This window comes from Microbispora sp. CA-102843 (genome assembly GCF_050936215.1).
GTDB lineage: Bacteria > Actinomycetota > Actinomycetes > Streptosporangiales > Streptosporangiaceae > Microbispora.
On record NZ_JBNJNF010000001.1, the window covers coordinates 1,666,287 to 1,721,675 of the forward strand.

A 55,389-nucleotide genomic window follows, 5' to 3' on the forward strand; every position below is an offset into this window, starting at 1 on the left:
GTGAGTGTCGCCCTCGTTGGCGTCTCCGAAGGTGATCGACGGGTGCGCCCCTGGTCCCGGCTCTCCGGCGCGTGAGCCCGAGGCGTTGTGCCTCGTCGGGCGGCGCCCCCGGCCTGTGCCGGCCTCCCGGAGGGCTTCCCCGCTCGGATGCGTCTCGCTATAGTGCGAATTGCAATAAGGCAATGAGGGAGTCATGGCGCGAGGACGGGCGGACAGGGACCTGGTCGGGCTCACGGTGCTCGCCCTGCTGTCCGTACGGCCCGCGCACCCCTATGAGCTGCACCGGTTCGTCATCGACACGCACAAGGACTACATCGGCGGGCTGCCGCGCAGCCTCTACCACGCGGTCGACCGGCTGGCCCGCGAGGAGCTCATCGCCCCCGTGGAGACCAGCAGGGAGGGCCGCCGGCCGGAGCGTACGGTCTACCGGGTGACAGAGGAGGGGCGGGCCGAGCTGAGCACCCGACTCCGTCGCCTGCTGGAACAGCCGGACAGCGACACCAAGGTCTTCCTGGCCGCGGTGTCGCTGATGGGATGCCTTCCTGTCCCCGAGGCGGAGCGGGCGCTGAGCACCCGCGCCGCCACGTTGGAGGGCGCGATCGTCTCCGCCGACGCGCACATCTCGGCGCTCACCGGCTCCGGCCTGCCGCGCGTGCTGGTCCTCGAAGTGGAGTACGACCGGGCGATGAAGGCCGCCGAGCTGGAGTGGGTCCGCGCGACCCTCGCCGAGATCAGGTCCGGCCAGGTCTCCTGGAGCGCCGATTCGAACACCGGACAGCTCGACCGACAGTGACGCGCCGGCCGGATGCGCCAACATCCGGCCGGCGCCGGACCCGACCACCGCGAAGCCGGCCTGCTCCTGCGCGTACGGCCGGGGCCGGTGGGGCGTGGCAACTGCTTCGCGCTGGCGGAGCACGGCGGAACGCTCACGGGCGGGCCGGGCCGGTTCGTGCTCGCCGCGCCCGGCCACACGATGACGGTCGAGGTGGGTCCGGACCTGCTGGCCGCGCAGGGCGGCTGGTGGTGGCGCGGCGAGTACCGCCTCGCGCCCGATCCGGCCGGCACGCTGCTGGTCCACCAGGTCCGCAACGTGGCCGAGAGCCTGCGCTGGGGAGTGCCGCTGGCCAACGGGTTCTTCCGGCAGCTCAGGCCACGGACACGCGACGGCCTCGCCGTACTGCTCGACCGGGTGGGCGCCGAGCTGGGCTGCCCGGTCCGCCTGCTCGACGGCCACTGATGAGGCCCCCGGATCGGCCCGGCGGGGCCGGTCCGGGGGATGTCGACAGGTCGTCAGCCCTTCTCCGCGCCCTCGTTCGCGCCGCGTACGAAGTAGCGCTGGAACACCACGAAGATGACCGCCACCGGGATCGTGGCGAGCACGGCGGCGCCCAGCTTGAGCGGATACTGCGTGCCCTTGCCGAGCGAGCCGCTGACCAGGTCGGCGATCCCTCGCGGCAGCGTGAACAGTTCGGGGCTCTGCACCGCCACCAGCGAATGCGCGAACTCGTTCCAGCTCCCCTGGAAGGAGATGATCGTGAGGGTGATCAGGGCCGGCCGCGCCATCGGCAGCACCACCGACCAGAACGTCCGCCACACCCCCGCGCCGTCGATGCGCGCGGCCTCCTCCACGCTCACCGGGACCGACTCGAAGAACTGTTTCATGATGAAGACGCCCGAGGCGTCCACGATCAGGGGCAGGATCAGCGCCGTGTAGCTGTCGTACAGGCCGAACTGGTTGAGCACCAGGAACTTCGGCACGAACAGCACCACGGGCGGCACGGCCATGACCCCGATGACCGCGGAGAACAGCGCTTTGCGGCCCCGGAAGCGGATCCGTGCCAGCGCGTACCCGGCCATCGAGCACAGCAGCACCCGTCCGGCGGTGACCAGGATCGTCACCAGCAGCGAGTTGCCCAGCCAGAGTGGCAGGTCGGTGTTGAGGAAGACCTTCTCGTAGCCGCTGGTCGTGAAGGGGTGAGGGATGGGCGACAGCGCGTTCGCGGCGGCGTCCGGCTCGGTCTTGAACGAGTTCGCGACCTGGATCACGAACGGGTAGAGGAAGACCAGCGCGAAGAAGACCAGCACGAAGTAGCCCGCGAAGGTGGAGGCGAGCGAGCGGGCGTCCCGGCGTTTCACGGTCACGACCTCCTCGTGCGGCGGGCGGGGTCGCGGTCGCGCATGATCCACCGCTGGACCAGCGCGAGCACGACGATGATGGCGAACAACACGAACGAGATGGCCGTCCCCGAGCCGTACTCGAAGCTCCGGAAGGCCGTCTGGTACGACAGGAAGGCCGGCGTGAGGGTGGTCTTGGCCGGGTTGCCCTGGCTCATCACGTAGACCTGGTCGAAGACCTGCCAGGTCGCGATGAGGCCGAGCGTCAGCACCAGGAACAGCGTGGGCTTCAGCAGCGGGAGCGTGATGTGCCGGAAGCGCTGCCAGCGTCCGGCCCCGTCGAGCATGCCCGCCTCCTCCAGCGTCACCGGGATGTTCTGGAGCGCGGCCAGGAACATCAACATGAACGTTCCAGACGTCGTCCAGACGACCAGCATGATGATCGTGCACATCGCCACGCTCGGCCCGGACAGCCACTCCCACCACGGCAGCCCGAACGGCCCGCCGTCCGTCAGCGCCGCCGGCGGATTGGCCGGGTCGACCAGGCCGAGCCCTCCGAGCAGCAGGTGGAGCACGCCCCGCGAGTCGGAGAACCACTGCGGGCCGTCGATTCCGAACAGCTTCAGCAGGCCGGTCACGGCGCCCGAGTTGGCGAAGATGAACAGGAACACCACGCTGATCGCCACCGAGCTGGTGACCGAGGGGAAGAAGAACGCGGCGCGGAAGAACGTCTTCCCCTTCAGCATCCTGCTGTTCACGATCAGGGCGAGGCCCAGCGCCAGCACCGTCTGGGCCGGCACGACGATCACGACGTAGTAGAAGTTGTTCCGCACGCTGGTCATGAAGTCCTGGCGGGCCAGGCCGTCCTCGGTGAACAGCCGGGTGTAGTTCTCCGTCCCGACGAACGGCACGCCCGAGCGGAACGGGCTGCCCTGACCGTTCCAGTCGGTGAGGCTGACCCACATCGCCATGAGGATCGGCAGCAGCATGAACAGGCCCAGGATCACCACCACCGGCGCCACGAACAGCCAGCCCGCGATGTTCTCCCGTATGGCGGCGCTCAGCCGGGGCCCGGGCCGCGTGGCCTGTGCGGATGCGATGTCGGCCACGGTCACTCCTTCCGGTCGGCGCGGCCCCGGCCGTGACGGCCGGGGCCCGCTCCGTCTCGCGTCAGCCGAGGGCGGCCTGGGTGTTCTTCTGCACGCGCTCCAGCAGCGCCTTCGGGTCGCTGGAGGTGAGCTTCTGGATGCCGGTGTCGAAGTCGGCCAGGACGCTGGTCATCTTCGGCGCGTTGACCGGGCCCTGGGCGTAGTCGGCACCGTTCACGAACGGGCCGTCGGCGGGGAACTCCTGGGTGTAGGCGTCCTTCGCGGACTGCCGCGAGGGCATGACGCCGAAGGCCTTGGCGAAGGCCATCTGCTGGTCGACGGTGGTCATCGCCTCGACGAAGTCGATCGCCTGCTGCTTGTACTTGCTCTTCGCGGAGATGCCCCAGCAGTTGGTGAACGACAGCGTGCCCTTGCCCTTCGGCCCGGCGGGAAGCTCGTGCACGCTGTACTTCACGTCGGGGAAGTCGGCCTTCAGGGCGCCCTTGATCCAGTTGCCCTCGATAGTCATCGCGGCCTTGCCCTTGCCGAACGCCTCACCGCCCCAGCCCGCGTCGAGCTGGCTGGGGAACTGGGCGAGCTTGTCCTTGAGCAGCGACTTGACGTACTCGAGGGCCTTGAGGTTCTCCGGGGTGTCCGCCGTCGCCTGCTTGCCGTCGGGGCTGGTGATCCAGCCGCCCGCCTGCACCATGAACGCGCCGACCCGGTCGCGCGTGTCGCCGATCGCGACCGGCGTGACGCCCTTGGCCTTGAGCTTCTCGCTCACCGCCTTGAGCTGGTCCCAGGTGGTGGGCACGTCGCCCTCGCCCAGCCCGGCCTTGGCCCACAGGTCATCGTTGATCACCAGGGCCAGGGTGGAGAAGTCCTTCGGCGCGCAGTAGAACTTGCCGTCGTAGGTGAACGTGGTGCGCAGGCTCGGGTAGAAGTCCGACGCCCCGGACAGCTTGTCCGCGTACGGCTCCAGCGCCCCCACGCTCGCGTAGTCGGCGAACCGGGAGGCGTCCACGTAGAACACGTCGGGCGGGTTGTCGCCCGCGAACGCCTGGCCGAGCTGCTGGGCAAGGTCCTGCGCAGGGGTCACGGTCGCCTTCGAGCCCGACTTCTGCGCCCAGGACGCGGCGGCGTCCTTCACCGCGGCGGTCTCCGCGTCGCCCGAGGAGCCGATGAGGATCTGCAGATCGGCAGGGCCGCCGCTCTGCTGGGCGGGCGCGGACGCCTTGTCGTCGTCGAAACCGCTGCCGCAGGCGGCCGAGGAAAGGAGGGCGGCGCAGGCGGCGCCGAGCACCGCCGTCCGTACGGTTCTGTTCTTCATGAGCATTCCCGATCTTCTTTGAGGGGGATGTGCCGGTTCACGCCGACTGGCGGACGACCAGCGAGGGTTCGAGCAGCACGTTCGCCGGCGGTTCGCCGGGGTCCGTCTGGCCGTCGAGGAGTGTGGTGAGGAGCGCCACGCAGTGCGCGGCGGCCTGCGCCAGCGGCTGGCTCAGGCTGGTCAGGCCGACGGCCTTGGCCACCGGCGTGTCGTCGAAGCCGATCACCGCGACCGGCCGTTCCGCCGTGCCGCCCCCGGGCCGCCAGGCGAGGCCGGGGGAGCGGGCGGCGTGCAGCGCGCCGAGCGCGAGCGAGTCGCTGACGCAGACGAGCGCGGTCACGCCGAGGTCCGACCGCAGCAGGTCGTGGGCGGCCTTCTCGCCGTCGGCGACGCCGTCGCTGGTGGCCCGGCTCAAGCCGGTGGGGTCCACGCCCGCCGCGGCGAGCGTGCGCGCCCAGCCCTCGCGGCGGTCGTCGCCGACCCCCGAGCCGGACGGCCAGCCGAGGAAGCCGATCGCGCGATGGCCCGCGTCGAGCAGGTGGCGGGTGGCCGCGGCCGTGCCGGCCGCTCCGTCCACGTCCACCCACGCGTGGGGAGTGCCCGCGGAGTCCGCGCTCCAGGGGCGACCGAAGGTGACGAACGGCACCTTGCGGTCCAGCAGCCAGGCCGTACGCAGGTCGCCGTGGTGGGTGCTGGTCAGCACGAACGCGTCCGGCTCGTACGCGCCGAGCAGGTCCTCGAACGTGTCGACCTCGGCCTGGTCGTCGGCGGCGGTGTAGAGCAGCACCCGGTAACCGGACTGCGCCGCCGACTCGGTCAGGCCGTGCAGGAAGCGGTCGAGCACCGAGCCGTTGATGCCGTCCCGGTCGGGCTCGATCCGGATGGCGATCAGCCTGGACCGGCCGGTGCGCATCTGGCGGGCCGCCTGGTTGACCCGGTAGCCCAGCTCCTCAACCGCCCGCAGCACCCGCTCCCTGGTCTCCTCACGGACGACGTCGGGGCTGTTCAGGGCGTTCGAGACCGTCTGGCGTGACACGCCGGCGAGCCGAGCCACGTCGGCGATCGTCACCTTTTCGGTCATGCTGTGCCCTTCTGGGGGTTTGAACGTTCAAGGAGGAGTAAGGCATGATTAGATCGATCAAAATAAACCGAATGTTTCGCAATGTGCACCCCCGGCGACCACATGTCAAGGTCAAGCCGGGGCGATTCGATCCAGGAGGGCCCATCGGTGCTCGTCGGAGACACGTCCGGTCCGGGTGGCGAGTTCGCCACCGGCACGGCGTACCGCCTGCAACCGCCACTGCACGAGCTGGTCAGCACCGTCACGGCGCCGACCGGGGCGCTGAGCGGCGCTGACGGCCAGATCCGCCCCTTCGGCGTCCAGGGGCTCTTCCACGCCGATCACCGGGCGCTGTCGCAGGCGACGCTGCTCGTCGACGGCCGCGAGCCCGAGGCCATCGGCCACGTCCACGAGGAGGCCGGGCGCACCCGGTTCGTCTCGCTCGCCCGCTGGCTCGGCGACCCCCACCCCGACCCCACCGTGCGGCTCGAACGCGTCCGCGAGGTCGGCGCGTACGGCATGAGCGAGCGCGTGGAGATCACCTCCACCGCCTCGGTGGCCGTGACCGCCTCGGTCACCGTCGAGCTGGCCTGCGACTTCGCGCCGATCGAGGTGGTCAAGTCGGGCGGCGACACCGTTCCGGTCGAGCCCGACGGTCCCGATCCAGGGGGCCTGGCGTGGCGGAACGGCGGCATCCGGGTCACGGTCGTGAGCGAGGACGCCCGCGCGGAGACCGGCGGCGGCGCCCGCTTGCGCTGGGAGCTGAGCCTGCCGCCGGGCGGGTCGGCGACGCTGCGCTGGGAGGTCGTCGTGGACGACCCCGCCGCCGCCGTCGTCGCGCCCGCGAGGACGCTGGAGTGGAGCCGGCCCGAGGTCACCGCCGCCGACCGGCGGCTGACCCGGCTGCTGCACCAGTCGCTGGAAGACCTGCGGTCGCTGCGGCTGGCGGAGACCGGCGCCCCCGAGGACACCTTCCTCGGCGCGGGCGTGCCCTGGTTCCTCACGCTCTTCGGGCGCGACAGCCTGTGGGCCGCCCGGATGCTGCTGCCGCTCGGCACCGACCTCGCCGCAGGCACCCTGCGGGTGCTCGCGCGCAGGCAGGGCACGCGGGTGGATCCCGCCTCCGGCGAGGCGCCGGGGAAGATCATGCACGAGCTGCGGCGGCACGAGTTCACCGTCGAGGGCAACGGCCTGCGGCTGCCCGCGGCCTACTACGGCACGATCGACGCCACCCCCCTGTGGATCAGCCTGTTGCACGACGCGTGGCGGTGGGGGATGCCCGAGCGCGAGGTGGCGGCGCTGCTGCCGAACATGGAGGCCGCGCTCGGCTGGCTCGCCGACTTCGCCGACCCCGACGGCGACGGGTTCCTGGAGTACATCGACACCTCCGCCCGCGGCCTGGCCAACCAGGGCTGGAAGGACTCCGGCGACTCCATCCGGTTCCGCGACGGCAGCCAGGCCAAGCCGCCGATCGCGCTCGTCGAGGTTCAGGGCTACGCGTACGAGGCGGCCAGGAACGCGGCGGCCCTGCTGGAGGCGTTCGGCCGTCCCGGCGCCAGGAGATGGAACGCGTACGCCGAGGCGCTGGCCGAGCGGTTCCGCGCCCGGTTCTGGGTGGACGGCCCGCACGGGCGCTTCCCCGCGCTCGCGCTGGACACCGACAAGCGGCCGGTGGACGCGCTGACCAGCAACGTCGGCCACCTGCTCGGCACCGGCCTGCTGTCGGAGGAGGAGACGGCCCAGGTAGCGAAGCTGCTGGCCGCCCCGATGATGAGCGGCGGCTACGGGCTGCGCACGATGTCGTCCGGCGACGGCGGCTTCAGCCCGCTGTCCTATCACTGCGGCTCGATCTGGGCGCACGACACCGCCATCGTGCTCGCCGGGCTGGCCAGGGCCGGGTTCGCCGCGCAGGCGGCCGGGCTCGCCGAAGGGCTGCTCGCGGCGGGGGAGGCGTTCGGCTACCGGCTGCCCGAGCTGTACGCCGGGGACGGCGCCGACCCGCGCCCCGGCCTCGGCAGGCCCATGCCCTACCCGGCGGCCTGCCGTCCCCAGGCGTGGTCGGCCGCCGCGGCGGTCACGATCGCGCACGCCGCGCTGGGTCTGTATCCCGACGTGCCTGCGGGGCGGGTGCTGCTGCGGCCCATGACCGGGGCGCCCCTCGGGGCGCTGTCGGCCCGGGGGCTGCGGGTCGCGGGTGCGGAGGTGAGCGTCGCCGTGGACGCGGCGGGCCACGCCACCGTCACCGGCCTGCCGCCGGGCCTCGACCTCGACGTGCTGTGACGAGCTCGGTCGATCGTCCGAAAGGGGAGCCTTCGTCGGGGGTGTGGATGGCGAGCGCCAGTCCCGGGTGGTCCGGCAGGCGCAAGGTCTCCGTCTCATAGGCCAGCTCGAGCTCCCCGACCAGCGGATGCCGGCCAGTCGGCGTAGAGGTGACGGAAGGCCACCGCGTCCAGCACCTCCGTGGAGCATGGAGTTCCCGCCGTTCGGACAGGAAAAGTGACCGCGATCGCGGTCCCGAGCGGCGTGGGACCGTCCCCGCCGAGCGCCGGAAGCGGTGATTCATGTTGACATCGGTGTTCCATGCAGAGAGCATTGCTCTCGAAACGGAGCGATGACCCAGCTCCGTTCGTCGTGTCCGACGATGGGAGCCGCCATGACCTCCACCCCGCTTGCCCGTGCCCGGCTGACCGGCCTGTCCTTTCTCGGAGCTGGGATCCTGTTCGTCCTGTATCCCATAGTCCGGCCCTACTCGGACGAGACGTCGCTGTCCGGGGCCGCCGCGATGGCGTCGCCCGCCTGGATGGCGGCGCACCTGTTCGCCGTGGCCGGGTTCGTCCTGCTCGCACTGGGAGTGCTCGGGCTGCACCTGCTGCTGGACCCGGTGCTGGGCCGGCCGCTCGCTCTGCGCGCCGCCGTGGTGACGTGGGTCGGCGCCGGGCTCACCCTCCCGTACTACGGTGCGGAGGTCTTCGGGCTGAACGTCATCGCCGCGAGGGCGGTGCGGGACGGCGACGCCTCGCTGCTGGCGCTGGCCGACGAGTTCCGGTTCGGCCCGGCGGCGGCCACGATGTTCGTGGCCGGGCTCGCGCTGCTCGGCGTGGGGACCGCGCTGGCCGCCGTCGCCGCCGGGCGCTCGGGCCTGCTCCCGCGATGGAGCGCGGCTCCGCTCGCCGCGGGGTTCCTGCTTTTCATCCCCCAGTTCTTCGGCACGCCCGCGATCCGCGTCGCCCACGGCGTGCTGATCGCGCTCGGTGCGGTGTGGCTGGCCGTGGCGCTGTGGCGACTTGGCCGGCGCTCCTTCTCACTCGCAGCATGATCGAATAGGTGTTCTAATATGATGGCCTTATGACGGCTTTTCAGGCTTCACTGCTGGACTGGGGCGAGGATGTGCACGTCGGGCCGCTCGGCCCGTCGGTGCGGCGCGCTCACCTGGAGCGCGGCGCCTGGATCGACGTGCGGCCGCACTGGATCGAGGGGGCCGACGCGCTCTTCGAACGCCTGCTGGAGGCCGTGCCCTGGCACGCCGAGCGCAGGCACATGTACGACCGGGTCGTGGACGTGCCCCGCCTGCTGAAGTTCTACGACGAGGACGAGGAGCTTCCCGACCCGGTGCTGGCCCAGGCGAAGGACGCGCTCAACGCCCACTACGAGGAGGAGCTCGGTGAGCCGTTCCGCACGGCCGGGATGTGCCTCTACCGCGACGGCAGGGACAGCGTCGCCTGGCACGGCGACACGATCGGGCGGGGGAGCACGCAGGACACGATGGTCGCGATCGTGTCGGTCGGCACCCCGCGCCCGCTGCTGCTGCGCCCCCGCGGTGGGGGAGGCCCGACGGTGCGGCACGAACTGGGCCACGGCGACCTCATCGTCATGGGCGGGAGTTGCCAGCGCACCTGGGAGCACGCGATCCCGAAGTCGGCCAAGGTGATCGGCGCCCGCATCAGCGTCCAGTTCCGCCCGAGAGGCGTGCGCTGAGCACTGAGCGCGTCCCGGGCCGAGGGCGGTGGGCGGGCCGTTGACATGTGCGGTTTCCTGGTAGTCCTTGAGTAAGGCCGCGGCAAAGGACCGGCCCAGTCGCGCAAGAAAGGCCACGGATGATCCCGCACCCCTACGTCCCCGCCCCCGCTCGATACGACGACATGCGGTACCGGCGCAGCGGAAGAAGTGGCGTGCTGCTTCCCGAGATCTCCCTCGGGCTGTGGCACAACTTCGGCGACGGCCACCCGTTCGACGTGCAGCGCGCCGTCCTGCGCCGGGCCTTCGACCTGGGCATCACCCACTTCGACCTGGCCAACAACTACGGCCCGCCGTACGGCTCGGCGGAGGAGAACTTCGGCCGCCACCTGCGCGCGGACTTCCGGCCCTACCGCGACGAGTTGTTCATCTCGACGAAGGCGGGCTACGACATGTGGCCGGGGCCGTACGGCGAGTGGGGGTCGCGCAAGTATCTGCTGGCCAGCCTCGACCGGTCGCTGAGCCGGATGGGTCTCGACTACGTCGACGTCTTCTACTCCCACCGGCCCGACCCCGACACCCCGATCGAGGAGACGATGGGCGCCCTCGACACCGCGGTGCGGTCCGGCAAGGCGCTCTACGTGGGCATCTCGAACTACTCCGCCGAGCAGACCGAGCGGGCCGCCGCCGTGCTGCGCGAGCTCGGCACCCCGCTCCTGATCCACCAGCCGCGCTACTCCATGCTGGACCGCTGGGTGGAGGACGGGCTGCTGGACACGCTGGAGCGGGCCGGGGCGGGGTGCATCGCCTACTCGCCACTGGCGCAGGGCCTGCTCACCGGGCGCTATCTCGACGGCGACGTGCCGGCCGACTCGCGGATGGCCGTCGGCCACTTCCTGAAGCGCGACCGGCTCACCCCCGATCTCCTTGAGACCCTTCGCGGCCTCGACAAGATCGCCAAGGAGCGCGGCCAGTCGCTCGCGCAGCTCGCGCTGGCGTGGATCCTGCGCGACCGGCGGGTCACGTCCGTGCTGATCGGGGCGAGCTCGGTCGGACAGCTCGAACAGAACGTCGCCGCCCTGGCCGCGCCCCCGCTCACCGCCGAGGAGCTGTCCGGGATCGAAAGCCTGTTGTAGCGCCGGCCGGACGCGGTGGCAGCCCTGGGGCCGGCCGCCTGCCGGGGGAGGTGCGCCGCGCGCGGGAGCGATGGATTCGCGCGCGGCCGCCCGCGTCAGGAGAACGCGTCGACACCGGTGAGCTCGCACGACAGGTCCCAGAGCCGGGACGCCTCCTCGGGGTCGATCGCCCACGGCTTGACCCCTCCGCTGTCCGCGTCGTCGGTCGTGGCGAGCTCGGCGACCTCGCAGTCGTGACAGTAGGCCCCGCCGTGATCCTCGAGCACGGGCGAGGTCGCCGCCCAGACGGTCGTGGCCGCGCCCTGCTCCGGAGTCTTGAAGTCCTCCGCGGGTGTGCCGTCGGGAGAGATCCACCCCAGGGCGATCTGCTCCTCGCGGGGAATGTGCCGCTGGAGGGGAGTGAGAATCTTGCCCGGGTGCAGGGAGAAGGCCCGTATGCCGGCGGCGGCCCCGAGCGCGTCGAGGCGCACGGCGAACAGGATGTTCGCCGTCTTCGACTGCCCGTAGGCCAGCCACCTGTCGTACCCGTGACGGAAGTGGATGTCGTTCCATCGGATCCCGGACGCGAAGTGGCCGGCGGAGGACACCGACACCACCCGCGACCCTCCGATGGCCAGGGCTGGGCGGAGGCGGTTGACGAGGGCGAAGTGACCGAGGTGGTTGACCGCGAAGTGGGCCTCCCACCCGGGGCCGACGCGGGTCTCCGGGCACGCCATGATTCCGGCGTTGGCGATGAGGATGTCGATGGTCCTGCCGGTCTCCACGAGCGTTTCGGCGAACACGCGAACGCTGTGCAGGTCCGCCAGGTCGAGCTCGCGGGTCTCCGTGCCGGGGATGTCACGCAGCGCCTCCTTCGCCGCCGCCGGCCTGCGCGCGGGGACGATCACCTGGGCCCCCGCCGCGCTCAGCGCCCGCGTCGTCTCCAGGCCGAGCCCGGAATATCCCCCGGTGACCAGGGCCGTCCGCCCTGACAGATCGATTCCCGCGAGCACCTCGCGCGCGGTGCTGCGGGCGCCGAAACCACTGCCGATCCTGTGCTGTGTCGTCATGAGGAGGACGCTAGAAACTAGAGTGTGCTCTAGGTCAAGCTGTACGATCCGCCGCATGACCAGGCACACGGGTGTTCTGTCCATCGGGCAGGTCGCGGAGGCGACCGGGCTGAGCGTGCACGCGCTGCGGTTCTTCGAACGCGAGGGGCTCTTCCTTCGTCCGATCCCCCGATCGGCCGGCGGGCAGCGGGTGTACGACCCGGCGGACGTGGAGTGGCTGGCCTTGTGCAACCGGCTGCGGGACTCCGGCATGTCCATCGCCACCCTGCGCAGGTTCGCCGAGCTCGTACGGTCGGGGCCGGGCAACGAGCACGAGCGCCTCGCCCTGCTGGAGGAACACGAGCGCACCGTCAGGGCACGGATCACCGAGCTCGACGCGAGCCTCGCCGTCATCCACGACAAGGTGGTCACCTATCGCAGGCACCTGCGCGACGGGACCGCGGCAGGACTGTGGTCGCCGACGCCGTCCCGGTGATCGAGCGGCGTGAAGGGCGGCCGGTCAGTCGACCTCGGCGCTGCCGTTCACGCGGAGCTTGCGGCGGGCCCGTTCGTAGAAGGTCGTCGTCCCGAGCCGCACCACGCGGGCGGCGGCGCGCAGCGCGGTCACCGTGAGCCGGTCGCCGGGAGACAGGTGACCGCCGATGGCGCCGTCGACCTCCATCGCGAGCTGTCCACTGGTCGGGAGCACGTCGAGCGTCACCTCCTCGTCGGCCGACAGGACCAGCGCCCGGTTGAACGCCGAGTGGGCGGCGGCCGGGACGACGAGGAAGCCCTCGACGGTGGGGGAGACGATCGGGCCCCCCGCCGAGAAGCTGTACGCGGTGGACCCGGTGGAGGTGGAGACGATCACGGCGTCGGCGGCGTACCGGACGAACGGCTCGCCGTAGACCGAGACGGAGACGGCCGCGAGCCCGTCGCCGGGGATGCGGACGAGGGCGATGTCGTTGAACGCGGTCACCATGCGGCCGTCATGGCTGGTCGCCCGGACCGCCATCCGCGGCTCGACCGTGTATCTGTGCTCGTCGATCGCGGACAGCGCGGGGGCCAGCTCGTCCACGTCGATCTCGGCGAGGAAGCCGAGCCGTCCCAGGTTGACCCCGAGGACGGGGGTCGGCCGCCCGGCGATCAGGCGCATCGTGCGCAGCATCGTGCCGTCGCCGCCGAGGCTGACGAGGAGGTCGGAGCGCCTCACCAGGGTCGGGGCGTCCACCGCGATCGCGCTGCAGTCGATGCGCCCGACCTCGTCGGGCAGCCCGAGCACCGTGCAGTTCCGCTTGCGCGCCCACTCGACGATCGTGTCGATCGCCTCCTTGGAGTCGCGCTGCGGGTGCAGGACGAGACCCACGGTGCTGACCATGCCCATGTCCACACTGTACGGCCAGGCCCTGCGGGCGGCCCTATCGAACGGGCTCCGGGGCAGCCTGGTCCACCGGCAGGTAGACCCGGAACCGGGTGTCGCCGGGACGCGAATCCACCCTGATGTCCCCGTGGTGCTTGTTGACCACGATCCGGTAGGAGATGTCCAGGCCAAGCCCGGTGCCCTCGCCGACGGGCTTGGTGGTGAAGAACGGCTCGAAGATGCGCGGCCGGACCTCGGGCGGGATGCCGGTGCCGGTGTCGCCGACCTCGACGATCAGGTGGCCGTCCTTCCGCCGGGTGCGGAGGGTCAGCGTGCCCGTGCCGTCCATCGCGCCGAGCGCGTTGTCGATGAGGTTGGTCCACACCTGGTTCAGCTCGGCCGCGTACGCCGGGATGGGCGGCAGCGACCGGTCGTACTCCTTGACCGTGCGGACACCCTCGGGGATCTTGCCATGCAGCATGGTCAGCGTGGCGTCGAGCAGGTCGTGCACGTCGACCGTCTGGTGCGGGGCGCGGTCGAGCTGGGAGTACTGCTTGGCGGCGGCGACCAGGCCGGAGATCCGGTTCACTGCGTCGTCGATCTCGCCCATCAGCAGCTCGGTGTCCACCGTGTAGGTGAGCCACCGGACCGCGGCCTCCCGGTTCTCCTCGCCCACCGCCCCGGCGATCTGGTCGAGCCAGGCCGCGTCGAGGCCGCCGGCCACCAGCGTCGCCGCCAGGTCCCAGCCGCCGACGATGTCGTGCTCGTCCAGCCAGTCGGCGACCGCGTCCTCGGCGTCGGAGCGCGCCAGCGGCGTGAGGTCGGGAGCGGAGGCGGACCGCTTGACCGCGTCCTCCTGGAGCTCCACCAGGTCGTGCAGCTGACTGCCGTCCAGCCGCCCGTCGGCGATCATGGCGAGCTTGTGCCGCATGCCCGCCACCCGCTCGCGCAGCGCCGACGTCGCCCGTACGGCGGCGGCCGCCGGGTTGTTCAGCTCGTGCGTCAGGCCGGCCGACAGCGAGCCGAGCGCGAGCAGCCGTTCCCGCTCGCCGACGATCGTCTGGGTGGCGCGCATGCCGAGGAACAACCCCTCGAGCAGGTGCATCGCCATCGGGAACCACTCGCGCACGCACGCCCCGATCACCTCGGCCGGGAGCACGAAGAACTCGGCGTCGGTGACCGCGGTCAGCGTGTTCATGTAGAGCTGGGAGAACTCTCCCGTGATGTACGCCTGGGTGGCGCCGCCGTACACCCCGCGCTGGCCGGTGCGGCTCACCTCGACCTCGTCGCCCTGCACCCGCCTGCTCATCGCGACCGTGCCGCTCAGCAGCACGAAGAAGCAGGTGGCGGGGTCGCCCTCCTGGTAGACGCGGGTCCCGGCGAGCCGCCGCTCCACCCGGCCCGCCTCCGACAACCGGGCGAGCTGCGCGTCGTCCAGCGCCTCGAACAGGAACAGGGTGCGCAGCTCGTCAGGCGACAGTGTCGGCTCACTCGGGTGGTCGGTCATCGAGCCTCCAGATAACGGTGGACGAGCGAGACCGCCATCGCGCCCTCGCCCACGGCCGAGGCGACGCGCTTGACCGATCCGGCCCGCACGTCGCCGGCCGCGAAGACGCCGGGCATGCTCGACTCCAGGTGATAGGGGTCTCTGGAGGGCGTCCACCCGGCCGGGCGGAGGCCGTCCATGAGCAAATCGGAGCCGGTCAGCACGTAGCCGCCTCCGTCGCGGGCGACCACGTCGCCGAGCCAGTCGGTGCGCGGCTCCGCCCCGATGAAGACGAACAGCCACGACGTCGGCACGGCGGTCGTCAGGCCGGTCCGCCCGTCGCACAGGATCAGTCGCTCCAGGTGGTCGCGGCCCTCGCCGCCGACCACCTGCGTGCGCGGATGGACCTCGATCGACGGAATGGCCTCGATCTGATCGATCAAATACTGCGACATCGACCGGGTCAGATCCTCTCCCCGGATGAGGATGTGCACCTTGCGGGCGTACCGGGAGAAGTACACCGCCGCCTGCCCGGCCGAGTTCGCCCCGCCGACGATGTAGACCTCTTCCCCGGCGCAGCTCGGGGCCTCGGTGGCGGCGGCGCCGTAGAAGACGCCCCGGCCGGTCAGGTCGGCCAGGCCGGGCGCGTCCAGGAGCCGGTAGGACACGCCGGTCGCCAGCACGACCGTGTGCGCCGTCACGGCGGTGCCGTCGCCGAAGTGCAGCAGGGTGGCCGAACCGCTCCTTTCGAGGCCGACGACCTCCCTGGTGGTGAGCAGTTCGGTGTTGAACTTCAGCGCCTGCCTGCGGGCGCGGTCGGTGAGCTGGGCGCCGGAGACCCCGTCGGGAAAGCCCAGGTAGTTCTCGATCCGGCTGCTCTGCCCGGCCTGGCCGCCGGTGGCCCGCTGCTCCACGAGCAGCGTGCGCAGCCCCTCGGACGCGCCGTACACCGCGGCGCCGAGACCCGCCGGGCCCGCGCCGATCACCGCGAGGTCGTAGAGATCCGAGGCCGGGGTCGTCGCCATGCCGACGTGCGCCGCGAGATCGGCCTCCGTGGGCCGCGCCAGGGCCTTGCCGGCCGTGGTGATCACCACCGGCACGTCCGTCTCGCTCATCCCGGCGGCGGCCAGCAGGCGTACGCCCTCGGACTCGTCGGCCCGCAGCCAGCGGTACGGCACGAGGTTGCGGGCCAGGAAGTCGCGCACCGTGAACGAGTGCGCCGACCAGCGGTGACCCACGACCTTGGTCTCCGGCATCGTCACCGCGGGGGTGGCGAGCCAGGACTCCAGCAGCGCGTCCAGCACCGGGTAGAGCTTCTCCTCCGGCGGGTTCCACGGCTTGAGCAGGTAGTGGTCGAGGTCGACGATGTTGATCGCGTTGATGGCCGCGTCGGTGTCCGCGTAGGCGGTCAGCAGCACCCTGCGCGCCAGCGGGAAGACGTCCATGGCCGCTTCGAGGAACTCGATGCCGTTCATCTGGGGCATCCGGTAGTCGGCCAGGATGACGGCGACCTGCTCGCCGCGCAGCTTGATCTCGCGCAGCGCGTCGAGCGCGCTGGGGCCGGACTCGGCCCGGATCACCCGGTAGCGGTCGCCGTATCGGCGGCGTACGTCACGAGCCACCGCCCGGGAGACGGAAGGGTCGTCATCGACGGTGAGGATCGCGGCATTCTGCACAACTCACACGTTACTGGCGGATCTTCGCTGACCGGGACCCCCGGGACATAGGTCCCACGGTAGGGGGACGTTCGCCGGTCGCCCCGCCGCCGATCGTGGCCAAGGCTGGGGGCGTGGCCGCGATTGGGGGCGTGGCCGCGCGTGGCCAAGATCGGGGAGACGAAGGAGGACGCCATGCCGATGACCGTCCGCGACGTCATGAACAGGTTCGTGGTCGCCGTCGAGGTGACGGCCTCGTTCGCCGACGTGGTCACCGCGATGTGCCGGTTCCACGTCGGGGCCGTCCCGGTCGTGGACGGGGACCGGCGCGTGATCGGCATGGTGAGCGACGACGACCTGCTGCTCAAGGACCTCGACAGGCGGCCCGGCGATCTGCTCATCGAGGGGCCGTTCCGCCGCAGGGAGCGCAGGAAGGCGAGCGGCCGCACCGCCGCCCAGATCATGAGCAGCCCCGCGATCACTGTCACCGAGGAGACCCCGCTGCGGCGGGCGGCCTGGCTGATGCACCGCAACAGGATCAAGGAACTGCCGGTGGTGGACGGGCAGACCGGCCGCATCACCGGGCTGGTCAAACAGTCGGACCTGATCAGAGCGTTCTGCCGCCCCATGGAGGACCTCCGCGACGACGTCCTGGAGGTGGTGTCGCGCCACTCCAGGCACTGCGCCGTACGGGTCGAGGACGGGATCGTCCACCTCGACGGCGGCGTGGAGCGGCGGTCCGAGCTCTGCGCCCTGATCGAGGAGGTCTGGCAGGTGGACGGCGTGGTGGACGTCGACTCCTCCATCACTTACGAGACGGACGACGTGGACCGGGCCGTCTCCGCGGGCGCGCCCCGGCGGACCGGCCCGGCGGAAGGCGAGAAGGATCGATGAGCGTCGAAACCATGATCGCGTCCGAGGTGATGACCCGGACGCTCGTCACGGTGGAGCCGGAGGAGTCGCCGCTGATGGCCTGGGAGCTGATGTGGCGGGCAGGCGTCCACCACATCCCGGTCGTGGACGCCTGCTGCCGGCTCGTCGGCGTGCTCGGGCGGGAGGACGTCGCCGCGCACTGGTCGGGCGGCCCCGCCGAGCAGACCCGGACGGAGGTGCGCACCCTCGTGCAGGGGCGGCGCTGTCCCCGGGTCGCCCCGGACGCCCCGCTGTCCGAGGTCGCCGCGCTGATGACCGACGCCGACTGCGGCGCGGTCCCCGTGCTCGGGCCGGACGACGTCCTGCGGGGCCTGGTCAGCACCGCCGACGTGCTGATGGCGCTGGCCGGGAGGACGACGCGTCCGGCCGGCGACCTCACGGACGTGAAGGGCGGCCTGTTCCACCTGGAACCGGTGCCGCCCGTCACCTGTCCATGAGCAGGACGGCGGCCCCTTCGACGCGGTCGGCGGCCAGGTCGGCCAGGGCCTGGCCGGCGGCGTCGAAGGAGTAGGGCGTCGTCGTGACCCGCGGATGGTGGAGGGCCGCCAGCCGCAGGAACTCCCGACCGTCGTCGCGGGTGTTGGCCGTGACGCTGCGCAGCGTCCGCTCCTCGAACAGGTGGCGCTGGTAGTTCAGCACCGGGATGTCGGTGAGGTGGATCCCCGCCACCGCCAGCGTGCCGCCCCGGTCGAGCGCGGCCAGCGCGACCGGCACGAGATCGCCCACCGGGGCGAACAGGATGGCCGCGTCCAGGGGCTCGGGCGGCGGGTCGGCGCTGCCCGCGGCGGAGGCCGCGCCCAGCCGGAGCGCGAGCTCCCTGGCCGCCGCCGACCTCGTCATCACGTGCACGGTCGCGCCCTCGGCGATCGCGATCTGGGCGGTCAGGTGGGCCGATGCGCCGAACCCGTAGATGCCGAGCCGCCCGCCCGGGGGCAGGTCGGCGCGGACCAGCGCGCGATATCCGATGATCCCCGCGCACAGCAGCGGGGCGAGCGTCTCGGCCGGGGTGTCCTCGGGCAGCGGGTAGACGTACGCCGCGGGGGCGGTCAGCAGTTCCGCGTACCCGCCGTCGGCGTCCCAGCCGGTGTAGGTGGACGCGGGGCACAGGTTCTCCGCGCCGCGCAGGCAGTAGCGGCACCGGCCGCAGGTCGAGCGCAGCCAGGCCACCCCCACCCGGGCGCCGACCGGCGGCCCCGCCGTGTCCGGGCCGAGCCCCGCCACCCGTCCCACGACCTCGTGCCCGGGAACCGTACGCGGGCGTCTCGGGGGGAGGTCGCCCTCGGCGAGGTGCAGGTCGGTGCGGCAGACCGCGCACGCCTCGACGCGGACCAGCAGTTCCCCGGGCCCGGGCACGGGATCCGGCAGCACGGCCCGCTCCAGCGGTCGCGTCGCGACGGGCCCCGGCCGGGCCACGACCCACACGTCCATCAGGCGTGCTGGATGCGCCGGCCGCTGACCTCGATGGGCGAGATCCGGATGTAGAGCGGGCGGTCGCCGCCCGCCCACGACTCCACGGCGTTCTTGTTCACGTCGCCGGTGACGTGGTGGGCCCCGCCGCGGACGAGCACGCTCCAGCCCTCCCGGGTGCTCTCGTCGATGTGGTCCACCTCGAAGGCCACCATGAAGTCGGCTCCCTCGATCCCGGTGCGCAGGTCGGCGTCCATCGGGCCGCCGAGAGCGGTGCGGAACAAGACGGCGCCCTGCTCGATCGTGTAGTTGACCGGCAGGATCACGGGCCCGGTCGGGTTGTTGAAGGCGACCCTGCCCACGCCGCCCGGCGAGATCAGCCGCATGCATTCATCGCGGTCGAGCCTGTCCAGGCGCGGCATGCCGGCGGGCGTGGCGTCTTCAGTCATGCGGACCTCCACAGTGATCTCTAGGGCCGTTGGCACGCTAGCGTCCCGTACCCCTCGCGGCGGCACCGCCGTCCGTCACTTCCCGAGGGACGAAAGGCCCGAAAGCCTTTGGCCGCCGCTTGCCGTAATCCATCCTTAGCCGCATGCCCCAGATGGGCACTGAGGTCACATGGAAGTCTTGAGCAGCCGCATACTCCTGCGATCGGCCGACCGGGCCGAGAGCCGCCGTTTCTACCGGGACGTTCTGGGCCTGGCCGTCAACCGGGAGTTCGGTCCGGTCGAGGACCCCGGGGTGGTGTTCTTCCTGGGACAGGGGTTCGTCGAGGTCTCGCCGCGCACCGGCGACGTACGGGAGGGGCCGGCGATCTGGTTGCAGGTGCGCGACGTCCAGAGGGAGTACGACCGGCTGGTGGAGGCCGGAGTATCGGTGTCCCGGCCGCCCCGGCTGGAGCCGTGGGGGCTGATGGAGATGTGGATCGAGGATCCTGACGGCCTGCCGATCGTGCTGGTCGAGATTCCCGAGGGCCATCCGCTGCGGCGCGACCAGCGTTCCTTCACGCCGCGCCCCGCCTGAACCCTGCCTGCCTGAACCCTGCCCCGGCCGCCGCCGGCCCCGGTCCTCGCGGCACGTCACCCGGACGTTGCCGCGCGGACGGTGTGATCGGCGCGCGGCTGCCCGTAGGCTTCCGAATGAAAGAACGATAGCCTTAATTTCCTACCAGATATGTGGGAGACTGGGGTGATGAGCGCCTGGCCCCGCGAGACACCTCTCACCGCCGCCGTCACGGCCGCGCGCTGGGTGCGGTCGGCGGCGGTCGACGACGACCTGGGACGGCGATGGCGGGCCAACCCCGATCCCCGGGGGCGGTCGGCCGGGGCCGGTGACGTCTCGTCCCTCTACGCCGGCGCGGCCGGCGTCGTGCTGTTCTTCCTCGAGCTCGCCGCCGCCACCGGCCACGAGGCGTACCTGGAGGACGCGCTCGCGGGAGCCCGCAGGCTCGCCGTCACCTGGACCGAACAGCGCGACCCGACCTTCTACCACGGGCTCGCCGGTGCGGTCTTCGCGATGGCGGAGACGGGGTGGGCGACGGGAGACGAGGAGGTCTTCGGGGCGGCCCGCGCCGCCGCCGACCGCCTCGTCCGCGACGCCCGCCCGTTCGGCGACGGCATCGGCTGGACCGGGGACCCGGCGCAGCGCGGTGACGGGGGGATCGTGCTCGCGCTGCTGCACGCGGCCGGCATCCTCGGCGTCCCGGCGTACGAGGAGGTGGCGATCGAGGCGGGGGAGCGCATCGCGGGCCTCGCCGTCCCCGGGCACCGCTTCGGCGGAGACGCCGCCCCCGACCTGCCCGTGGACGCCGTCACCCCGGGGTTCCTGTCCGGAACGGCGGGCACGGCGTTCCTGCTCGCCCGCCTGTACGGCGTGACCCGCGACGAGCGGTTCCTCGCGGGGGCCCGCAGGGGGGCCGACTTCGTCCGGACGGTCAGCGTGGTCACCGACAGATGCGCGCTCGTGCCGCACCACCTCCCGCAGGGACGCCGGCTCCACTACCTCGGCTTCTGCTCGGGATCCGCCGGGGTGGCCCGCATGTTCCACGAACTGCACCGGGTCACCGGCGACCCGGGCGATCTCGACTGGGTGGAACGGCTCGCGCACGGAATCATGCAGAGCGGCGTGCCCGGGTCCCGGCCCCCGGGGCACTGGGACGTGGCCTGCCTGTGCTGTGGCACGGCGGGGCTGATCGAGTGCTTCGTGGGCCTGTACGCGGCCACGGGGTGCGAGCCGTACCTCGACTTCGCGCGCACGCTCGCGATGGACCTGATCGGGCGCGCGACCGCGGGTGACGAGGCCGGCTTCCGCTGGTATCAGGCATATCGGCGGCTGCGGCCCGGGGAGGTCACGGCCGACACCGGATACATGGTGGGAGCCGCGGGCATCGGGACAGCCCTGCTGCATCTGGACGCCGCGGGGCACACCGGCACGCCGCGCCGGCTGATCCTCCTGCCGGACAACCCGTTCCCGGCCATCCCGATCCCCGCCGCCGTCCTGCGAGGCGAACAGGCATAGCGGGCATAGCGGGCTGAAAATTTCACCTGTTCGCGGCATGTACGCCCAGCTCGGCGAGGGTGACGCGCGCCGCGCCTTTGACTTAACCGGTCTAGTTCACGACGCTTCGCTCCGGTCTCCTCACGGCCTACGGAAGGACGGAGCATGCGACGGAGAGGTGCGATCCTCACCGCACTGGGGCTGATCGCCGCAGGCGGACTCGCCTTGGGCAACACGCCGGCGGCCCAGGCCGCCGTGGCGTGCAAGGTCACCTACACGGCCAGCCAGTGGCAGGGCGGCATGTCCGCCAACCTGAGCATCCAGAACCTGGGCGACGCCCTGAGCAACTGGACGCTCACCTTCACGTTCCCCGACAGCGGTCAGAAGGTCACCCAGGGGTGGTCGGCCACCTGGAGTCAGTCGGGCGGCAACGTGACCGCGACCGCCCTGGACTGGAACAAGTCCCTGTCCACCGGCGGCTCGACGAGCATCGGCTTCAACGGATCCTGGAGCGGCGGCAACCCGGCGCCGACCGACTTCAAGCTGAACGGCGTCGCGTGCAACGGCAGCACGCCGTCGCAGTCCCCGTCGGCCTCGCCCTCGCCTTCTCCCTCACGCAGCCCGTCGCCGAGCCCCTCGCCCAGCCCGTCGCCCAGCCCGTCGCCCAGCCCCTCGCCTTCGACGTCGCCCAGCCCCTCCACGGGGGCGGCGCCGAAGCTGAAGGTGTCGGGCAACAAGATCGTCAACGCCGCGACCGGCACGCCGTACCGGCTGCTGGGGGTCAACCGGTCGGGTGGCGAGTTCATGTGCGTCCAGGGCCGCGGCTTCTGGGACGGCCCGGTCGACAACGCGGCGATCGACGCGATGAAGACGTGGAACGTCCGGGCGGTCCGCGTCCCGCTGAACGAGGAGTGCTGGCTCGGCCTGAGCAACATCCAGTCCTCGTACGGCGGCGCCGCCTACCAGAACGAGGTCAAGGCGTACGTCGACCGGCTGGTCGCCAAGGGCATCACGCCGATCGTCGAGATGCACTGGAACTACGGCCAGTACACCGGCAACTCCTCGGGCTGCTCCGACGTCCACGCCTCCTGCCAGAAGCCGATGCCGGACGCGCAGTACGCCCCGCAGTTCTGGACGGGGGTGGCGAACGCGTTCAAGGGCCGTGACGAGGTCGTGTTCGACCTGTTCAACGAGCCCTATCCGGAGCGCGCGACCGGCAGTGCCGCCTCGGGATGGGCCTGCTGGCGCGACGGCGGCACCTGCTCCGGCATCCCCTACCAGGTGGCGGGGTTCCAGTCGCTGGTGAACGCGGTGCGGGCCACCGGCGCGACCAACATCATCATGCTGGGCGGCCTGGCCTACTCCAACGACCTGTCGCAGTGGCTGCAGTACAAGCCCACGGACTCGCGGAACAACCTGGTCGCCGCCTGGCACGTGTACAACTTCAACTCCTGCGTCAGCACCTCGTGCTGGGACAGCCAGCTCGCGCCGGTGGCCGCCCAGGTCCCGCTGGTGGCCGGGGAGATCGGTGAGAACACCTGCTCGCACGGGTTCATCGACCAGGTCATGAACTGGTTCGACGCGAAGGGCGCGTCCTACCTCGGCTGGACCTGGAACACCTGGGACTGCTCCACCGGCCCGTCCCTGATCAGCGACTACAACGGCACCGCGACCGCCTTCGGGGCCGGGCTGCGGGCTCGCCTGCTGTCGTCCTGATCCCGATACGTGGCGTGCCCTCCTTCCCTCCAGCCCCCCGGGAAGGGGGGCGCGTCCACATCTGACTTTGCCACTTCATGGGAAGTTCGTCCAGAAAGTAAAACTTTCGCCCGAGATGTCGAGATTTGGGGTGTTCTTGGCTTAGTGTCCGGTTACCCAACCGTGACCAGTCAGGAGATCCCCCATTTCCAGCTACGCGGACCCCCACAACGACGCCCTCCGGGAGCAGACGAGCCCCGCGAAGGGCGAGACGCACCACGCGACCGCCGTGTCCCCGCACCGGCAGGACGCCTCCGCCCGCCCCGCCCCGGCGGGCTCCCGGCACACGCCCACCGACGGCGCCGACGCCACACTCATCACCACCGGATGGCTCCTGGACGCGGACGCGACGGCCCCGCACTCGCAGGAGGCCGCTCCGGAGCCCGAGGCCGCCGACGCGGCCACCGCGCCCGCCATTCCCGAGGTCGGCTGCCCGACGGCCGAGGGCCAGACGGTCCTGTACGCCGGCAAGACGACCGCGTCGTACTTCTGGGACGACGGGTCGGGCGTCAACGGCGACACCGGCGCCCCCGCGTCGGGCAAGCCGATGCAGAAGGGCCTGGCCGCCAGCCCGAGCTGGCCGATGGGCACCAAGGGCTACGTGGTCTACAAGGGGAAGAAGGCCGACTTCTTCGTCGGCGACCGCGGCCCCGGCGTTCCCTCCAGCAGCGGGGTCATGCTCGACCTCGACGGCAAGACGTTCGCCGAACTGACCGGCGGCACCTGGGACACCGGCTCGCTCACCGTCGAGGACGCGGGCGGGCTCGGCCACATCCCGGTGAAGTACGTGATCACCCAGTGGGGCAAGGGCCTCGGCAAGACGGGCGCGCCCAAGCCGTTCTCGACGGGCGCGTACGGGGTCAGGGACCACGCGGAACCCCCGCCTCCCTGTCCCACCGCGACTCCCGCTCCCTCCGCCTCTCCCGCCGCGCCGAAGGACGCCGCTGCCGCGTCCACGCCCGGCGTGAAGGAGAGCCAGGCCCCCGTGGCCTCCCCGTCCGCGGCGCCCGCCGTGCCCACCTCGCCCACCTCACCCGCTACGCCGGCGTCGCCGGCCACGCAGGCCGAGGCGGCCGCGGCCGAGATGTCCCCGGTTTCCGGTACGACAGGGGCGAACGCCGCCGCGAAGACCACCCCAGAGACCGCGGAGAAGACCACCGCGAAGGCCGTGAAGGGGGCGAGGACCGGCGAGGTGACGGCCTCCCCGGCGTTCACCCCCGCGTCTGCCGTGGACGGGCAGCTGGAAGAGGCGGCCGTTCCCGCCTTCTCGGTCGCGATCGTGGTGTGCGCGCTGGTCGCCGTGGGCGTCAAGGTCGTGCTGAGCCGTCCCGCCCACGCCCAGGGAACCTCGCACCAGCCGGGCCGCCACCGCAAGCAGTAGGGGAACCCTCTATCGTTTGCGGCCCTTGAGCGCTCCGGCCACCCGCTTGAGCACGCGGTCCCACTCCGAGCCGAACGGGTTGTCCTGCACCAGATAGGTCCAGGTGGCCGTGGGCCGCTTGAGGCCCTGCTCCGCGAGGTCCCGGGTGACGTCGGCCTTCTCGAAGGTCTCCTTGGAACGCCGCTCGACCTCGTCGAGCATCGTCCGGTAGGCCGGAACGGCCTCGCGGTTGAACTCGTCGAGCGGGTTCAGCCGCCCGAGGGCCCGCAGGTGGATGCCCTCGCGCAGGTCGGCGAGGAAGCCGAGGTGCTCGGTCCAGCAGTGGTCGAGGTGATAGAGCACGATCTGCCGGGCGGCCCGCTCGACCACCTCCTCGCCCGCCGTCTCGCACAGCTCGCGGTAGCGCTCCGGGCAGGCCTGCTCCAGGGCCCGTGCCCCGGTGTCGCCATGCAGGACGCGGTCGCGCCGCTCCAGCACCTCCGCCCGCTGGCGCTCCTGCAGCCGCGTGTAGCGCCAGGTGTTGCGGTGGATCTCCAGGTTGACGCCCTCCGCCACGCGCTGGGCGTGTGCCACCAGCCCGGCGGCGTCCGCGTCGGGTACGACGCCGTCGCGGCCGGCCGGGGGCAGCGACTGGTCCGGCGCGTACGCGGTGAGGAGCGTGTCCTCGCCGCTGACGAAGAACACCGAGCCGCCGGGGTCGCCCTGCCGTCCGGCGCGGCCCCGCAGCTGGTCGTCCAGCCTGCTGCTCTCGTGCCTGCCGGTGCCGATGACGTAGAGCCCGCCGAGCGCGGCGACCTCCTGCTCCTCGTCCGGGTCGCCCGCGCCCAGGCGGATGTCGGTGCCGCGCCCGGCCATCTGCGTGGAGACCGTGATCGCGCCGCGCCGGCCGGCCTTCGCGATGATCTGCGCCTCCTCGGCGTCGTTCTTCGCGTTGAGCACGGCCGCGCTCAGCCCTCCGGCCTCCAAGGCCCCGGCCAGGCGCTCGGACTCGGCGACGTCGAGCGTGCCGACGAGGATCGGCTGCCCGGTGGCGTGCCGGGTCTCGATCTCCTCCAGCAGCGCCCGCTCCTTGTCCTCCAGCGTGGCGAAGATCCGGTCGGGCTCGTCCACCCGTACGCACGGCTTGTTGGGCGGGATGACCGCGACCCTGAGGTCGTAGAACTCGCGCAGCTGCTCCGCGACGGCGATCGCGGTGCCGGTCATGCCGCACACGCGCGGGTAGCGGCGGATCAGGCTCTGCACGGTGAGCGAGTCGAGGATCTCGCCCGTCTCCGACGCCGGCAGGTGCTCCTTGGCCTCGACGGCCGCCTGGAGCCCGTCCGGCCAGCGCTGCAGCACCGCGACCCGGCCGCGCGAGGTGTTGATCAGGTGGACCCGGCCGTCCCTGACGATGTAGTCGACGTCCCTGGTCAGCAGTGCGTGGGCGTGCAAGGCGAGGTTGACCTGGGTCACCACGCCGGGGTGCTCGTAGAGGTCGATCCCGAGGGCCTTCTCGACCGTGTCGGTGCCCTTGGGGGTGAGGAAGACGCTGCGCCCCTCCTCGTCGATCGTGTAGTGGTAGCCGCGCGACAGCCGCCGCACGAGGGCCGCCATCTCGGGCAGCGCCGTGCCGGGGTCGGCCGCGCCGGCCAGCACCAGCGGCACGCGGGCCTCGTCCACCAGGACCGAGTCGGCCTCGTCCACCAGCGCGACCTCGGGCGCGGGCACGATCAGCTCGGCCGGGTCGGTGCGCAGGCGGTCGCGCAGCACGTCGAACCCCAGCTCGCTGACGGCTCCGTACGTGACGTCGCACGCGTACGCCGTCCGGCGCTCCTCGGGGGTGGAGATCTCGGCGATCCACCCGGCCGTGAGGCCGAGAGTCTCGTACAGCGGGCCCATCCACTCGGCGTCCCGGCGGGCGAGATAGTCGTTGACCGAGACCGCGTGGACCCGGACGCCGCGCAAGGCGAACCCGGCCGCCGTCAGGGCGCCGACGAGCGTCTTGCCCTCGCCGGTGGCCATCTGCGCGACGTGGCCCTCCAGCATCGCGAGCATGCCCACGAGCTGCACGTCGTACGGCCGCTGGCCGAGCGCCCGCCGGGCGGCCTCCCGCATCACGGCGCAGAAGTCGGCGGAGCCGACCCAGGCGGGATCGGCGGCCGAGGGGCGCAGGTCGGCGCGCCGGCCGACCTCGTCCTCCAGCTCGCCCGCCTCGGCCACGATCCGCTGGAAGGGGGCCAGATCGACGCTTCCTGGTTTGTCCAGGAACCGCCTGATCCATTCGCCTACCCGTGCCACATCCGCTCCAACGACTCGCTTGCCGGACTGGTTCCACATGCCCGGTTCATGGTCCCACTATCGACGACGATTTCCGTGGCGCGCCTACCTGACACTCCCTGACAGGTATACGCGGCAGGATGGCGAGCATGACAACGATCGCGAAGCTCATCGCCGTGACCATCGACTGCGCCGAGCCGAAGAAGCTCGCCGAGTTCTACTCCCAGATCACCGGGTTCACCGTGCAGTACGCCGAGGAGGAGTACGCGGGGATCGGTGACGACACGACGAGCATCTACTTCCAGCGCGTGCCCGACCGGAAGGCCGCCTCCTGGCCCGGTCCGGACAAGCAGTTCCACCTCGACTTCCGGGTGCCCGACGTGGCCAAGGCGGTGGAGGAGTACATCGCGCTCGGGGCGACCAAGCCGGAGTTCCAGCCGGGCGACTGGGTGGTGCTCGCCGACCCCGAGGGTCACCTTTTCTGCGTGTGTCCGGAGAGGTCCTGAAGCGCGCCCAGTGGTCCTGAACGGGACACAGTGTGGCCGACTCTCCTGACGATGCAGGAAGCGTGATTACATCGCGTGATCGAATCTAGTCTCTCCGTGATCGGTTTCGGCGGGCAGGGGGCCCGCCCGATGCGACGCGGAGGCATTCATGACGACTCGATCAGCGACCCGCCCCGGCCTGCTTCTCCTCGGGGCGGGACTCGCCTGCGCGGCGGGCCTGCTGCCGGCCGTATTGGGCACGACCTCGGCGAGCGCCCAGTCGAGCACACAGTCGCAGACCCGCGAGCCCGCGCAGGCGGCCGTCGCCCCGCCCCGGATCGGCGTCCTCAAGGCCGGCGGCGACGCGCTGGTCAAGGAGGGCGGCCTGTCGGCGAACTGGGTGCTGGAGCACGACGGGGTCATCCAGGTCGCGCTCGCGGGCGACCGCATCGGCGTCCTCACCGGGGACGGCAAGGCCTGGGTGAAGGAGGGCGGCCTGTCGGCGAACTGGGTGCTGGAGCACGACGGCGGCGTCAAGCAGCTGGCGCTGTCGGGTGACCGGATCGGGGTGCTGACGGCCGACGGCAGGGCCTGGGTGAAGGAGGGCGGCCTGTCGGCGAACTGGGTGCTGGAGCACGACGGCCGTGTCAAGCAGCTGGCGCTGTCGGGTGACCGGATCGGGGTGCTGACGGCCGACGGCAGGGCCTGGGTCAAGGAGGGCGGGCTGTCCACGAACTGGGTGCTGGAGCACGACAGCGCCAAGCGGCTCGCGCTGGCCGGCGACCGGATCGGCGTGATCCGGGCGGACGGCGTCGCCCTGGTCAAGGAGGGCGGGCTGTCCGCCAACTGGGTGACCGAGAACACGGCCGTGAAGCAGCTCGTCCTGGCCGGCAACCGCATCGGGGTCGTCCGCGGAGGCGGGGAGGCCCTGGTCAAGCAGGGCGGCCTGTCGGCGTCCTGGGTGACCGAGAACCTGAACGTCCTCGAACTCGCGCTCGCGGGCGACCGGATCGGCGTCGTCAAGGTCACCGGCGAGGCGCTGGTGAAGGAGGGCCCGCTGAACGCGCGCTGGGTGAGCGAGAACGCGGGCGTCATCCAGATCGCCCTGTCCAGCGGCACCGACTGAGTCGCACACCGCACCTCCCCGGGATTCGCGGATCCCGGGGAGGTGCCCGGAAAGTCGTACTTGTGTCGCGGGCTCCCTTGGCGCCTGCCGAGCCCCACTAAGCTTGCGTGGTGATTTCTCGACACACCGGCGGGCGCGCATGACCTGGGTGGGAGTGACCATCGCCCTCGTCGGCGCGCTGGGATACGCCCTGGGCGCGGCGCTGCAGCAGTTCGAAGCGGTGAGCGAGGGGGCGACCCTCGCTCTCGTCAGAAGGCCCCGCTGGTGGATCGGCGGGGTCATCGGTTTCACCGGGGCGTCCCTGCACGCGGTGGCGCTCAGCCTGGCTCCGCTGGTCGTCGTCCAGCCCGTGAGCGTGGCGACCCTCGTCTTCGCGGTGCCGCTCGCCGCGACGCTGCACGGCAGACGCCCGCGCCGGGCCGAGATCGCCGGGTCGATCGCGGTGGCGGTCGGCCTGCTCGGCCTGATGTTGCTGGTCCCGGCGCACAACGTGACTCCGGTCCTGTCGGACGCGCACGCCCTGGAGCTGATCGGCTGCGTCGCCCTGGTGGTCGCCGTCACGTTCACCGCGGCCCGCTGGCTGAAGGGGCCGGCGAAGGCGCTGATGATGGCGGTCGGCGCCGGAGCGGTCACCGCGACCGTGTCCACGTTCGTCCGGGTCGTCGGCGGCGGCCTCGAAGGAGACCTCGGCCGCCTGGTCCACTGGTTCACCCTGGCCATCCCGGTGCTGCTGGTCTGCGCCGTGGTGCTGCTGCAGAAGTCGTACGCCGTGGGCTACTTCGGCATCGCCTACGCCGGGGTCCAGGTCGTCGACCCCATCACCTCGGTGACCGCCGGAGCCGTGCTGCTGGGCGAGTCGCTGCCCACCGAAGTGGACAAGGCGATCCCCGCGCTGCTCGCGGCCGGCCTGCTGATCGCCGGGACGATCACGCTCGGCCGCCTCGCTCCCGACCATTCCAAGCCCGCCGCCGTGCCGGCAGAGCCGGAAAGGATCGGCGACCCGATGGCCGCGTCCGAGGCGGCGGCCTGAGCTCGCCCCGCGCGGCGGGTCAGATTCGCCAGCCCAGCACCATGTCGAACTGCCGAAGCGCGACGTCCGGCCCGAACCGGGTCGCCGCTCGCATCGCGCCGTCGCGCAGGGTCACGGCCAGCGGGTTGCGCCACCGGGTGAGCCGGCAGATCGCCCGCGACCGCCGGACGATCGGCGTCGTCCGCGCCAGCCGTTCCCGGCTGTAGACGGCCAGCCCCGCGGCCAGGTCACCGTGAGGTGAGACGCGCTCGGCGAGCACGACGGCGTCCTCCATGGCCTGGCAGGCCCCCTGCCCGAGGTTGGGCGTCATGGGGTGGGCCGCGTCGCCCAGCAGCGCGATCCGTCCCGCGTGGAAGGCGGGCAGCGGGGCGTCGAGGCAGAAGATGTCGTGGCGGAGCACGGCCGCCGGGTCGGCGGCGTCCAGCAGCGCCGGGATCGGGTCGTGCCAGCGGCCGAACAGCCGGACCAGTTCGTCCCTCTCGTCCGCCGCGCGCAGGCCCGCCGGGACCGTCGCGGTGGCGTAGCAGTACACCTGACCACCCGCGAGCGGCATGACCCCGAAGATCAGCCCGGATCCCCAGGTCTCGGACGCGCCCGTCACGCCGGGCAGCGGCACGACCGCCCGCCAGCTCGTCACGCCCGCGTAGACCGGTGCGGGATGTCCGGGGAACAGAGCCGAGCGGATCCGGGACCTGATCCCGTCGGCCGCCACGACCAGATCGGCCTCGATCGTCTCCGCCGTCCCCGACACGGTGACGCGGCCGGTCGCGGGGTCGACGGACTCGACCCTGCTGTTCACCCGCAGGGCGTCCTGCGGCAGGCGCCCGGCGAGGATGCCGACCAGCGCCGATCGGGTGAGCAGCACGATGGGGTCGCCATACCGGGCGGCGGCGTCCTCGGCGGTGGTCCGCGACAGCCATCGGCCGTCCGGCACCCGGATGCCGCTCTGGCCCTGAATGGCGGAGAGCTTCCTGACCTCGTCCCCGACGCCGATCACGTCGAGCGCCCGGAGCGCGTTGGGCGCGACCGCCAGCCCGGCGCCCACCGGCTCGATCGAGGCCGCCTGTTCCAGGACCGTCACCGACCAGTTCTTGCGCTTCAGAGCGAGGGCCGCGGTCAGCCCGCCGATGCCCGCCCCGACCACCACCGCGTGCGCCATGCCCGCCTCCTCGTCACTACAGATGTAGTGAGCGTACTACACCTGTAGTCCGCCCCTACGATGAGGGGGTGAGCAGTCAGCGGGAGGTCGTCGTCGCGGACGCGGCCATCGCGATCCTGGCCGAGCGGGGGATGCGCGGCCTCACCCATCGGGCGGTGGACGAGGCCGCAGGGCTGCCGCCGGGCTCCACCTCGAACCACGCGCGCACGCGGGCGGCGCTGCTCGAACTCACGCTGGCCCGGCTCACCGAGCGCGAGGAGGCCGTGTTCGCCGAGATGACACCGGGTGCCGAAATGCCGGAGGGCGTGGGTGAGGCGGCGCGGCTGGCGGATCTCCTGGCGAGGGCGACGCACGCGGCGATCACCGTGCACCGGGAGACCACGATCGCGCGATACGAGCTGGCGCTGGAGGCGAGCCGGCGCCCCGAGCTGCGCAAGATGTACGACAGTATGGGGCGCCGGTTCCGCGAGCGCGCCGTCGCGACGGTGGCGGCCGCCGGGTCGCCCGACCCGGTGCGGCACGGCCGCCAGATGGTCGCCTACGTCGAAGGGCTGCTGTTCGACGCGGTCGTGGGGGCGGGGGACGTGTCGACCGTCGAGGAGCTCGACGCCGCCTTCAGGGAGCTTCTCCGCGTCGCCTCGGGAAGGTGAGTTCCGCCGGTCACGACCTGGCCGTCAGCGCTGGTCGGCCAGCAGGCGGGCGCGGTGGGCCGGCCACTCGTCGTCGAGGATCGAGTAGAGGGGACTGTCGCGCCAGGTGCCGTCCGGGCGGCGGTACTGCCGCCGGAGCACGCCCTCCCGCACGCCGCCGATGCGCTCGATGGCCGCCTGCGACCGCAGGTTGCGGATGTCGGTCTTGAGCACCACGCGGACGAACCCGAGAGTGAAGGCGTGGTCGAGCAGCAGGACCTTGCACTCGGTGTTGACGGCGGTGCGCCAGTAGGCCCGGCCGTACCACGTGGAGCCGATCTCCACGCTCTCGTCGAAGCCGCCGACGTCCCAGTAACCGGTCGAGCCGATCGCCCGGCCGGTCTCCTTGAGTACCACCGCGAACTGGGTGGTGCTCGGGTCGGCGATCAGCTTGTCCACCACGCGGCGCATGTCCTCCTCGCCCTCCGGCACGGGTTCGGACCGGAACCGCCAGACCTCCTCGTCCTGTGCTGCGAGAAACAGGTCGGGCACGTGGCCGGGGGCGAGTGGCTCAAGGCGTACGACGCGGCCGTCGAGCACGGCCGGCGCGGGCATCTTCGCGGTCATGCGCCCGACGTTATCGGCGGCGTACGGTGCGAGCGGATGGCCACTTGGGGCGGAACGGCGAGGACCACTTCGCCGTGGGTGTGTCGACATACATACCGTCTGGTCGGTACGCTGGCAGCGTGAACGCTGACCCGCCCGGCCTCGACCTCACCCGCCTCGCCGAGCACCTCCGGCGCGAGGGCCTGACCCGAGGGCCGCTCACCGCCGAGCTGATCGTGGGCGGCAAGTCCAACCTGACGTACGTCGTCAGGGACGGCGAGAGCACGTACGTCGTGCGGCGGCCGCCGCTCGGGCACGTCCTGGCGACGGCGCACGACATGGGCCGCGAATACCGGGTCATGAGCGCGCTCCAGGACACGGGCGTCCCGGTGCCGCGCACCTACCACCTGTGCCGGGACGCCGAGGTCGTCGGCGCGCCCTTCTACGTGATGGAGCACGTCGAGGGCGGGCAGCCGCCGCTCACCCCCGCCCTCGCCCACGGGCTGGTCGACGTGCTGGCCGCGCTGCACTCGATCACCCCGGAGAGCGTGGGACTCGGCGACTTCGGCAAGCCCGGGGGTTTCCTGGAGCGGCAGGTCGCCCGATGGAAGCGGCAGCTCGACGCCTCGCGCAGCCGCGAGGTGCCCGGCATCGACGACCTGTATGAGCGGCTCGCCCGCGACGTGCCCGCCTCGGGCGAGCCGGCGATCGTGCACGGCGACTTCAAGCTGGGCAACACGCTCATCGCCGACGGCGAGGTGCGGGCCGTGCTCGACTGGGAGATGTCCACGCTCGGAGACCCGCTCACCGACCTGGCGCTGTTCCTCCTGTACGGCGAGTTCGCCCCGCTCGACCGGGGCGCGGCCGGGGAGGCGCCGCCCAGCTCCGAGCTGGCCGCGCACTACGGGGATGCGTCCGGCCGCGACCTGTCCCGGCTCGGCTGGTACGTCGGCCTCGCCTGCTTCAAGCTCGCGGTGATCGCCGAGGGCATCCATTTCCGATACACAAAGGGGCTCACGGTGGGGGAGGGCTTCGCCGAGGTCGGCGACCAGGTCGCCCCGATCGTCGCCCGCGGGCTCATGGAGGTCTGATGGACTTCGGGTTCGACGCGACCACGAACCGCTACCGGGAACGGCTGCTGGAGTTCATGGACGAATGCGTCTACCCGGCCGAGCACGCCTTCCACGAACAGGCGGCCGGCAGTGGTTGGAGCCCGCCGCCGATGCTGGAGGACCTCAAGGCCGAGGCCCGCTCGCGCGGCCTGTGGAACCTGTTCCTTCCCCCCTCCGAAAAAGCGGCAGAGGGGGGCGCGGGGCTGACCAACCTGCAGTACGCCCCGCTCGCCGAGATCATGGGCAGGTCGCCCGCCATCGCGCCGTCCGCCACCAACTGCGCCGCCCCGGACACCGGCAACATGGAGGTGCTGGCGGAGTTCGGCAGCGAGTGGCAGCGCAAGGAGTACCTGGAGCCGCTGCTGGCCGGCGAGATCAGGTCGGCCTTCGCGATGACCGAGCCCGACGTCGCCTCCTCCGACGCGACGAACATCGCGACCTCCATCAGGAGGGACGGCGGGGAGTACGTCGTCAACGGCCGCAAGTGGTTCATCACCGGCGCGATGAACCCCGGCTGCAAGGTCTTCATCGTGATGGGCAAGACCGATCCCGAGGCGCCCAAGCACCGTCAGCAGAGCATGGTGCTCGTCCCGCGCGACACGCCCGGTCTCACCGTACGGCGCGGCATGACCGTCTTCGGATACGACGACGCCGACCACGGCGGCCACGCCGAGGTGGTGTTCGAGGACGTACGGGTGCCGGTGGACAACCTGATCGGCGAGGAGGGCGGCGGGTTCGCCATCGCCCAGGCACGGCTCGGGCCGGGGCGCATCCACCACTGCATGCGGCTCATCGGCATGGCCGAGCGTGCCGTGGAGCTGATGTGCCGGCGGGTGCTGACGCGGGAGGCCTTCGGCAAGCCGCTGGCCCGGCAGGGAGTGATCCAGGACTGGATCGCCGAGTCGCGGGTGCGCATCGAGCAACTGCGCCTGCTGGTGCTGAAGACGGCCTGGCTAATGGACACGGTCGGCAACAAGGGCGCGCACACCGAGATCCAGGCCATCAAGATCGCCGGCCCGGCGACCGTGGAGTGGATCCTGGACAAGGCCATCCAGGCGCACGGCGCCGGCGGGATCAGCCAGGACTTCCCGCTGGCGGCGCTGTGGGCGGGCGCGCGGTCGCTGCGGTTCGCCGACGGCCCCGACGAGGTCCACAAGCGGTCGCTGGCCTACCGCGAGCTCAAGAAATACATGGGGTGATGTGTCGTGGCATGGGATGAGGCGTCGGTCTCCGAGCGGGTCAGAGCCTTCCTCGCGGAGCACGACCCGGCGGCCATGGACCGCCTGGAGTTCCTGCGCGCCCGGTTCGACGCCGGGCTGGCCTGGGTGCACTTCCCCGAGGGCCTCGGCGGGCTCGGCGCGCCCCGGGGACTGCAGGCCGTGGCCGACCGGGAGCTGAAGGGCACGCCCGACAACCAGCCGGGCCGGATCGGCATCGGCCTCGGCATGGCCGCCCCGACGATTCTCGCCTTCGGCACCGAGGAGCAGAAGAAGCGCTTCCTGCGGCCGCTGTGGACGGGCGAGGAGGTGTGGTGCCAGCTGTTCAGCGAGCCCGGCGCCGGTTCCGACCTCGCCACGCTGGCCACCCGCGCCGTACGCGAGGGCGACGAGTGGGTGGTGGACGGCCAGAAGGTGTGGACGTCGAGCGCGCACACCGCCCGCTGGGCCATCCTCGTGGCCCGCACCGACCCGGGCGTGCCCAAGCACCGCGGGTTGACCTACTTCGTGTGCGACATGGAGGCCCCCGGCGTCGAGGTGCGCCCGCTGCGCCAGATCACCGGCGAGGCCGAGTTCAACGAGGTCTTCCTCACCGGGGTGCGGCTGCCCGACTCGCTGCGGCTGGGTGAGGTGGGCGACGGCTGGCGGGTCGCGCAGACCACGCTGATGAACGAGCGGGTGGCGATCGGCGGCACCCCCGCCCGGCGCACGCTGATGGGCATCGTCGCCGAGACCTGGCGTTCCCGGCCCGAGCTGCGCACCCACGACCTGCACCAGCGGCTGCTCAAGCTCTGGGTGGACTCGGAGGTCATGCGCCTGACGGCCGTACGGCTGCGCGAGCAGCTCGCCGCCGGGCATCCGGGGCCGGAGGGGTCGGGCATGAAGCTGGCCTTCGCCCGGCTGCACCAGGAGCTGTCCGGCATCGAGGTGGAGATGCTGCGCGAGGACGGCCTGGCCTACGACGACTGGACGTTCCGCCGGCCCGACACGGTCGACTTCATCGGCCGCGAGGCGGGCTACCGCTACCTGCGCGCCAAGGGCAACTCGATCGAGGGCGGCACCTCCGAGATCCTGCGCAACATCATCGCCGAACGCGTCCTCGGCCTGCCCGCCGAGCCGCGCGCCGACAAGGACGTCGCCTGGAAGGACCTCCCCCGATGACGCTGCTGTACACGGAGGTGGAGGAGGAGCTGCGGGCCGCCGTGCGCGACCTGCTCGCCGACAAGTGCTCCCCGTCCGCCGTGCTCGACCGTGTCGAGTCCGGCACGCCGTACGACGCGGAGCTGTGGAAGGCGCTGGCCCGCGACATCGGCGTGGCCGGGCTGCTGATCCCCGAGGAACTCGGCGGCGCGGGCGCTTCGGCGCGCGAGGCCGCCGTCGTGCTCGAGGAGCTGGGCCGCGCCGTGGCTCCCGTGCCGTTCCTGAGCAGCGCCGTCCTCGCCACCCAGGCCCTGCTGGTGGCCCGGGGACAAGGAGCGGGCGGAGACGTGGCGGGCGAGCTGCTGGGACGCCTGGCCGCGGGGGAGGCGACGGCCGCGCTCGCGGTGTCGTTCGCCGCCTCGCCGTACGCGCCGCCGGCCCCGGTGGCCACCCTCGGCGAGGACGGCACGGTGACCGGCACGATCACCGGGGTGATCGGCGCGGAGGTCGCCGACGTCCTGCTCGTCCCGGTACGGCTTTCCCAGGAAACGGAACTGTGCGTGGGGCTGTGCGCGGTGGAGGCGTCCCCGGCGGTCCGGGTGACACCGGTCACCTCGCTCGACCTGACCCGGCCCATCGCGACGGTGTCGTTCACGTCGGCGCCGGCGCGGATCGTCGCTCGCGCGGACGGGCTGGAGGTCCCGTGGGTGTGGGAGGCCCTGGTGCGCGGCGCCGGGCTGCTCGCCTCGGAACAGCTCGGTGTCGCCGAGTGGTGCCTCACCACGACGGTCGCGTACGTGAAGGAACGCAGGCAGTTCGCCCGGCCGGTGGGGTCGTTCCAGGCGGTCAAGCACCGGCTGGCCGACCTTTGGCTGGAGGTCGTGGGGGCCAGGGCGGCGGCCCGCAACGCGGCCGACCGGCTGGCGGAGGCGCCCGCGGCGGGACCGCTCGGCGACGACGCGGCGGTGGCCGTCGCGGTGGCGCAGGCCCACTGCGGAGCGGTGGCGGTGCACGCCGCCGAGGAGTGCGTGCAGCTCCACGGCGGCATCGGGATGACCTGGGAGCACCCGGCGCATCTCTACCTCAAGCGGGCCAAGGCCGACCAGATCGCACTGGGCACGCCGGGCGACCACCGTGAGGCGCTGGCCGGTCCTGCGGACCTCCCCGCGCCCGTCTGAGCTGTGTTTCCGGGATCAGGGTCGAAGCGAGTTGAGCAGGAGGTCGGCGAAGTGGCGGCCGACCTCCTGGCCGGTCAGCGGGCCCTGGGGGTGATACCAGGTGCCCAGGTGGTGGACCGAGCCGAAGAAGAAGTCGACCACCATCTCGGCGGGGATGTCGTCACGGAAGACGCCGTCGCGCTGCCCCTCGACGACGAGGTCGCGGAACCGCTCGTGGTAGCGCCGCCGCTCGGCCCGCACGCTCTTGTACGTCTCCGGCGCGAGCTGGTGCATCGACCTGAAGAAGATCTTGGAGTCGTCCAGGTTGTCGACCGTGGTCACCACCACGTCCATCGCGGCGGCGTGCAGCCGGTCGGCCACCGGCCCCTCCGCGTCGGCGAACCGGTTGAGGCGCTCCATCTGCAGGCGCAGCACCCGGGAGTAGATCTCGTGGAGCAGGTCGTCCTTGGAATCGAAGTAGTGGTACATGGCGCCCTTGGTGACTCCGGCCGCCGCGACGATCTCCTGCACCGACGTGCTCTCGAAACCCCGCTCGGCGAACAGCCGGGTGGCCTCGGCGAGCAGGCGCTGCCGTACCGGCTCCTCCAGGGACCCGTTGGCGGGGCGCTCCCCGTTCACGCGATCCCCTGTTGCGCGGTGCTCTCCAGCTGCGCGGCGGGCCATGCCGACCTCCTTCGTCTCTCGGGTCAAGCATACCGACTGGTCGGTCAAGTGTCGGCACTGGCGTAATTGCGCTACTTCCCTCACCTTAGGAGGGTTGGGATTCCCGCTCGGGTATCCCGGAGAAAGCCGCATGCCTAGTGTGGGGGGTTCGCGTGCCCAGTGGGTCCATTTACGTCCCGAGGGACGAGAAGTTCACCGGCGCCTCGCCGCAGAACCTGTACGAGACGTTCTGGTTCGCCGGACGCAAGAACCGGATCCGGGTGCGGGCCGCGATCACCTTCGCGGGGTTCGTCGTCGGCAACCTGGTGGGCCCGCGGCTCGGGCTGAACATGTTCGCCGCCGGCCTGGGGCTGGCCGCCCTCGCGGGCGGCACGGACCTGTTCATCGCCTGGCGCCTGCACGAGCGTACGGCCGTGTGGCGGGGCAAGCGCCGCGGCGAGGTGCGCACCGGACGGCTGCTGCGTCTCGCGCTGCGCCGGCACGGCTACCGGGTGATGGACGGCCGGGCCGTGCCCGGTGAGGCGTCGATCGATCATCTCGTCATCGGGCCGGGCGGCGTGTGGATCGTGGACAACGAGGCGTGGTCGCCCGACACCCTGATCGCGCGATACGGCGAGCGGCTGTTCTTCGACGAGAAGTTCGGCACCTCGGTCGCCAAGGGCCTCATCTCCGCCGGCAGTTCGATGGCCGCGCTGCTGACCAAGGAGACCGGCATCGAGGTCTCGATCGCCCCGGTGCTCGCCGTGCACGGCGGGAAGATCAAGGCCAGGGGTGGCGCGCTGCACGGCGAGGGGCTGACCGTCGCCTACCCGGGCAGGGTGGCCCGCTGGATCCGCACCCACGATTCGGCCCCGTTCACCGAGGAGCAGATCGACCTGCTCGCCCGTACGGCGGCCCGCATCCTGCGCCGCATGAGCTGAGCGCGCGGACGCGGGCCGGAATCGATTCGGGCGAAGGGTCTCGATTCAGGCCAGCGTCTCCACGAACGCGGCGAGCTGGGCGACGTTGCGGCACTCGTGCATGGGGACGACCGTGCCGTACGACGTGGCGAGGGAGTCCCCGGTGTCCCACTGGGCCCGGGGCTCCGGGTTGAGCCAGTAGGCGTGCCTGGCCCGCCCGGCCAGCCGCTTCAGCGTGTCCAGCGCCGGGGCCTGGTAGTTGGACCGGGCGTCGCCCAGGATCAGCAGCGACGTCCGGGGGCCCACGGCGTCCGGGAAGCGTTCGGCGAAGCGCTCGAAGACGTGGCCGTAGTCGGTGCGGCCGAACCTGACGATGTCGGCCTCGTCGGTGAGGCGTCCGATGGCGTCGAGCACGTCCGCGCCCGGGGCGAACAGGCCGGTGATCTCGTCCACGGTGTCCACGAACGCGAACGCCCGCACCTTGGTGAACTGCTCCCGCAGCGCGAACGTCAGCAACAGCGTGAAGTGCGAGAACGTGGAGACCGAGTCGCTGGCGTCGCACAACACGACCAGCTCGGGCCGGTGCGGGCGGGGCGGGCGCAGGTGGGTGGTGAGCGGCACCCCGCCCGTGGACAGAGAGGCCCGCACGGTGCGCCGGAAGTCGAGCCGTCCGCGCCGCCCCCGCTTCTGCCGGATCGACAGCCGGGTGGCCAGGCGGCGGGCCAGGGGGTAGACCTCCCGGCGCAGCCGGGCCAGCTCCTCCTTGGTCGCGCGCAGGAAGTCGACCTGGTCGATCGGTGGCCGGACCGCCGACCTGGCGATCTTCTCGATCCCCGACTCCTCGGCGATCCGGCGGCGTACGTCGGCGGCGACCGCCTCGGTGAACGCCTCGATCGTCCGCGAGACGTGCCGCCGGGCGACCTTCTCCGGCAGGCCGCCGCGCTCGTCGAGCATGGCCGTCAGCATCCGGGCCACCAGCGTCTCCGGCGACAGCGCGCGCAGCACCGGGAAGGAGAACCACGACTGCCTGCCGGGGGCCGCCTGGACCTGCCCGAACCGCCCGACCATCGCCCGGGCGAACTCCCGGAACGCGGGATCGGCCGGGTCGCCCATCAGCAGCTCCGCCAGCCGTTCGCGCAGCTCGGGCAGCTCGGCGTCCTCCGGGACGGGATCGTCGCTCGTGGTCTGACCGGCCACCGGCGGGAACCACAGGTCGAAGAGCAGGTCGAAACCCGGCCGGTGGGCGGGCCGTTTCACCAGCGTCGCGGCGTACGCCTCCCGGAGCGTCTCCCGCTCCGTCAGGTCGACGACCATGAGCGCGTGGGCCGCGTCCAGCCCCTCGGCCGGGGAGACCGGCAGCCCGGCCGCCCGCAGGGCGTGGACGAACCCCACGTGCCGGTCCACGAGGGACGCCGGAGTCGTCATCACCGGGAGGGCAGGCCGAGCTCCTTGGCGGCCCGCACCTGGTCGGAGTTGTGCTTGAGGACCACGCCCAGCGTCTCGCCGATCAGCGTCTCGTCCAGCTCCGTACGGCCCAGCGCGAGCAGGGTGTGCGCCCAGTCGACGGTCTCGGCGATCGACGGCGACTTCTTCAGCTCCAGCGCCCGCAACGTGGCCACCGTACGGGCGAGCTGGTCGGCGATGCTCGCGGGCAGATCGGGGACCTGCGCGAGCAGGATGTCGCGCTCCCGTTCCGGGGTGGGGTAGTCGAGGTGGAGATAGAGGCAGCGCCGCTTGAGCGCCTCCGACAGCTCGCGGGTCGCGTTCGAGGTCAGCACGACGTAGGGCCGGCGCGCGGCGGTGATCGTGCCCAGCTCGGGGATCGTGATCTGGTAGTCGGAAAGGATCTCCAGCAGCAGCCCCTCGACCTCGACGTCGGCCTTGTCGGTCTCGTCGATGAGCAGCACCGTGGGCTCCTCGCTCCTGATCGCCTTCAGGAGAGGGCGCTCCAGCAGGAACTCCTCGGAGAAGATGTCGTCCCAGGCGCCGTCGTCGGCCTGGATGCGCAGCAGTTGCTTCTTGTAGTTCCACTCGTACAGCGCCCGCGCCTCGTCCAGGCCCTCGTAGCACTGCAGGCGGATGAGTCGGGCGCCGGTGGCCTCCGCCACGGCCTTGGCGAGCTGGGTCTTGCCCACGCCCGCCGGTCCCTCGGCCAGCAGCGGCTTGCCCAGCGCCCCGGCCAGGAACACCGATGTCGCGATGCCGTCGTCGGCAAGGTAGTCGACGGCCGCCAGCCGCTCCCGGACCTCGTCAGGCGAGGCGAACCACATATGCGCTCCCAACCGCAGATACCGAATGTTGTTCTACTCTAGCCCGATTGTGGCCGCTCTGATTTGGACTGTTCTGCTCTGATTTGGACTGCTGTGAGGGCTGCGATAACCTCTAAGGGCTCTGCGCCGCTAGCTCAGTTGGTTAGAGCAGCTGACTCTTAATCAGCGGGTCCGGGGTTCGAGTCCCTGGCGGCGCACTACCACTAGACCAGCGCGCTCATGATTACGATCATGGGTGCGCTGGTGTGGTTTACGGGTGTTCGGCGTGCTCCTTGCCACGCGCCTTGCCCCTCGCCCCGCTCGCCGCTGTGCTCGCCGTAGAGGGTTCGACAGCGGGCGTCGGTTTCGGCCGACATGAACGCTTGGGCCCGTGCTCTTCGCCATGGATCGATCCTGTGCCTCGATCTGCCTCCCCAGCCGGCGTCGGGGTCCACGTTGTGTGGTCCGGGGTCGTCGAGGCCACGTCCTGACGCGGTGCCCGGGAGGCGCGCAGGGACGCGAGCAGATGGAGGCGTTCGGCGTCCGCGGTGCCGGGCTCGGCCGTATAGACGAGCAGGACAGGACCGGGATTTCCGGGCAGGGGATAGACGTCCCAGTCGAGGGTGATGTCGCCGACCTGAGGGTGCCGGAACAGCTTCGTCCCGTGAACCGTCTCACGCACCTCGTGCCGGGCCCAGAGCCGGCGGAAGTCTGCGCTGCGGATGCTCAGCTCACCGATGATCGTCGTGGCGCGCGGGTGGATCGGATCGGTGGCGACGGCGGCCCGCAGCATGCCGATGTACTGCAGGGCGGTGCTCTCCCAGTCGGGGCAGCGCGCCCGGGTTCCGGGATCCTCGAACAGCGCCATGAGCATGTTCCGCCGCCCCGGCGGCAGGGTGTCCGGATCGCCGAGCAGTGCCTCGGCGAGCGTGTTCCACGCGAGCACGTCGAGGTGCCGCCCGAGCACGACCGCGGGGGTGCCCATGACGTGCAGCAGGCGCCGGGTGCTGTCCGGCACGCGTTCAGGGGCCCGGCGTGGGCGGACGGCCGCCGGCCGCCGTGCCGCCCGGGCGAGGGTGAACAGGTGCCGCCGTTCCTCGTCGCCGAGGTCCAGCGCGGAGGCGATGGCGTCGAGCACCTCGTCGGAGGGCCGCACCTCACGGCCCTGCTCCATGCGCTGGTAGTAATCGGTGCTCAGCCCGGCCAGCAGCGCGACCTCCTCGCGCCGCAGGCCGGCCACCTTGCGCCGGGGCCCCGGCTCCAGGCCGACGTCCTGCGGGCGCAACCGGCCACGCCGGGCACGCAGGAAGTCGCCGAGTTCGCGGGCGTACGGATGGTCGACGGTCATGACGGCAGTCTGCCGGTGCGGCCGGCGCCGACGGTAGGTCTGGCGTTCCCAGGGAAACGCGTACGACCGAATTCCGGCGACCCCGCCCTAGCGTCGCCGCCATGACCGAATGGAACGCCAGTCACATCCCCGATCAGCACGGCCGGGTCGCCGTCGTCACCGGTGCGAACTCGGGACTCGGCCTGGTCACCGCGACCGAACTCGCCCGGCACGGGGCACACGTCGTGATGGCCGTACGCAACACCGTCGCCGCCGAGCGGGAGGCCGAGTCGATCCGGCGCTCCGTGCCACGGGCCGAGATCGAGGTGCGAGAGCTCGACCTGGCCTCGCTCGAGTCGGTGCACGCGTTCGCGAAGGATCTGGCTGCCGGCTTCCCGGCGATCGATCTGCTGGTCAACAACGCCGGCGTGGTCCTCCTCGGCCCCGCCCGCACGACGGCCGACGGATTCGAGCTTCAGCTCGGCACCAACATGCTGGGCCACTTCGCCCTCACCGGCCTGCTGCTCGACAACCTCGGCCGTGCGGACGCCGCACGGGTCGTCAGTCTCAGCTCGATCACCCACAAGAACGCCCACCTCGACTTCGACGACCTGATGTCGCGGCGCGACTTCAACGCCAGTCGCGCGTACGGCCGCTCCAAGCTCGCCACCACCGTCTTCGGCCTCGAACTCGACCGCCGCCTTCGCGCCGCGGGCTCACCGGTCGTCAGCGTCGTCGCCCACCCCGGGCTGTCCAGAAGCAATCTCACCCCCCGGGCCTGGGAGTACCGCCCCCGGGCCGGGCGGATCTTCGCCCGGATCGGGCTGCTGGTGACGCAGCCGACCGAGCGAGGGGCGCTGCCCCAGCTCTTCGCCGCGACCGCGCCCGGTGTCCGCGGCGGTCAGTTCTTCGGACCGTCCGGCTTCTTGGAGACGCGCGGCCGGGTCGTGGAGGTCCGCCCCAGCACGGAGGCGGCCGACCCGAGTGTCGGGCGGCGCCTGTGGACCGCCGCCGGAGCCCTGACCGGCGTCACTTACCTCTGACCTGAGCCAAGCGTGCGGATGCGGCCGAACTCGCCGTCGTAGCCGGGGTCCTTGGTCACGTCGCCGTTCCGCAGGCGGCCGATCGCGTCGGCGAGCCGCGGTGAGTGGGCGGCGATGTCGTCGAGGGGGAGATCGCCGAGGATCGCGAGTTCGGGTCCGAGCGCGGCCACGATCCTGTCGGTCTCGGCGCTCGCCTTCTTGCTCTTCGGGCCCACCCCCAGGATCTCGGCCACGATATCCGGGAGCGGGACGAGGTTGCGGAAGCCCGCCGCGCCGCGCGGGCTCCCGCCCGCCGGGCGGTCGGCGAGGTCCTCGACCCTGCTCAGCACGCCGACCGTGAGTTTGCGGCCGCACACCGGGCAGAGGCCGCCGAGCTTGCGCGTCTCCTCCGGGTCGAGCCGCACGCCGCACTTGCGGTGGCCGTCGACGTGGTACTTGCCCGCTTCGGGGAAGAACTCGGTCGTGCCGCACAGACCGGCGCCGGTGCGCAGGGCGCGCTCGATCGCGAAATAGTCGAGGTCGGTATCGAGGATCGTGGTCTCGCGGCCGACGATGGGCGGCGAGTGGGCGTCCGAGTAGCTGACCAGCCGATACCCGTCGAGGCCGGAGACCTGCCACATCATCGCGGGGTCGGCGGACAGGCCGGTCTCCAGCGCGAAGACGTGCTCGGTGAGGTCGCCGAAGCACTCCTCCAACGTGTCGAACCCCGATTTCGAGCCGAGCACGCCGAACCACGGCGTCCAGACGTGCGCCGGCACCAGGTAGGCGCCCTCGCCGCAGGCCAGGACGGCCTCCAGCAGGTCGCGGGAGCTCATGCGTACGGTGGGCCGGCCGTCCACATCGAGGTCGGCGACCTTGGCGAGGCCGCGGTTGAACTCCTCGACCTGGTCGAATCCGGGCAGGTAGACGAGGTGGTGGATCTTCCGGGAGCGGCCGCCCTGGGAGTAGACGGTGGAGATCTCCACCGACAGCATGTACCGCACGGGCGCGGCGGCCACGCTTCCCGGCAGCGTCGCGGAGACCTCGCGGTCGAGTTCGTCGCGCAGCCGGAACAGCCCCGGCTCGGCCGGCACCAGAGCCGTCCGGAGCCGTTCCAGCCAGGCCGGGTGGGTGAAGTCGCCCGTGCCCATGAGCGTGACGCCCTTGCGCCGGGCCCACCAGGTCAGTTGCTCCAGGTCGCTGTTCTTGCTGCACGCGTAGGCGTACCTGGAGTGCATGTGCAGGTCGGCGTGGAAACGCACCGTGACCTCTCCTGTCGGCTTGACCCTGGATCTACCAGGTTGCCGACCGGAAGAGGTCCAAACGCCCGCCGCGCGGCGACCGGCCCCCTACAGTTCGGCGATGCGGTCCAGCAGCGCCTTCTTCGCCGTGCTGAACTCCTCGTCGGTCAGCACTCCGCTCCGGTGCAGTTCGCCCAGGTCGGCGAGCCGCCGAATCAACAGGTCGCGGCTCAGCAGGTCACGGCCGTCGGGCCCTCGCCGCGCACGTGGAAACGCAGGCTCCCGTAGGCCAGGCCCGACTGCGGCTTCCACTCGACGCCGGTCAGATCCGACAGCCGGAACTCCTGCGCGCCGGCGCAGCCGCCGGACCTTGCGCACCTCGTGGACGTCGCGGCCGCTGCCGGGGGTGATCCTCACCGCCTCGACATCGACCGTCCATGAGCCGTCTTCCACGACGATCTCGATCATGCGGTCACACTACGGCGAAAGCGGAGACCCCGGACGCGGCGCCGGGACGAGGGTCCCGGCGCCGCGTCAGAGGACGGTCAGGGGATCAGTAGAGCTTGTTGTCCGGCACCGGCAGGTCGATCTGCTGGGGACCGTGCCAGGTGCCCTTGTCCTTGGGAATGTCGCCGCCGTTCAGCGCGTGGCCGACACCGAGCACGAGCGGAATCTCCACCCGGCTCTTGTGCAGGTCGATGGTGACGGTCGTGCCGGTGGCCCGCTCGCCGCTGTAGTTCGAGTCGGTTCCGGCGATCACCAGCCCGATCCTGTGGCCCTTCTTGAAGACGTACTCCTGCGGCAGCGTCTTCCACTTGACCTGCGCGTACGTTCCGGGGGTCAGCGGCGACGACTCGGAGAGCGAGTCGCGGTTCTGCGCGTCGATCCAGCCGCGGGCCACGACCTCCAGCGGCCGCGTGGCCAGGTTCGTGACGACCTTCCGGTAGCAGGCGTCGTCGGCGGCGGTGCTGTCGCCGTGGCAGTCCTCCTCGGCGAGGGTGGTGATGCCCTGCCCGCGGCGCCAGTCGACCCGGGTGTCCTCGCCGAAGTCGACGAGAAGCGCGGTCAGGTTCGAGGTCGGCTTGTCGAGCGAGACCCGCAGGTCCACCTCGGGCGTGCCCGACATGCGCAGGTCGCGCGGCAGCTCACCGGTGGTGAAGGAGACCCGTCCGGGCTTGGCCGTGCCGGCGTCGGCGACCATCGCGTCCTCCGACTGGCGGATGTCGGTGAAGCTCGCGGTCTCGCCGTTCTTGCCGGGGTTGAGGTTCAGCGAACCATCGGCGGACGGGCGGAAGAAGTGGGTCGAGGCGGCAGGCGTCGGCCAGTCGCGCTGGGTGACCCACTCGGCCGGGCCGACCTGCACGTCGGCGCGGGGCTCCTGCATGATCCCGTTGTCCACGCCGAGCAGCCAGCGGTCGAACCAGCGGTGCAGCGTGTCGACCCACAGGTCGCGGCGCCCCTCGAAGTCGAAGGGGTCCACGTGCTGATACTGACCGACCCAGATCTTGCGCGGCACGTTCCGGTCGGCGAGCGCCTGCCACCACACCGAGAAGTTGTCGGGCTTGACGTTCAGGTCGTTGACCGTGTGCACGACGAAGACGCTGGCGTGCACCTTCGAGGCGTCGCCCAGCGAGCCGGCGGTGTAGTCGCGCTCGGCCCAGAAGGCGTTGTAGTTGCCGGTCGTGTCGTCGGCGTCGACGTCCAGCTGAGCCCGCTTCGCCGCGCACTTGGCGGCCGGGTCCGTGTCGACGGCCCGGGACAGGTACGACATGTAGTTGTAGTTGTAGATGACGCCGTTGGAGCGCTGGTACTTGTACCAGGAGCTGATGGCGGAGATCGGGACGATCGTCTCCAGGCCCTCGACGCCGGTCGCCGCGACCGCGTTGGCCAGCGTGCCGTCGTACGACTTGCCGATCATGCCGGCCTTGCCGGTGCTCCAGTCGGCCACGGCCGGGGTGCCGTCGTCGTGGTAGGCGGGGGCGCGGCCGTTCAGCCAGTCGACGACCGCCTTGCCGCCCAGCACGTCGGCCTTGCCGCCCACGTCGGGACAGCCGTCGGACTTGGTGGTGCCGATCATGTCGACGTTGAGGACGGCGTACCCGCGCGGCACGAAGTAGTTGTCGTAGAACAGCGGGAACTTGGCGGGCTCGCCCGCCGCGTCGTACACCTTGCGCTCGGACTCGTTGCCGCGCCCGGAGTTGTCGTAGTAGGGGCTCTCGTCGATGATCGTCGGCACCTTGAGCCCGGGCCCCGACTCCCTGGGCCTGATGATGTCGACCCTGACCCGGTCGAGGCGGCCGTCGGAGTCGCTGTCGACGCTCGACTCGACGTAGACGTGCTCGCGGACGGCGTCGGCGTAGGAGAAGACCGGCTGGGTCCGTCCCTGCTCGACGGTTATGGCGGGTCCGGTGGCCGCGTGGGCCGGGACCGCGCCGATCGCGGTCACGACGACCGCGGCGATGGCTGCTCGTAACAGCACGGAGAGCCTCCAGAGGGGGTGCGGAAATACTCCGCAAATCTCCATGCGTGCCCGTATGCCGACAAGATCCCTTTATGTGATCGACATCACCTTGGTCCTAGTATGTGACACAGCTCGGACGTTCAACGGGCCGTTGCGATGAGGCGGCGCAGTGCGGCGTGGGCGGGTGGGCCCCACGTGGCCTTGCCGCCTGGGCGGCCGCGGACGCCGGCTTCACCGATGAGGATGCCGCTGAGGGCGCGTCCGACCGCCCATCCGCGGGCGCGGCGCAGGGTCGCGGCGTCCGGGGCCGGCTGGTAGGCGTCATGGAAGCGGCCGGGGGCGCCGTCCGGCAGCAGAATCCAGGCGGCGGCGAGGTCACAGGCCGGGTCGCCCGCGAAGAGGTCGCCGAAGTCGATCACGCCGCAGATCGTGCCGTCCGCGGTGAGGATGTTGGCCGGATGCAGGTCGCCGTGGAGCCATAGCGCCGGGCCTGCCCAGCCGGGCGCGGCGGCGGCGTCGTCCCAGACCGCGCGGACGGCGTCCGGGTCGGGGATGAGCCCCATCTCGGTGGCCGAGGCGAGCTGCTTGGCGAACCCCTCGGAGTGGTCGGCCAGCGGCCCCCCGCGGTCGCGGCCGGTGGGCGCCTGGTCGGGGGCGGGTTGGTGCAAAGCCGTCAGGAAGGCGGCCAGGACGTCGGCCGCCTCCGCGGCGCGCGTGACGGGGGCGCGGTCGGCGGGCGCGCCCGGCACCCAGGTGGTGACGATCCAGGGTCGTGGAAACAGGGCGGAGGGCTCGCCGAGGCGCTGCGGGACGGGAACCGGCAGAGGAAGGCGCGGGGCGAGGACGGGCAGCCAGGTGTACTCCTTGCGCAGCAGCGCGTCCGCAGACTGCGTCGCCCAGGGCAGCCGGACGGCGAGGTCGTCGCCGAGCCGCCACAGCTGGTTGTCCCAGCCGCGCGCGCCGAGGCGCAAAGGGCGATCGGCCAGGTCGGGGTGCTGGTCGCGCAGCAGATCCCGCACCAGCTCCGCGGTGATCTCGATCTCGGTGTGGGTCATGCGGAGCAACGGTAGCCGGGCGGCCCGTTCTGCAAGCAGCCTCCGTTTCCGAGGGTCAAAAAACGCCGTGAACCCTTGACTGCTCCCCGGCAGGATTGAGAACCTTCTCACCATCCCGGTGAGAACGTTCTACACGTTCGTGCACCGGTCAGTGAGAACGTTCTACTTGCGGAGTGTCCCCATGACTTCCAAATCCGGCCTGCGACCCGTCGACCCCCAGCTCAGGGAGGTCATCGGGGGAGCGGTCGACCAGCGCGGCGTCGCCGCGAAGGTGGCGGCGCAGGCGGCCTCGCGCGGAGTGACGGACGTGTTCTTCCTCGGCTGCGGCGGCTCCTGGGCCTCCTCGGTGCCGGCGCACGCCACGCTGTCCGCCTCGGCGACCGGGCTGGTCAGCCACAACATCAACGCCGCCGAGTTCCTGGCATGCCCCTCGCCCCGGCTGTCGGAGCGCTCGCTCGTCGTGGCCTCCTCCCACTCCGGCGCCACCCCCGAGACGGTGGCCGCCGCGCGCCTGGCCAAGGAGGCGGGCGCGTACGTGGTGGCGGTGGCGACCGACGACGACAACCCGCTCGCCGAGCTGGGGGACGCCGCGTTCACCTACCACAGCGAGAAGACGATCACGGCGGCCAAGCACGTCCTGCTGGGGCAGCTCGTGCAGGAACTGCTGCGGATCGAGGGCGCGGACCTCGACTACGAGACCCTCGAACGCGGCTACGCGGCGCTGCCCGACGCGCTCGCGGTCGCCACCGAGGCGCACGAGGAGCTGTCGGCGACGATCGCGCGGGAGACCGCCGACGCCGACCTGACCTTCGTGGTCGGCGGGGGCAACGCGTACGGCGTCGCCTTCCTGCTCTCGGTCTGCTACCTGATGGAGATGCAGTGGAAGAAGTCGGTCTGCGTGGCGTCCGGCGACTTCTTCCACGGGGCGTTCGAGATGGTCGTCGGCGACGCGCCGCTGATCCTCCTGCGCAGCGAGGACCGCACCCAGGCGATGGCCGACCGGGTCGCCGCCTTCGCCCCGAAGGTGACCTCCCGGGTCTTCACGCTCGACTCGGCCGCACTCGAACTGCCCGGGGTGCCCGCGGCGGCCCGGCCGGAGCTGTCGGCCCCGGTGCTGGCCAACGTCGCCACCCGGCTGGCCGACCACTACGAGTCCGTCACCGGTCACTCGCTCGACGAGCGGCGCTACATGCACAAGATGGCCTACTGAGATGCGGCTGTGCGGAGTCGGCGACAACGTCGTCGACAGATATCTCGACCTCGGCCTCGTCTTCCCCGGCGGCAGCGCCTGCAACGTCGCGGTCCACGCCGGGCGTCTCGGCGCGGAGGCCGCCTACCTCGGCTCGATCGGGGCCGACCCGGCGGGCGACCTCGTACGGCACAGCCTGGCCGCCGAAGGGGTCGAGGCCCGGTGGTCCCGGTACGGCGGCCACCCCACCCCCCGGGCCGACGTCAAGCTCGACGCCGACGGCAACCGGACCTTCGTCGACTACATCCCGCCGACCGAGGACCTGCGGCTGAGCCCGGCGGACCTCGACTACCTGTCGTCGTTCGACCTCGTCCACACGGGACACACCAGCCTGGTCGAGGACCAGCTCCCCGACATCGCCCGCGTCACGAAGGTCTCCTTCGACTTCTCCTACAAGGACATGGAGTACGCGCGGGACCTGCTGCCCTCGGTCGGCATCGCCTTCTTCTCCCGGGCCCGGCTCGACCGGCGCGAGTGCGCGGAGTTCGCCGCGTCGGTCCTCGCTCTCGGACCCCGGTTCGCCGTCGTGACCTGCGGAGATCAGGGCGCTTTGCTGGCCTCGGAGGGACGTACAGTGTGGCAGCCGGCGGTCCCCACCGAGGTGGTGGACACGCTGGGCGCCGGCGACGCCTTCGCGGCGCAGCTGCTGGTCGCGCTGCCCGCGGCCCCGGCCGAGGTCGCCATGGCGCGGGCGGCCGCGTACGCCGCCTCCGTCTGCCGTCACCACGGCGGCTACGGCTACCCCGCCGATCTCGACGCCCTCTACCCACCGGAGGAGACCCCATGAAGGACAGCGCCGACCTCGCTGTGCGGGTGCGCGGCGTGCGCAAGCGGTACGGCCACGTCGAGGCGTTGCGCGGCGTCGACCTGGACATCGCCCCCGGGGAGATCCACGCCCTGCTCGGCGACAACGGCGCCGGTAAGTCGACGCTGGTCAAGGTGCTCGCGGGAGCGGTGACGCCCGACGAGGGCACCGTCGAGATCAACGGCGTGCCGCACCGGTTCACCGGCCCGAGGGACGCCCAGGCGGCCGGCATCGAGACCGTCTACCAGGACCTGGCACTCGCGCCGACGCTGCCGCCGGACGCCAACCTCTTCCTCGGGCGCGAGCCCTCCCGGCCCGGGCTGCTCGGCCGGCTGGGGTTCGTCGACCGCAAGACCATGCGGGCCGAGGCCGCCACCCACCTGCGCCGGCTCAACTCCAAGATCCAGGACCTGGGCGCCGAGGTCGGCTCGATGTCGGGCGGGCAGAAGCAGGCCGTCGCGGTGGCCAGGGCGGCGATGTGGGGCTCGGCCCTGATCATGATGGACGAGCCGACCGCGGCGCTCGGCGTGGCGCAGACCGAGTCGGTCCTGGAGCTCATCAGGCGGATCCGGGACGAGAAGGGCCTGCCGGTGCTGCTCATCTCCCACAACCTGCCCGACGTCTTCCGCGTCGCGGACCGCTGCACGGTCCTGCGGCTCGGCAGGCGGGTCCTGACCGCGCCCATGGCCGACGTCACCTCGACCGACCTGATCAGGGCGATGACGGGCGCCGACACCCTGAGCCCGACCGAGGAAAGGGCGGCAGAACCGCGATGACCGACCTCGCTTCCCCGACCACGCCGCCGAGCACGCCGCGCAGGAGGGCCGTGCGGCGCCCCCAGCGGCTGTCCGACGCGACGATCCTGCTGCTGCTGATCGCCATCGTGGTGGTCTTCTCGGTCGTCACTCCGGCGGGCACGTTCCTGTCGCTGAGCAACGCCGAGTCCATCCTGCTCACGGCCTCGCAGTTGCTCATCCTCTCGTGCGGCATCACGTTCCTGCTCATCGCCGGCGGGCTCGACCTGTCCATCGGCTCGATCACGATCTTCTCCGCCGTCGTCGTCGCGAAGGTGATGGGGTCGCTCGCCGGGACGGCGGCGCAGGCGGCGGACTTCCACTATCCGAACCTCGGCTTCGCGATCACTGTGGCGATCGTCTGCGGCCTGCTGGTGGGCGCCGGCTGGGGAGCCGTCAACGGCGTGCTCGCCGTGAAGCTCCGCATCCCTCCGTTCATCGCCACGCTCGCGACCGGCGGCATCGTGCTCGGCCTGGCGAGCGTCTGGACGAACGGCCAGAACGTGCAGAACGTGCCGCTGCCCTTCCAGTCGTCGTTCGGCCTGGGCAAGCTGTTCGGGGTCATCCCGTGGTCCATCGTGATCGCGGCCGTGGTCACCGCGGTCTTCTGGGTCGTGCTGTCCAAGACCCGCTTCGGCCTGCACACGTACGCGATGGGCGCCAACCTGGAGGCGGCCCGCCGCGCGGGCGTCAACGTCAGGCGGCACATGATCCTGCTCTACGTCGGCACCGGCGCCCTGTGCGGGATCGTGGCCGTCCTCGACGTCGCGCGGTTCAGCACGGCGTCGATCACCAGCCATTCCGGGGACGCGCTGTCGGCCATCGCCGCCGTCGTCATCGGCGGGACGAGCCTGTTCGGGGGGCGGGGCCGGATCTCCGGCACCGTGGTGGGCGCGCTCATCCCGGCGGTCCTGCAGAGCGGCTTCGTGATCATGGACGTCCAGCCGTTCTGGCAGAGCGTCGCCGTCGGCGTCGTCCTGCTCGTGGCCGTCTACGTGGACCAGGTCAAGATCCGCGCTCAGGAGCGCACATGAGCTTCCTCGCTCACACCCACCCCTCATGCCGAAGGAACCCGATGAAGCGAACCATCCCCGCCCTGGCCGCGAGCGCGCTGGCGGTCTCCCTGCTGGCCGGCTGCGGCACGTCCTCGTCCGCCGACGACGCCGGAGGCGAGAGCGCCGCCGGCAAGAAGATCGTCATGCTGCTGAACGACCAGTTCGACCCCTACTACCTCACCCTGGTCGCCGGAGCCGAGGCCGAGGCGAAGAAGCAGGGCTTCGACTTCAGCTGGCAGGCGCCGTCCACCCTCGACGTGGCCTCGCAGACCCAGCTCCTGCAGTCCGTCGCCGCCCGCAAGCCGGACGGGATCATCATGTCCGCCCTGGACGCCAAGGCGATGATCGCGCCGATGAAGCAGGTCATGGCGCAGGGCATTCCGATCATCACGGTGGACGCCGACGTCGCCGACCCGTCGGCCCGCCTCGCCACCGTCACCTCCGACGGCGAGGCCGCCGGTCGCCTGGCCGCCCAGACGATGGACAAGCTGCTCGGCGGCAAGGGCAAGGTCGCCTTCGAGGGCTACACCCCGGGCACGTCCAGCACCGACGCCCGTCTCAAGGGATGGCAGGAGGGGCTGAAGCAGACCGGCCTCGAGTACGTCGCCGAGCGCTACGACGCCACCGACCTCACCACCATCGCCGGCACCGTGAGCGCGGTGCTCAAGCGCTACCCCGACCTCGCCGGCGTCTTCACCAACTGGACCAACCCCACCATCGGCGCCGCCCAGGCCGTGCAGGCCGCGGGCAAGAGCGACCAGGTCAAGATCGTCGGTTTCGACGCCTCGCCCGACGAGGTGAGCCTGCTCAAGCGCGGCCTGGTCGCGGCGCTGATCATCCAGAAGCCCGGCGACATGGGCAGCAGGGCGGTCTCCGACCTCGCCGCCTATCTCAAGGACGGCACCAAGCCCCAGTCGGTCAGCCTCGACGCGGTCGTCGCCACCCAGGAGAACCTGAACGACCCCGCCGTCAGCGCGTACTTCTACAAGGCAGGTAAGCAGTGAGCCAACGCCTCGGAATCGACGTCGGCGGGACCTTCACCGACGTCGTGGTCATCGGCGACGACGGGCGCGTCCTCGTCGAGAAGGTCCCCAGCACACCGGAGAACCAGGCGGGCGGCGTGCTCGACGGCGTCCGTGCCGCGCGGGGCACGCGCGGCGTCGACACCGGCGCCCTGCGGATGTTCGCGCACGGGTCCACCGTCGCCACCAACGCCCTCCTGGAGTTCAAGCTCCCGCCCACCGCGCTGATCGTGACCCGCGGCTTCCGGGACGTCCTGGAGATCGGCACGCAGCTTCGCCCCGCGCTGTTCGACCTCGGGGTCGTCAAGCCGGAGCCGGTGATCCCACGCGAGATGGTCTTCGAGATCGACGAGCGGCTCGACCGGCTGGGCGGGGTCGTCACGCCGCTCACCGACGAGGAGATCGACCGCATCGTGGCCCAGGTCGCGGCGAGCGGCGCCGAGGCGTGCGCGGTCACGCTGCTGTTCTCCTTCCGCAACCCCGCCCACGAGCGCCGGGTGGCCGAGCGGCTGGCCGCCGCGCTGCCCGGCCTGCACGTGGCCGTCTCCTCCGAGGTCGCGCCCGAAATCAAGGAGTACCCCCGGGCGTCGACCACCGCGATCAGCGCGGCGCTGCAGCCGCTGGTGGCGCGCTACCTGTCGGCGGTCGAGGACGGACTGGACAGCGAGAAGGTCACCTGCCCGTTCTTCGTGATGCAGTCCTCGGGCGGTGTGATGTCGGCCGCCGAGGCGTCGGCCGCCGCGCACAAGATGGTGCTGTCCGGTCCCGCGGCGGGGGTGCTCGCCGCCGCCCGGGTGGCGGAGAACCCGGCGTACGCCAACCAGATCACTTTCGACATGGGCGGCACGTCCACCGACATCTGCCTGATCCACGAGGGCAGGCCGCGCCTGGACCGGGCGTCGCAGTTCGAGGGACGGCCCCTGCAGGTCGCGCAGTTCGACATCCACACCATCGGGTCCGGCGGCGGGTCGCTGGCCCGGGTGGACGCGGCCGGGCTGCTGCGGGTGGGACCGGAGAGCGCGGGCGCCGTCCCCGGGCCCGCCTGCTACGGACGCGGCGGCACCCGGCCCACGACGACCGACGCCCAGGTGGTGCTCGGCCGGGTGGACCCCGCGCGGTTCCTCGGCGGGGAGATGACCCTCGACGTGGAGGCCGCCAGGCAGGCGGTGCTGACGCACGTCGCCGAGCCGCTGGGGATCGGCCTGGAGGAGGCCGCGCTGGGCATCCTCGACGTCGCCGACGCCATCATGGCCAGGGGCGTGCGCGTGGTCAGCGTCAACCGCGGCTACGACCCGCGCGACTTCGTGCTGCTGCCCTTCGGCGGGGCCGGTCCCATGCACGCCCTGTCGGTCGCCGAGATGGTCGACATCAGGACCGTCCTGGTGCCGCGCCACCCCGGCACGTTCTCGGCGCTGGGCCTGGCCACCTCCGACCTGAAGTACGACTTCTCGCTCACCGTGGACGCGCCGGTGGACACGCTGAGCCCAGAGGAGATCGAGGGGCTGTTCACCGGCCTGCTCGACCGGGCCCGCGACCGGCTCTCCCGGGTCGAGTCGCTCACCGCGGGACGTACGGAGAACCGGCTGGCCCGCTTCCGCTACGCCTGGCAGGACAACGACGTGGAGGTGCTGCTGCGGCCCGGGCCCGTGGACGCGCAGAGCCTGGCCGAGGCGCTCGACCGCTTCCACGCCCAGCACGAGTTCGAGTTCGGGCACAGCGACAAGGAGGCCCGCGTCGAGCTCGTCGCCGTCGGCGTCGAGGTGTACGGCGTGCTGCCGCGTACGGCCGCCGCTTCCGCGGAGGCGGCGTCCTCCACCCCCGCCCCGGCCTCCGTACGGCGGGTCTGTTTCCGCGGGGCCGGCTGGGCCGACACCGGCGTGTACGAGCGGGCGGACCTGACGCCCGGGGCGGCGTTCAGCGGCCCGGCGATCATCGAGGAGCGCGAGGCGACCACGGTCGTGCCGCCGGGCGCGCAGGTGCGCGTGGACGGCGACGGCAACCTCGTCCTGACTGTGAAGGGAACCTCCGCATGAGACGAACCGACCCGATCACCACGGAGGTGATCAGGCACGCCCTGGAGACCATCGCGGAGGAGATGGGCACCGCGCTGCGCCGCACCGCGCTCAGCGTCGTGGTGAAGGACATGCGCGACTACAGCTGCGCGGTCTTCGACCGGTCGGGCCGGCTGCTCGCCGCCGCGCTGGACATCCCGACGCTGCTCGCCTCGATGTCCCCCGCGCTGCGGGCCTGCCTCGACAAGTGGGGCGACGACATCCACCCCGGCGACGTCTTCCTCAGCAACCACCCCTACCTGGGGGCCTGTCAGACCAACGACCTCAACCTGTTCGTCCCGGTCTTCGACGGCGACGAGCGGCTCATCGGCTTCACCGGCGCCATCGCCCACCACGCCGACTGGGGCGGGGTCGTGCCCGGCACGGCGGCGGCCACCAGCCGCAGCGCGTTCTACGAGGGCGTCATGCTGCCGGCGGTGAAGCTGGAGGTGCGCGGGGTGCCCGAGCCGAACGTCCGCGACATCATCACGGCCAACACCCGCCACCCGAAGCAGAACCACGGCGACCTGCGCGCCCAGGTCGCCTCCGCCCGCTCGGGCGCCCGCCGCTTCGCCCGGCTCGCCGAGCGGTACGGCACCGACACGCTGGTCACGGCGATCGACGACCTGATCGGCTACACGGCCGAGCGCACCCGGGCCGAGCTGGCGGCCCTGCCCGACGGGACGTACCAGGCCGAGGGGTGGCTGGACGACGACGGCATCAACCCCGGCGCGGCCGTCCGCCTCGCCGTCACGGTGACGATCGAGGGCGACGGCGCGCACGTCGACTTCTCCGGCTGCGACCCGCAGATGCCCGGCGGCATGAACATCCCCACGTCCACGACGCGGTCGGTCGTGCACTACGCGATCAAGTGCCTGCTGCCCGACGACGTGCCGTTCAACGAGGGGTCGATGGAGCCGGTGACCATCCACGCCCCGGAGGGCTCGGCGGTCAACCCGATCTTCCCCGCCGCGGTCGGCGACCGGCACCTGGCCTCCCAGCGGCTGGCGTCCGTCATGACCCGGGCGCTGGCCCCGGCGGCCCCGCACCGGGCGGCGGCGGAGTGGTTCGTGGGCTGGCCGGTGCTGATCTGCGAGTCGGCCTCGCCGAAGACCGGGGACGGCGTCGTGCTGCTCGCCAACGTCGCGGGCGGGGCGGGCGGCACCGCGGCGCACGACGGCGCGGACGCGGTCGACGTCCACATGGCCAACTGCGCGATCATCCCGGCGGAGGTCATCGAGTCGAGCTACCTCCTGCGTGTCGAGCGCTACGAGCTGAGGCCCGACAGCGGCGGCGCGGGGCGCACCCGGGGCGGCCTGGGCATCCGCGCCGACTACCGGAACATCTCCGACGGGCCCATGCAGTTCCTCTCCG

The 55,389-nt window shown here is 71.7% G+C and carries 51 protein-coding genes and 1 tRNA gene (1 of these 52 cut by a window edge); 31 read left to right on the forward strand and 21 right to left on the reverse strand.

Annotation, left to right across the window (positions count from 1 at the left end; translation table 11 throughout):
• Window positions 1-193 precede the first annotated feature (193 nt).
• Entirely contained in the window at window positions 194-793 is a 600-nt protein-coding gene (locus ACQEVJ_RS07785; protein WP_433098625.1) for a PadR family transcriptional regulator, read from the forward strand.
• Window positions 794-805: 12 nt separating this feature from the next.
• Window positions 806-1,237, forward strand: a complete 432-nt coding sequence (locus ACQEVJ_RS07790) for a hypothetical protein (RefSeq protein ID WP_433098627.1) — start codon at window positions 806-808, stop codon at window positions 1,235-1,237.
• Window positions 1,238-1,290: 53 nt separating this feature from the next.
• Here the strand turns inward: ACQEVJ_RS07790 and ACQEVJ_RS07795 are convergent, their stop codons facing one another.
• The 4 genes from ACQEVJ_RS07795 to ACQEVJ_RS07810 all read right to left on the reverse strand — a co-directional run bounded on the left by ACQEVJ_RS07795 (window position 1,291) and on the right by ACQEVJ_RS07810 (window position 5,614).
• On the reverse strand, window positions 1,291-2,142 hold the full coding sequence (locus tag ACQEVJ_RS07795; protein ID WP_433098629.1) for a carbohydrate ABC transporter permease: 852 nt from the start codon (window positions 2,140-2,142) through the stop codon (window positions 1,291-1,293).
• On the reverse strand, window positions 2,139-3,224 hold the full coding sequence (locus ACQEVJ_RS07800; protein WP_433098631.1) for a carbohydrate ABC transporter permease: 1,086 nt from the start codon (window positions 3,222-3,224) through the stop codon (window positions 2,139-2,141). Before ACQEVJ_RS07800 ends, ACQEVJ_RS07795 begins: the two co-directional genes overlap by 4 nt.
• Before the next feature lie 61 nt (window positions 3,225-3,285).
• A complete protein-coding gene (locus ACQEVJ_RS07805) occupies window positions 3,286-4,533 on the reverse strand; it encodes a sugar ABC transporter substrate-binding protein (RefSeq protein WP_433098633.1) in 1,248 nt (415 codons plus the stop codon).
• 37 nt (window positions 4,534-4,570) lie between these two features.
• Window positions 4,571-5,614 carry a LacI family DNA-binding transcriptional regulator gene (locus ACQEVJ_RS07810; protein WP_433098635.1) on the reverse strand — a complete coding sequence of 348 codons (1,044 nt, stop codon included), beginning with the start codon at window positions 5,612-5,614 and terminating at the stop codon, window positions 4,571-4,573.
• A 147-nt stretch (window positions 5,615-5,761) separates the two neighbouring features.
• On the opposite strand from ACQEVJ_RS07810, the gene ACQEVJ_RS07815 reads away from it, so the two are divergent.
• From ACQEVJ_RS07815 to mgrA, 4 genes are all read left to right on the forward strand, one after another.
• Window positions 5,762-7,873 (forward strand): amylo-alpha-1,6-glucosidase, encoded by a 2,112-nt coding sequence (locus tag ACQEVJ_RS07815; RefSeq protein ID WP_433098637.1) that lies wholly within the window; start codon window positions 5,762-5,764, stop codon window positions 7,871-7,873.
• 373 nt (window positions 7,874-8,246) lie between these two features.
• Window positions 8,247-8,909: a hypothetical protein gene (locus ACQEVJ_RS07820; RefSeq protein WP_433098639.1), complete on the forward strand. Its 663-nt coding sequence runs from the start codon at window positions 8,247-8,249 to the stop codon at window positions 8,907-8,909.
• Between the two features lie 29 nt (window positions 8,910-8,938).
• On the forward strand, window positions 8,939-9,568 hold the full coding sequence (locus tag ACQEVJ_RS07825) for an alpha-ketoglutarate-dependent dioxygenase AlkB (protein ID WP_433098641.1): 630 nt from the start codon (window positions 8,939-8,941) through the stop codon (window positions 9,566-9,568).
• A gap of 119 nt (window positions 9,569-9,687) precedes the next feature.
• Window positions 9,688-10,683 carry an L-glyceraldehyde 3-phosphate reductase gene (mgrA, locus tag ACQEVJ_RS07830; RefSeq protein ID WP_433098643.1) on the forward strand — a complete coding sequence of 332 codons (996 nt, stop codon included), beginning with the start codon at window positions 9,688-9,690 and terminating at the stop codon, window positions 10,681-10,683.
• Window positions 10,684-10,778: 95 nt separating this feature from the next.
• Here the strand turns inward: mgrA and ACQEVJ_RS07835 are convergent, their stop codons facing one another.
• Complete coding sequence (locus ACQEVJ_RS07835; protein ID WP_433098645.1) at window positions 10,779-11,732, reverse strand: SDR family NAD(P)-dependent oxidoreductase; 954 nt, start codon at window positions 11,730-11,732, stop codon at window positions 10,779-10,781.
• A 55-nt stretch (window positions 11,733-11,787) separates the two neighbouring features.
• Here ACQEVJ_RS07835 and ACQEVJ_RS07840 point away from each other — a divergent pair, with 55 nt between their 5' ends.
• Entirely contained in the window at window positions 11,788-12,207 is a 420-nt protein-coding gene (locus ACQEVJ_RS07840; protein WP_433098647.1) for a MerR family transcriptional regulator, read from the forward strand.
• Window positions 12,208-12,231: 24 nt separating this feature from the next.
• Here ACQEVJ_RS07840 and ACQEVJ_RS07845 read toward each other — a convergent pair whose 3' ends face one another.
• From ACQEVJ_RS07845 to ACQEVJ_RS07855, 3 genes are read right to left on the reverse strand one after another with little or no spacing between them, the layout of a single operon-like run.
• A complete protein-coding gene (locus ACQEVJ_RS07845) occupies window positions 12,232-13,095 on the reverse strand; it encodes an NAD(+)/NADH kinase (protein ID WP_433098649.1) in 864 nt (287 codons plus the stop codon).
• A 34-nt stretch (window positions 13,096-13,129) separates the two neighbouring features.
• Complete coding sequence (locus ACQEVJ_RS07850) at window positions 13,130-14,578, reverse strand: ATP-binding protein (RefSeq protein WP_433098651.1); 1,449 nt, start codon at window positions 14,576-14,578, stop codon at window positions 13,130-13,132.
• Complete coding sequence (locus tag ACQEVJ_RS07855; protein WP_433098653.1) at window positions 14,575-16,233, reverse strand: FAD-dependent oxidoreductase; 1,659 nt, start codon at window positions 16,231-16,233, stop codon at window positions 14,575-14,577. The genes ACQEVJ_RS07850 and ACQEVJ_RS07855 overlap by 4 nt, the downstream gene beginning before the upstream one ends.
• 174 nt (window positions 16,234-16,407) lie before the next feature.
• Between ACQEVJ_RS07855 and ACQEVJ_RS07860 the strand changes: the two genes are divergently transcribed.
• Window positions 16,408-17,106: a CBS domain-containing protein gene (locus ACQEVJ_RS07860; protein ID WP_433098655.1), complete on the forward strand. Its 699-nt coding sequence runs from the start codon at window positions 16,408-16,410 to the stop codon at window positions 17,104-17,106.
• Complete coding sequence (locus ACQEVJ_RS07865) at window positions 17,103-17,582, forward strand: CBS domain-containing protein (protein WP_433098657.1); 480 nt, start codon at window positions 17,103-17,105, stop codon at window positions 17,580-17,582. Before ACQEVJ_RS07860 ends, ACQEVJ_RS07865 begins: the two co-directional genes overlap by 4 nt.
• On the opposite strand, the gene ACQEVJ_RS07870 is transcribed toward ACQEVJ_RS07865, so the two are convergent.
• Both ACQEVJ_RS07870 and ACQEVJ_RS07875 read right to left on the reverse strand, forming a co-directional pair.
• Entirely contained in the window at window positions 17,569-18,573 is a 1,005-nt protein-coding gene (locus ACQEVJ_RS07870) for a zinc-binding alcohol dehydrogenase family protein (RefSeq protein ID WP_433098659.1), read from the reverse strand. The two genes, ACQEVJ_RS07865 and ACQEVJ_RS07870, sit on opposite strands and share 14 nt — an antisense overlap.
• Entirely contained in the window at window positions 18,573-19,001 is a 429-nt protein-coding gene (locus ACQEVJ_RS07875; RefSeq protein ID WP_433098661.1) for a pyridoxamine 5'-phosphate oxidase family protein, read from the reverse strand. The genes ACQEVJ_RS07870 and ACQEVJ_RS07875 overlap by 1 nt, the downstream gene beginning before the upstream one ends.
• 169 nt (window positions 19,002-19,170) lie before the next feature.
• Between ACQEVJ_RS07875 and ACQEVJ_RS07880 the strand changes: the two genes are divergently transcribed.
• From ACQEVJ_RS07880 to ACQEVJ_RS07895, 4 genes are all read left to right on the forward strand, one after another.
• The gene (locus ACQEVJ_RS07880) at window positions 19,171-19,575 is read left to right on the forward strand and encodes a VOC family protein (protein WP_433098663.1); all 405 of its coding nucleotides are present in this window, start codon (window positions 19,171-19,173) and stop codon (window positions 19,573-19,575) included.
• Window positions 19,576-19,743: 168 nt separating this feature from the next.
• Window positions 19,744-21,069, forward strand: coding sequence for a lanthionine synthetase LanC family protein (locus ACQEVJ_RS07885; protein WP_433098665.1), 1,326 nt, complete (start codon window positions 19,744-19,746; stop codon window positions 21,067-21,069).
• A 144-nt stretch (window positions 21,070-21,213) separates the two neighbouring features.
• Window positions 21,214-22,764, forward strand: coding sequence for a cellulase family glycosylhydrolase (locus tag ACQEVJ_RS07890; protein ID WP_433098668.1), 1,551 nt, complete (start codon window positions 21,214-21,216; stop codon window positions 22,762-22,764).
• Window positions 22,765-23,260: 496 nt separating this feature from the next.
• Window positions 23,261-24,184, forward strand: a complete 924-nt coding sequence (locus ACQEVJ_RS07895; RefSeq protein WP_433112612.1) for a hypothetical protein — start codon at window positions 23,261-23,263, stop codon at window positions 24,182-24,184.
• A 9-nt stretch (window positions 24,185-24,193) separates the two neighbouring features.
• Here ACQEVJ_RS07895 and secA2 read toward each other — a convergent pair whose 3' ends face one another.
• On the reverse strand, window positions 24,194-26,461 hold the full coding sequence (secA2, locus tag ACQEVJ_RS07900) for an accessory Sec system translocase SecA2 (RefSeq protein ID WP_433098670.1): 2,268 nt from the start codon (window positions 26,459-26,461) through the stop codon (window positions 24,194-24,196).
• A 128-nt stretch (window positions 26,462-26,589) separates the two neighbouring features.
• On the opposite strand from secA2, the gene ACQEVJ_RS07905 reads away from it, so the two are divergent.
• From ACQEVJ_RS07905 to ACQEVJ_RS07915, 3 genes are all read left to right on the forward strand, one after another.
• Window positions 26,590-26,946: a VOC family protein gene (locus ACQEVJ_RS07905; RefSeq protein ID WP_433098672.1), complete on the forward strand. Its 357-nt coding sequence runs from the start codon at window positions 26,590-26,592 to the stop codon at window positions 26,944-26,946.
• A 148-nt stretch (window positions 26,947-27,094) separates the two neighbouring features.
• Entirely contained in the window at window positions 27,095-28,051 is a 957-nt protein-coding gene (locus ACQEVJ_RS07910; RefSeq protein WP_433098674.1) for a hypothetical protein, read from the forward strand.
• 139 nt (window positions 28,052-28,190) lie between these two features.
• The gene (locus ACQEVJ_RS07915) at window positions 28,191-29,081 is read left to right on the forward strand and encodes a DMT family transporter (protein WP_433098676.1); all 891 of its coding nucleotides are present in this window, start codon (window positions 28,191-28,193) and stop codon (window positions 29,079-29,081) included.
• 19 nt (window positions 29,082-29,100) lie between these two features.
• Here the strand turns inward: ACQEVJ_RS07915 and ACQEVJ_RS07920 are convergent, their stop codons facing one another.
• Window positions 29,101-30,240: an FAD-dependent monooxygenase gene (locus ACQEVJ_RS07920; RefSeq protein WP_433098678.1), complete on the reverse strand. Its 1,140-nt coding sequence runs from the start codon at window positions 30,238-30,240 to the stop codon at window positions 29,101-29,103.
• 68 nt (window positions 30,241-30,308) lie between these two features.
• Here ACQEVJ_RS07920 and ACQEVJ_RS07925 point away from each other — a divergent pair, with 68 nt between their 5' ends.
• The gene (locus ACQEVJ_RS07925; RefSeq protein ID WP_433098680.1) at window positions 30,309-30,890 is read left to right on the forward strand and encodes a TetR/AcrR family transcriptional regulator; all 582 of its coding nucleotides are present in this window, start codon (window positions 30,309-30,311) and stop codon (window positions 30,888-30,890) included.
• A gap of 24 nt (window positions 30,891-30,914) precedes the next feature.
• On the opposite strand, the gene ACQEVJ_RS07930 is transcribed toward ACQEVJ_RS07925, so the two are convergent.
• Window positions 30,915-31,496 (reverse strand): GNAT family N-acetyltransferase, encoded by a 582-nt coding sequence (locus ACQEVJ_RS07930; protein ID WP_433098682.1) that lies wholly within the window; start codon window positions 31,494-31,496, stop codon window positions 30,915-30,917.
• 119 nt (window positions 31,497-31,615) lie between these two features.
• Here ACQEVJ_RS07930 and ACQEVJ_RS07935 point away from each other — a divergent pair, with 119 nt between their 5' ends.
• From ACQEVJ_RS07935 to ACQEVJ_RS07950, 4 genes are read left to right on the forward strand one after another with little or no spacing between them, the layout of a single operon-like run.
• Window positions 31,616-32,566, forward strand: coding sequence for a phosphotransferase family protein (locus tag ACQEVJ_RS07935; RefSeq protein WP_433098684.1), 951 nt, complete (start codon window positions 31,616-31,618; stop codon window positions 32,564-32,566).
• A complete protein-coding gene (locus tag ACQEVJ_RS07940; protein WP_433098686.1) occupies window positions 32,566-33,786 on the forward strand; it encodes an acyl-CoA dehydrogenase family protein in 1,221 nt (406 codons plus the stop codon). Before ACQEVJ_RS07935 ends, ACQEVJ_RS07940 begins: the two co-directional genes overlap by 1 nt.
• Before the next feature lie 6 nt (window positions 33,787-33,792).
• A complete protein-coding gene (locus tag ACQEVJ_RS07945; protein ID WP_433098688.1) occupies window positions 33,793-34,965 on the forward strand; it encodes an acyl-CoA dehydrogenase family protein in 1,173 nt (390 codons plus the stop codon).
• Window positions 34,962-36,122: an acyl-CoA dehydrogenase family protein gene (locus ACQEVJ_RS07950; RefSeq protein WP_433098690.1), complete on the forward strand. Its 1,161-nt coding sequence runs from the start codon at window positions 34,962-34,964 to the stop codon at window positions 36,120-36,122. The genes ACQEVJ_RS07945 and ACQEVJ_RS07950 overlap by 4 nt, the downstream gene beginning before the upstream one ends.
• A 15-nt stretch (window positions 36,123-36,137) precedes the next feature.
• On the opposite strand, the gene ACQEVJ_RS07955 is transcribed toward ACQEVJ_RS07950, so the two are convergent.
• Window positions 36,138-36,785 (reverse strand): TetR/AcrR family transcriptional regulator, encoded by a 648-nt coding sequence (locus tag ACQEVJ_RS07955; RefSeq protein ID WP_433098692.1) that lies wholly within the window; start codon window positions 36,783-36,785, stop codon window positions 36,138-36,140.
• Between the two features lie 152 nt (window positions 36,786-36,937).
• Here ACQEVJ_RS07955 and ACQEVJ_RS07960 point away from each other — a divergent pair, with 152 nt between their 5' ends.
• Entirely contained in the window at window positions 36,938-37,705 is a 768-nt protein-coding gene (locus ACQEVJ_RS07960) for a nuclease-related domain-containing protein (protein WP_433098694.1), read from the forward strand.
• 45 nt (window positions 37,706-37,750) lie between these two features.
• Here ACQEVJ_RS07960 and ACQEVJ_RS07965 read toward each other — a convergent pair whose 3' ends face one another.
• Window positions 37,751-39,109, reverse strand: a complete 1,359-nt coding sequence (locus ACQEVJ_RS07965; protein ID WP_433098696.1) for a vWA domain-containing protein — start codon at window positions 39,107-39,109, stop codon at window positions 37,751-37,753.
• Window positions 39,109-39,954 (reverse strand): AAA family ATPase, encoded by an 846-nt coding sequence (locus ACQEVJ_RS07970; protein WP_433098698.1) that lies wholly within the window; start codon window positions 39,952-39,954, stop codon window positions 39,109-39,111. The genes ACQEVJ_RS07965 and ACQEVJ_RS07970 overlap by 1 nt, the downstream gene beginning before the upstream one ends.
• Before the next feature lie 123 nt (window positions 39,955-40,077).
• On the opposite strand from ACQEVJ_RS07970, the gene ACQEVJ_RS07975 reads away from it, so the two are divergent.
• Window positions 40,078-40,151: transfer RNA gene (locus tag ACQEVJ_RS07975), tRNA-Lys, on the forward strand.
• 53 nt (window positions 40,152-40,204) lie between these two features.
• On the opposite strand, the gene ACQEVJ_RS07980 is transcribed toward ACQEVJ_RS07975, so the two are convergent.
• Window positions 40,205-41,281, reverse strand: a complete 1,077-nt coding sequence (locus ACQEVJ_RS07980; RefSeq protein WP_433098700.1) for a helix-turn-helix transcriptional regulator — start codon at window positions 41,279-41,281, stop codon at window positions 40,205-40,207.
• A gap of 101 nt (window positions 41,282-41,382) precedes the next feature.
• Here ACQEVJ_RS07980 and ACQEVJ_RS07985 point away from each other — a divergent pair, with 101 nt between their 5' ends.
• Complete coding sequence (locus ACQEVJ_RS07985; protein WP_433098702.1) at window positions 41,383-42,303, forward strand: oxidoreductase; 921 nt, start codon at window positions 41,383-41,385, stop codon at window positions 42,301-42,303.
• On the opposite strand, the gene ACQEVJ_RS07990 is transcribed toward ACQEVJ_RS07985, so the two are convergent.
• From ACQEVJ_RS07990 to ACQEVJ_RS08005, 4 genes are all read right to left on the reverse strand, one after another.
• Window positions 42,294-43,544, reverse strand: a complete 1,251-nt coding sequence (locus ACQEVJ_RS07990) for an endonuclease Q family protein (RefSeq protein WP_433098704.1) — start codon at window positions 43,542-43,544, stop codon at window positions 42,294-42,296. The two genes, ACQEVJ_RS07985 and ACQEVJ_RS07990, sit on opposite strands and share 10 nt — an antisense overlap.
• 87 nt (window positions 43,545-43,631) lie before the next feature.
• Complete coding sequence (locus tag ACQEVJ_RS07995; protein ID WP_433098706.1) at window positions 43,632-43,991, reverse strand: SHOCT domain-containing protein; 360 nt, start codon at window positions 43,989-43,991, stop codon at window positions 43,632-43,634.
• An 85-nt stretch (window positions 43,992-44,076) separates the two neighbouring features.
• Window positions 44,077-46,002, reverse strand: coding sequence for a Xaa-Pro dipeptidyl-peptidase (locus ACQEVJ_RS08000; protein WP_433098709.1), 1,926 nt, complete (start codon window positions 46,000-46,002; stop codon window positions 44,077-44,079).
• A 122-nt stretch (window positions 46,003-46,124) separates the two neighbouring features.
• Window positions 46,125-47,039 carry an aminoglycoside phosphotransferase family protein gene (locus tag ACQEVJ_RS08005; protein ID WP_433098711.1) on the reverse strand — a complete coding sequence of 305 codons (915 nt, stop codon included), beginning with the start codon at window positions 47,037-47,039 and terminating at the stop codon, window positions 46,125-46,127.
• A gap of 181 nt (window positions 47,040-47,220) precedes the next feature.
• Here ACQEVJ_RS08005 and ACQEVJ_RS08010 point away from each other — a divergent pair, with 181 nt between their 5' ends.
• The 7 genes in view from ACQEVJ_RS08010 to ACQEVJ_RS08040 are tightly spaced (at most 41 nt apart) and all read left to right on the forward strand, a layout consistent with a single transcriptional unit that may run on beyond the window.
• Window positions 47,221-48,249, forward strand: coding sequence for an SIS domain-containing protein (locus tag ACQEVJ_RS08010; RefSeq protein WP_433098713.1), 1,029 nt, complete (start codon window positions 47,221-47,223; stop codon window positions 48,247-48,249).
• A 1-nt stretch (window position 48,250) separates the two neighbouring features.
• Entirely contained in the window at window positions 48,251-49,075 is an 825-nt protein-coding gene (locus tag ACQEVJ_RS08015) for a PfkB family carbohydrate kinase (protein WP_433098715.1), read from the forward strand.
• Entirely contained in the window at window positions 49,072-49,869 is a 798-nt protein-coding gene (locus tag ACQEVJ_RS08020) for an ATP-binding cassette domain-containing protein (protein ID WP_433098717.1), read from the forward strand. The genes ACQEVJ_RS08015 and ACQEVJ_RS08020 overlap by 4 nt, the downstream gene beginning before the upstream one ends.
• The gene (locus tag ACQEVJ_RS08025; protein WP_433098719.1) at window positions 49,866-50,921 is read left to right on the forward strand and encodes an ABC transporter permease; all 1,056 of its coding nucleotides are present in this window, start codon (window positions 49,866-49,868) and stop codon (window positions 50,919-50,921) included. Before ACQEVJ_RS08020 ends, ACQEVJ_RS08025 begins: the two co-directional genes overlap by 4 nt.
• Before the next feature lie 41 nt (window positions 50,922-50,962).
• Window positions 50,963-51,946 carry a substrate-binding domain-containing protein gene (locus tag ACQEVJ_RS08030; RefSeq protein ID WP_433098721.1) on the forward strand — a complete coding sequence of 328 codons (984 nt, stop codon included), beginning with the start codon at window positions 50,963-50,965 and terminating at the stop codon, window positions 51,944-51,946.
• Window positions 51,943-53,997 carry a hydantoinase/oxoprolinase family protein gene (locus ACQEVJ_RS08035; RefSeq protein ID WP_433098723.1) on the forward strand — a complete coding sequence of 685 codons (2,055 nt, stop codon included), beginning with the start codon at window positions 51,943-51,945 and terminating at the stop codon, window positions 53,995-53,997. Before ACQEVJ_RS08030 ends, ACQEVJ_RS08035 begins: the two co-directional genes overlap by 4 nt.
• Window positions 53,994-55,389 carry the 5' portion of a hydantoinase B/oxoprolinase family protein gene (locus ACQEVJ_RS08040; protein WP_433098725.1) on the forward strand. Its footprint extends 293 nt past the window's final position, so only the first 1,396 of its 1,689 coding nucleotides appear in the window; the start codon lies at window positions 53,994-53,996; its stop codon lies beyond the right edge, outside the window. The genes ACQEVJ_RS08035 and ACQEVJ_RS08040 overlap by 4 nt, the downstream gene beginning before the upstream one ends.

What these genes read in the sequence shown, in the direction of transcription:
- ACQEVJ_RS07785 (WP_433098625.1), top strand. Translation starts at nt 194, where the DNA reads ATGGCGCGAGGACGGGCGGACAGGGACCTGGTCGGGCTCACGGTGCTC.
- ACQEVJ_RS07790 (WP_433098627.1), top strand. Translation starts at nt 806, where the DNA reads ATGCGCCAACATCCGGCCGGCGCCGGACCCGACCACCGCGAAGCCGGC.
- ACQEVJ_RS07805 (WP_433098633.1), bottom strand. Translation starts at nt 4,533, where the DNA reads ATGAAGAACAGAACCGTACGGACGGCGGTGCTCGGCGCCGCCTGCGCC.
- ACQEVJ_RS07810 (WP_433098635.1), bottom strand. Translation starts at nt 5,614, where the DNA reads ATGACCGAAAAGGTGACGATCGCCGACGTGGCTCGGCTCGCCGGCGTG.
- ACQEVJ_RS07820 (WP_433098639.1), top strand. Translation starts at nt 8,247, where the DNA reads ATGACCTCCACCCCGCTTGCCCGTGCCCGGCTGACCGGCCTGTCCTTT.
- ACQEVJ_RS07825 (WP_433098641.1), top strand. Translation starts at nt 8,939, where the DNA reads ATGACGGCTTTTCAGGCTTCACTGCTGGACTGGGGCGAGGATGTGCAC.
- mgrA (WP_433098643.1), top strand. Translation starts at nt 9,688, where the DNA reads ATGATCCCGCACCCCTACGTCCCCGCCCCCGCTCGATACGACGACATG.
- ACQEVJ_RS07835 (WP_433098645.1), bottom strand. Translation starts at nt 11,732, where the DNA reads ATGACGACACAGCACAGGATCGGCAGTGGTTTCGGCGCCCGCAGCACC.
- ACQEVJ_RS07840 (WP_433098647.1), top strand. Translation starts at nt 11,788, where the DNA reads ATGACCAGGCACACGGGTGTTCTGTCCATCGGGCAGGTCGCGGAGGCG.
- ACQEVJ_RS07845 (WP_433098649.1), bottom strand. Translation starts at nt 13,095, where the DNA reads ATGGGCATGGTCAGCACCGTGGGTCTCGTCCTGCACCCGCAGCGCGAC.
- ACQEVJ_RS07850 (WP_433098651.1), bottom strand. Translation starts at nt 14,578, where the DNA reads ATGACCGACCACCCGAGTGAGCCGACACTGTCGCCTGACGAGCTGCGC.
- ACQEVJ_RS07860 (WP_433098655.1), top strand. Translation starts at nt 16,408, where the DNA reads ATGCCGATGACCGTCCGCGACGTCATGAACAGGTTCGTGGTCGCCGTC.
- ACQEVJ_RS07865 (WP_433098657.1), top strand. Translation starts at nt 17,103, where the DNA reads ATGAGCGTCGAAACCATGATCGCGTCCGAGGTGATGACCCGGACGCTC.
- ACQEVJ_RS07870 (WP_433098659.1), bottom strand. Translation starts at nt 18,573, where the DNA reads ATGGACGTGTGGGTCGTGGCCCGGCCGGGGCCCGTCGCGACGCGACCG.
- ACQEVJ_RS07875 (WP_433098661.1), bottom strand. Translation starts at nt 19,001, where the DNA reads ATGACTGAAGACGCCACGCCCGCCGGCATGCCGCGCCTGGACAGGCTC.
- ACQEVJ_RS07880 (WP_433098663.1), top strand. Translation starts at nt 19,171, where the DNA reads ATGGAAGTCTTGAGCAGCCGCATACTCCTGCGATCGGCCGACCGGGCC.
- ACQEVJ_RS07885 (WP_433098665.1), top strand. Translation starts at nt 19,744, where the DNA reads ATGAGCGCCTGGCCCCGCGAGACACCTCTCACCGCCGCCGTCACGGCC.
- ACQEVJ_RS07890 (WP_433098668.1), top strand. Translation starts at nt 21,214, where the DNA reads ATGCGACGGAGAGGTGCGATCCTCACCGCACTGGGGCTGATCGCCGCA.
- ACQEVJ_RS07905 (WP_433098672.1), top strand. Translation starts at nt 26,590, where the DNA reads ATGACAACGATCGCGAAGCTCATCGCCGTGACCATCGACTGCGCCGAG.
- ACQEVJ_RS07910 (WP_433098674.1), top strand. Translation starts at nt 27,095, where the DNA reads ATGACGACTCGATCAGCGACCCGCCCCGGCCTGCTTCTCCTCGGGGCG.
- ACQEVJ_RS07915 (WP_433098676.1), top strand. Translation starts at nt 28,191, where the DNA reads ATGACCTGGGTGGGAGTGACCATCGCCCTCGTCGGCGCGCTGGGATAC.
- ACQEVJ_RS07920 (WP_433098678.1), bottom strand. Translation starts at nt 30,240, where the DNA reads ATGGCGCACGCGGTGGTGGTCGGGGCGGGCATCGGCGGGCTGACCGCG.
- ACQEVJ_RS07930 (WP_433098682.1), bottom strand. Translation starts at nt 31,496, where the DNA reads ATGACCGCGAAGATGCCCGCGCCGGCCGTGCTCGACGGCCGCGTCGTA.
- ACQEVJ_RS07940 (WP_433098686.1), top strand. Translation starts at nt 32,566, where the DNA reads ATGGACTTCGGGTTCGACGCGACCACGAACCGCTACCGGGAACGGCTG.
- ACQEVJ_RS07950 (WP_433098690.1), top strand. Translation starts at nt 34,962, where the DNA reads ATGACGCTGCTGTACACGGAGGTGGAGGAGGAGCTGCGGGCCGCCGTG.
- ACQEVJ_RS07955 (WP_433098692.1), bottom strand. Translation starts at nt 36,785, where the DNA reads ATGGCCCGCCGCGCAGCTGGAGAGCACCGCGCAACAGGGGATCGCGTG.
- ACQEVJ_RS07965 (WP_433098696.1), bottom strand. Translation starts at nt 39,109, where the DNA reads ATGACGACTCCGGCGTCCCTCGTGGACCGGCACGTGGGGTTCGTCCAC.
- ACQEVJ_RS07970 (WP_433098698.1), bottom strand. Translation starts at nt 39,954, where the DNA reads ATGTGGTTCGCCTCGCCTGACGAGGTCCGGGAGCGGCTGGCGGCCGTC.
- ACQEVJ_RS07980 (WP_433098700.1), bottom strand. Translation starts at nt 41,281, where the DNA reads ATGACCGTCGACCATCCGTACGCCCGCGAACTCGGCGACTTCCTGCGT.
- ACQEVJ_RS07985 (WP_433098702.1), top strand. Translation starts at nt 41,383, where the DNA reads ATGACCGAATGGAACGCCAGTCACATCCCCGATCAGCACGGCCGGGTC.
- ACQEVJ_RS07995 (WP_433098706.1), bottom strand. Translation starts at nt 43,991, where the DNA reads ATGATCGAGATCGTCGTGGAAGACGGCTCATGGACGGTCGATGTCGAG.
- ACQEVJ_RS08005 (WP_433098711.1), bottom strand. Translation starts at nt 47,039, where the DNA reads ATGACCCACACCGAGATCGAGATCACCGCGGAGCTGGTGCGGGATCTG.
- ACQEVJ_RS08010 (WP_433098713.1), top strand. Translation starts at nt 47,221, where the DNA reads ATGACTTCCAAATCCGGCCTGCGACCCGTCGACCCCCAGCTCAGGGAG.
- ACQEVJ_RS08015 (WP_433098715.1), top strand. Translation starts at nt 48,251, where the DNA reads ATGCGGCTGTGCGGAGTCGGCGACAACGTCGTCGACAGATATCTCGAC.
- ACQEVJ_RS08020 (WP_433098717.1), top strand. Translation starts at nt 49,072, where the DNA reads ATGAAGGACAGCGCCGACCTCGCTGTGCGGGTGCGCGGCGTGCGCAAG.
- ACQEVJ_RS08025 (WP_433098719.1), top strand. Translation starts at nt 49,866, where the DNA reads ATGACCGACCTCGCTTCCCCGACCACGCCGCCGAGCACGCCGCGCAGG.
- ACQEVJ_RS08030 (WP_433098721.1), top strand. Translation starts at nt 50,963, where the DNA reads ATGAAGCGAACCATCCCCGCCCTGGCCGCGAGCGCGCTGGCGGTCTCC.